Origin of the sequence: Faecalibacterium faecis (assembly GCF_040096475.1) — a bacterium.
GTDB lineage: Bacteria > Bacillota > Clostridia > Oscillospirales > Ruminococcaceae > Faecalibacterium > Faecalibacterium taiwanense.
In genome coordinates, this window is sequence record NZ_JBBMEP010000002.1 from 113,958 (window position 1) to 171,628 (window position 57,671).

At 58.8% G+C, this 57,671-nt stretch carries 51 protein-coding genes and 2 tRNA genes (2 of these 53 cut by a window edge); 33 read left to right on the plus strand and 20 right to left on the minus strand.

Annotation, left to right across the window (positions count from 1 at the left end; all coding sequences use genetic code 11):
- The 8 genes from WMO17_RS01685 to dnaA form a co-directional block, all read right to left on the minus strand.
- Positions 1-288, minus strand: the 5' portion of a protein-coding gene (locus WMO17_RS01685) for a glycosyltransferase family 2 protein (RefSeq protein WP_349137344.1). It extends 681 nt beyond the left edge of the window; only the first 288 of its 969 coding nucleotides appear in the window; it begins with the start codon at positions 286-288; its stop codon lies off the left edge, out of view.
- Positions 289-431: 143 nt separating this feature from the next.
- A complete protein-coding gene (gene gyrA, locus WMO17_RS01690) occupies positions 432-3,014 on the minus strand; it encodes a DNA gyrase subunit A (protein WP_349137345.1) in 2,583 nt (860 codons plus the stop codon).
- Between the two features lie 160 nt (positions 3,015-3,174).
- Positions 3,175-5,169 carry a DNA topoisomerase (ATP-hydrolyzing) subunit B gene (gyrB, locus tag WMO17_RS01695; protein WP_097774101.1) on the minus strand — a complete coding sequence of 665 codons (1,995 nt, stop codon included), beginning with the start codon at positions 5,167-5,169 and terminating at the stop codon, positions 3,175-3,177.
- Between the two features lie 83 nt (positions 5,170-5,252).
- Positions 5,253-5,510: an extracellular matrix regulator RemB gene (remB, locus tag WMO17_RS01700; protein WP_005937016.1), complete on the minus strand. Its 258-nt coding sequence runs from the start codon at positions 5,508-5,510 to the stop codon at positions 5,253-5,255.
- Between the two features lie 82 nt (positions 5,511-5,592).
- A complete protein-coding gene (gene recF / locus WMO17_RS01705) occupies positions 5,593-6,714 on the minus strand; it encodes a DNA replication/repair protein RecF (RefSeq protein ID WP_005937019.1) in 1,122 nt (373 codons plus the stop codon).
- Positions 6,714-6,929, minus strand: coding sequence for an RNA-binding S4 domain-containing protein (locus WMO17_RS01710; RefSeq protein ID WP_005937022.1), 216 nt, complete (start codon positions 6,927-6,929; stop codon positions 6,714-6,716). The genes recF and WMO17_RS01710 overlap by 1 nt, the downstream gene beginning before the upstream one ends.
- Positions 6,930-6,941: 12 nt before the next feature.
- Positions 6,942-8,048, minus strand: coding sequence for a DNA polymerase III subunit beta (gene dnaN, locus WMO17_RS01715; RefSeq protein ID WP_349137346.1), 1,107 nt, complete (start codon positions 8,046-8,048; stop codon positions 6,942-6,944).
- Positions 8,049-8,442: 394 nt separating this feature from the next.
- Complete coding sequence (gene dnaA, locus WMO17_RS01720; protein ID WP_005937115.1) at positions 8,443-9,765, minus strand: chromosomal replication initiator protein DnaA; 1,323 nt, start codon at positions 9,763-9,765, stop codon at positions 8,443-8,445.
- Positions 9,766-10,121: 356 nt separating this feature from the next.
- Here dnaA and rpmH point away from each other — a divergent pair, with 356 nt between their 5' ends.
- The 21 genes from rpmH (at position 10,122) to WMO17_RS01825 (ending at position 31,714) form a co-directional block, all read left to right on the plus strand.
- Entirely contained in the window at positions 10,122-10,256 is a 135-nt protein-coding gene (rpmH, locus tag WMO17_RS01725; RefSeq protein ID WP_005924258.1) for a 50S ribosomal protein L34, read from the plus strand.
- A gap of 214 nt (positions 10,257-10,470) precedes the next feature.
- Complete coding sequence (rnpA, locus tag WMO17_RS01730) at positions 10,471-10,881, plus strand: ribonuclease P protein component (protein ID WP_097774098.1); 411 nt, start codon at positions 10,471-10,473, stop codon at positions 10,879-10,881.
- Entirely contained in the window at positions 10,878-11,192 is a 315-nt protein-coding gene (gene yidD / locus WMO17_RS01735; protein ID WP_349137347.1) for a membrane protein insertion efficiency factor YidD, read from the plus strand. The genes rnpA and yidD overlap by 4 nt, the downstream gene beginning before the upstream one ends.
- 94 nt (positions 11,193-11,286) lie before the next feature.
- The gene (locus tag WMO17_RS01740; protein WP_349137348.1) at positions 11,287-12,348 is read left to right on the plus strand and encodes a YidC/Oxa1 family membrane protein insertase; all 1,062 of its coding nucleotides are present in this window, start codon (positions 11,287-11,289) and stop codon (positions 12,346-12,348) included.
- Between the two features lie 17 nt (positions 12,349-12,365).
- A complete protein-coding gene (gene jag / locus WMO17_RS01745) occupies positions 12,366-13,529 on the plus strand; it encodes an RNA-binding cell elongation regulator Jag/EloR (RefSeq protein ID WP_349137349.1) in 1,164 nt (387 codons plus the stop codon).
- A 302-nt stretch (positions 13,530-13,831) separates the two neighbouring features.
- The gene (locus WMO17_RS01750) at positions 13,832-15,643 is read left to right on the plus strand and encodes a 5'-nucleotidase C-terminal domain-containing protein (protein WP_349137350.1); all 1,812 of its coding nucleotides are present in this window, start codon (positions 13,832-13,834) and stop codon (positions 15,641-15,643) included.
- Positions 15,644-15,863: 220 nt separating this feature from the next.
- Entirely contained in the window at positions 15,864-17,234 is a 1,371-nt protein-coding gene (gene mnmE, locus WMO17_RS01755; RefSeq protein ID WP_097774094.1) for a tRNA uridine-5-carboxymethylaminomethyl(34) synthesis GTPase MnmE, read from the plus strand.
- A gap of 435 nt (positions 17,235-17,669) precedes the next feature.
- On the plus strand, positions 17,670-19,541 hold the full coding sequence (gene mnmG, locus WMO17_RS01760) for a tRNA uridine-5-carboxymethylaminomethyl(34) synthesis enzyme MnmG (RefSeq protein WP_349137351.1): 1,872 nt from the start codon (positions 17,670-17,672) through the stop codon (positions 19,539-19,541).
- Between the two features lies 1 nt (position 19,542).
- Positions 19,543-20,100 (plus strand): prolyl-tRNA synthetase associated domain-containing protein, encoded by a 558-nt coding sequence (locus WMO17_RS01765; protein ID WP_349137352.1) that lies wholly within the window; start codon positions 19,543-19,545, stop codon positions 20,098-20,100.
- Between the two features lie 19 nt (positions 20,101-20,119).
- Positions 20,120-20,827, plus strand: coding sequence for a 16S rRNA (guanine(527)-N(7))-methyltransferase RsmG (gene rsmG, locus WMO17_RS01770; RefSeq protein WP_207698885.1), 708 nt, complete (start codon positions 20,120-20,122; stop codon positions 20,825-20,827).
- Between the two features lie 159 nt (positions 20,828-20,986).
- Entirely contained in the window at positions 20,987-21,784 is a 798-nt protein-coding gene (locus WMO17_RS01775; protein ID WP_097774092.1) for a ParB/RepB/Spo0J family partition protein, read from the plus strand.
- Between the two features lie 742 nt (positions 21,785-22,526).
- Positions 22,527-23,360, plus strand: coding sequence for a ParA family protein (locus WMO17_RS01780; RefSeq protein ID WP_044953183.1), 834 nt, complete (start codon positions 22,527-22,529; stop codon positions 23,358-23,360).
- A gap of 18 nt (positions 23,361-23,378) precedes the next feature.
- Positions 23,379-24,248 carry a ParB/RepB/Spo0J family partition protein gene (locus WMO17_RS01785; protein ID WP_120081275.1) on the plus strand — a complete coding sequence of 290 codons (870 nt, stop codon included), beginning with the start codon at positions 23,379-23,381 and terminating at the stop codon, positions 24,246-24,248.
- An 86-nt stretch (positions 24,249-24,334) separates the two neighbouring features.
- On the plus strand, positions 24,335-25,666 hold the full coding sequence (serS, locus tag WMO17_RS01790) for a serine--tRNA ligase (protein WP_349137353.1): 1,332 nt from the start codon (positions 24,335-24,337) through the stop codon (positions 25,664-25,666).
- Between the two features lie 203 nt (positions 25,667-25,869).
- Positions 25,870-25,946: transfer RNA gene (locus WMO17_RS01795), tRNA-Met, on the plus strand.
- A gap of 92 nt (positions 25,947-26,038) precedes the next feature.
- Positions 26,039-26,110: transfer RNA gene (locus tag WMO17_RS01800), tRNA-Glu, on the plus strand.
- Between the two features lie 812 nt (positions 26,111-26,922).
- Positions 26,923-27,786 (plus strand): branched-chain amino acid ABC transporter permease, encoded by an 864-nt coding sequence (locus WMO17_RS01805; RefSeq protein WP_005937151.1) that lies wholly within the window; start codon positions 26,923-26,925, stop codon positions 27,784-27,786.
- 1 nt (position 27,787) lies between these two features.
- Complete coding sequence (locus WMO17_RS01810; RefSeq protein ID WP_005937154.1) at positions 27,788-28,843, plus strand: branched-chain amino acid ABC transporter permease; 1,056 nt, start codon at positions 27,788-27,790, stop codon at positions 28,841-28,843.
- A 2-nt stretch (positions 28,844-28,845) separates the two neighbouring features.
- Entirely contained in the window at positions 28,846-29,595 is a 750-nt protein-coding gene (locus tag WMO17_RS01815) for an ABC transporter ATP-binding protein (RefSeq protein ID WP_005937157.1), read from the plus strand.
- Positions 29,588-30,295 (plus strand): ABC transporter ATP-binding protein, encoded by a 708-nt coding sequence (locus WMO17_RS01820; protein ID WP_005937160.1) that lies wholly within the window; start codon positions 29,588-29,590, stop codon positions 30,293-30,295. Before WMO17_RS01815 ends, WMO17_RS01820 begins: the two co-directional genes overlap by 8 nt.
- Before the next feature lie 96 nt (positions 30,296-30,391).
- Positions 30,392-31,714: an ABC transporter substrate-binding protein gene (locus WMO17_RS01825; protein WP_097774088.1), complete on the plus strand. Its 1,323-nt coding sequence runs from the start codon at positions 30,392-30,394 to the stop codon at positions 31,712-31,714.
- A gap of 492 nt (positions 31,715-32,206) precedes the next feature.
- Here WMO17_RS01825 and WMO17_RS01830 read toward each other — a convergent pair whose 3' ends face one another.
- Genes WMO17_RS01830 through WMO17_RS01850 form a run of 5 tightly spaced genes read right to left on the minus strand, consistent with a single transcriptional unit; the run spans position 32,207 to position 35,757 of the window.
- On the minus strand, positions 32,207-32,863 hold the full coding sequence (locus tag WMO17_RS01830) for an HAD family hydrolase (protein ID WP_349137354.1): 657 nt from the start codon (positions 32,861-32,863) through the stop codon (positions 32,207-32,209).
- A gap of 21 nt (positions 32,864-32,884) precedes the next feature.
- Entirely contained in the window at positions 32,885-34,237 is a 1,353-nt protein-coding gene (locus tag WMO17_RS01835; protein WP_349137355.1) for a YdbT family protein, read from the minus strand.
- Positions 34,234-34,665, minus strand: coding sequence for a hypothetical protein (locus tag WMO17_RS01840; RefSeq protein ID WP_349137356.1), 432 nt, complete (start codon positions 34,663-34,665; stop codon positions 34,234-34,236). The genes WMO17_RS01835 and WMO17_RS01840 overlap by 4 nt, the downstream gene beginning before the upstream one ends.
- Entirely contained in the window at positions 34,662-35,327 is a 666-nt protein-coding gene (locus WMO17_RS01845; protein WP_118529207.1) for a potassium channel family protein, read from the minus strand. The genes WMO17_RS01840 and WMO17_RS01845 overlap by 4 nt, the downstream gene beginning before the upstream one ends.
- Positions 35,328-35,343: 16 nt before the next feature.
- Complete coding sequence (locus WMO17_RS01850) at positions 35,344-35,757, minus strand: potassium channel family protein (RefSeq protein WP_005937093.1); 414 nt, start codon at positions 35,755-35,757, stop codon at positions 35,344-35,346.
- A 223-nt stretch (positions 35,758-35,980) separates the two neighbouring features.
- Here WMO17_RS01850 and WMO17_RS01855 point away from each other — a divergent pair, with 223 nt between their 5' ends.
- A complete protein-coding gene (locus WMO17_RS01855; protein WP_256372191.1) occupies positions 35,981-36,841 on the plus strand; it encodes an undecaprenyl-diphosphate phosphatase in 861 nt (286 codons plus the stop codon).
- Positions 36,842-37,253: 412 nt separating this feature from the next.
- Entirely contained in the window at positions 37,254-38,378 is a 1,125-nt protein-coding gene (locus tag WMO17_RS01860) for a DUF362 domain-containing protein (protein WP_097774082.1), read from the plus strand.
- Positions 38,379-38,456: 78 nt separating this feature from the next.
- Here the strand turns inward: WMO17_RS01860 and WMO17_RS01865 are convergent, their stop codons facing one another.
- Positions 38,457-39,068, minus strand: a complete 612-nt coding sequence (locus WMO17_RS01865; protein WP_120081269.1) for a hypothetical protein — start codon at positions 39,066-39,068, stop codon at positions 38,457-38,459.
- A gap of 248 nt (positions 39,069-39,316) precedes the next feature.
- Between WMO17_RS01865 and WMO17_RS01870 the strand changes: the two genes are divergently transcribed.
- Together WMO17_RS01870 and gluQRS are read left to right on the plus strand one after the other, a co-directional pair.
- Positions 39,317-40,864, plus strand: coding sequence for a PTS transporter subunit EIIC (locus tag WMO17_RS01870; RefSeq protein ID WP_349137357.1), 1,548 nt, complete (start codon positions 39,317-39,319; stop codon positions 40,862-40,864).
- Between the two features lie 369 nt (positions 40,865-41,233).
- Entirely contained in the window at positions 41,234-42,214 is a 981-nt protein-coding gene (gluQRS, locus tag WMO17_RS01875) for a tRNA glutamyl-Q(34) synthetase GluQRS (RefSeq protein ID WP_120081267.1), read from the plus strand.
- 54 nt (positions 42,215-42,268) lie between these two features.
- On the opposite strand, the gene WMO17_RS01880 is transcribed toward gluQRS, so the two are convergent.
- From WMO17_RS01880 to WMO17_RS01890, 3 genes are all read right to left on the minus strand, one after another.
- Positions 42,269-42,928: a phosphatase PAP2 family protein gene (locus WMO17_RS01880; protein WP_349137358.1), complete on the minus strand. Its 660-nt coding sequence runs from the start codon at positions 42,926-42,928 to the stop codon at positions 42,269-42,271.
- A 183-nt stretch (positions 42,929-43,111) separates the two neighbouring features.
- Positions 43,112-44,479 (minus strand): MATE family efflux transporter, encoded by a 1,368-nt coding sequence (locus WMO17_RS01885; protein ID WP_120081266.1) that lies wholly within the window; start codon positions 44,477-44,479, stop codon positions 43,112-43,114.
- 90 nt (positions 44,480-44,569) lie between these two features.
- Positions 44,570-45,367, minus strand: coding sequence for a hypothetical protein (locus tag WMO17_RS01890; RefSeq protein ID WP_349137359.1), 798 nt, complete (start codon positions 45,365-45,367; stop codon positions 44,570-44,572).
- A 233-nt stretch (positions 45,368-45,600) separates the two neighbouring features.
- Here WMO17_RS01890 and WMO17_RS01895 point away from each other — a divergent pair, with 233 nt between their 5' ends.
- Complete coding sequence (locus WMO17_RS01895) at positions 45,601-47,256, plus strand: putative manganese-dependent inorganic diphosphatase (protein WP_097774076.1); 1,656 nt, start codon at positions 45,601-45,603, stop codon at positions 47,254-47,256.
- 176 nt (positions 47,257-47,432) lie between these two features.
- The gene (locus tag WMO17_RS01900; RefSeq protein ID WP_349137360.1) at positions 47,433-47,759 is read left to right on the plus strand and encodes an acylphosphatase; all 327 of its coding nucleotides are present in this window, start codon (positions 47,433-47,435) and stop codon (positions 47,757-47,759) included.
- Positions 47,760-47,821: 62 nt separating this feature from the next.
- Here the strand turns inward: WMO17_RS01900 and WMO17_RS01905 are convergent, their stop codons facing one another.
- Complete coding sequence (locus WMO17_RS01905) at positions 47,822-48,493, minus strand: hypothetical protein (RefSeq protein WP_349137361.1); 672 nt, start codon at positions 48,491-48,493, stop codon at positions 47,822-47,824.
- A gap of 97 nt (positions 48,494-48,590) precedes the next feature.
- Between WMO17_RS01905 and WMO17_RS01910 the strand changes: the two genes are divergently transcribed.
- From WMO17_RS01910 to WMO17_RS01935, 6 genes are all read left to right on the plus strand, one after another.
- Complete coding sequence (locus WMO17_RS01910; RefSeq protein ID WP_349137362.1) at positions 48,591-48,836, plus strand: hypothetical protein; 246 nt, start codon at positions 48,591-48,593, stop codon at positions 48,834-48,836.
- Positions 48,837-48,930: 94 nt separating this feature from the next.
- Positions 48,931-49,266 carry a hypothetical protein gene (locus tag WMO17_RS01915; RefSeq protein ID WP_349137363.1) on the plus strand — a complete coding sequence of 112 codons (336 nt, stop codon included), beginning with the start codon at positions 48,931-48,933 and terminating at the stop codon, positions 49,264-49,266.
- 561 nt (positions 49,267-49,827) lie between these two features.
- On the plus strand, positions 49,828-50,421 hold the full coding sequence (locus tag WMO17_RS01920) for a hypothetical protein (RefSeq protein ID WP_349137364.1): 594 nt from the start codon (positions 49,828-49,830) through the stop codon (positions 50,419-50,421).
- Between the two features lie 317 nt (positions 50,422-50,738).
- Positions 50,739-52,166, plus strand: a complete 1,428-nt coding sequence (locus WMO17_RS01925) for a Wadjet anti-phage system protein JetA family protein (RefSeq protein WP_349137365.1) — start codon at positions 50,739-50,741, stop codon at positions 52,164-52,166.
- Positions 52,153-52,749 (plus strand): DUF4194 domain-containing protein, encoded by a 597-nt coding sequence (locus WMO17_RS01930; protein ID WP_005937508.1) that lies wholly within the window; start codon positions 52,153-52,155, stop codon positions 52,747-52,749. The genes WMO17_RS01925 and WMO17_RS01930 overlap by 14 nt, the downstream gene beginning before the upstream one ends.
- Entirely contained in the window at positions 52,746-56,039 is a 3,294-nt protein-coding gene (locus WMO17_RS01935) for an ATP-binding protein (RefSeq protein WP_349137366.1), read from the plus strand. Before WMO17_RS01930 ends, WMO17_RS01935 begins: the two co-directional genes overlap by 4 nt.
- Positions 56,040-56,182: 143 nt before the next feature.
- On the opposite strand, the gene WMO17_RS01940 is transcribed toward WMO17_RS01935, so the two are convergent.
- Both WMO17_RS01940 and WMO17_RS01945 read right to left on the minus strand, forming a co-directional pair.
- The gene (locus tag WMO17_RS01940; RefSeq protein WP_005937502.1) at positions 56,183-56,920 is read right to left on the minus strand and encodes a Type 1 glutamine amidotransferase-like domain-containing protein; all 738 of its coding nucleotides are present in this window, start codon (positions 56,918-56,920) and stop codon (positions 56,183-56,185) included.
- Between the two features lie 128 nt (positions 56,921-57,048).
- Positions 57,049-57,671, minus strand: partial view of an MATE family efflux transporter gene (locus tag WMO17_RS01945; protein WP_120081256.1) — the end only. Its footprint extends 727 nt past the window's final position; 623 of the gene's 1,350 nt are visible here — the last part of the coding sequence; the start codon falls outside the window, past its right edge — the gene reads right to left on this strand; its stop codon occupies positions 57,049-57,051.

The following is a 57,671-nucleotide window of genomic DNA, read 5'->3' on the forward strand; positions in this document are numbered from 1 at the left end:
CGGGTCCACAAAGCCGATCCAATTTCCCTGTGCAGCTGCCAAACCCGCATTGCGGGCTGTGCTTACACCGCCGTTTTGCTTATGGATCACCCGCACGCGGCTGTCTTTTTCTGCCGCAGCATCACACAGGGCAGGGCAGTTGTCCGGGGAGCCATCGTCCACCAGGATCAGCTCAAAATCCGTAAAGGTCTGTGCCAGAATGGAATCAATGCATTCGTTCAGGTATTTTTCCACCTGATACACCGGCACGATGATGCTGATCTCCGGGGATTTTTTTTGCTCTGTCATGTTCCTTAAACCACTTTCTGTGTTTATTTTTATTCCTCACACGCTATTTCTATTATACATGGTTTGGATGGATTTGAAAAGAAGCCGCCGTGCAGAAATCTCTGCGCGGCGGCTTCTTTCAAATCTTATTGTGTTTTCAAGGTTTACTCTTCGCCCTTATCGTCGGCTTCCGGGGCTTCTGCAGCGGCGGCAGCATCTGCAGCTTCCATGGCGGCAAGCTGCTCGGCAGTCGGCTCTGCATCGGCATCGGAGGTGTCGATCTGCTCGGTCTGGGCCTCGTCGTCGTGGTCGGTGCGGGCAAGCACCATCACCTTGTCGTTCTCACCCAAGCGCATCACCCGCACGCCGGAACCGTAGCGGCTCTGCAGCGGGATCTCATTGGCGTGCAGGCGGATGATGATGCCCTCCTGACTGCTCAGCAGCACATCATCCACGTCGTCCACGATCTTGACCGCAGCCACCTTATCCTTGGCGGCATCGTAGTTGCGGATGCCCTTGCCGCCGCGGGCGGTGATGCGGTAGGTGTCGATGTCCGACCGGCGGCCCTTGCCGTTCTCGGTGACGGTGAGCACCGTGCCGCCCTCGCGGCAGATGCACACGCCCACAACTTCATCGCCCTCGGCCAGACGGATGGCGCGCACGCCGTGGCCGCTGCGGCCCATGGGACGTGCATCGGCTTCGTTGAAGCGGATGGCCTGACCGTTGCGGGTGGCAACGATGAGCATATCGTGGCCGGAGGTCAGGCGGGTCCATGCCAGAGCGTCGCCCTCGTTCAGGGCAATGCCGATCAGACCGGACTTGCGGATATTGGCATACTGCTCCAGCGGGGTACGCTTGATGAGGCCCTGCTTCGTGACCATGGTCACAAAGCCGCCCTCGGTGTCAGCTTCCTTCGACTGGCAGATCATGTTGGTGACCTTTTCGCCCTCGGCCAGCTGCAGCAGGTTGACGATGTTGCTGCCCTTGCTGGTGCGGCTGCCCTCGGCAATGGTGTAGCCCTTGATGCGGAACAGACGGCCCCGGTCGGTAACAAAGAGCACATAGTCGTGGGTGGAGCCTACGAACATCTCCTGCACGATGTCCTCTTCCTTGCGGGTCATGCCGGAGATGCCGCGTCCGCCGCGGCGCTGTGCCTGATAGGTGGCCTTGAGCTGGCGCTTGATATAGCCGGCCTCGGTCAGGGTGTAGACGCACTGCTCCTCGGCGATCAGATCCTCGATATCCACCTCACCGGTCACGGACTGGATCTCGGTGCGGCGCTCGTCGCCGAAGCGCTTCTTCATTTCCAGCAGCTCGTCCTTGACGATGGCAAGCACACGGGCATCGTCGGCCAGAATGGCCTCCCAGTTCTCGATCTTGGCCTGCAGGCTGGCAAGCTCTTCCTCGATCTTCAGGATCTCAAGGCCTGCCAGACGGCCCAGCTGCAGCTTGACGATGGCATCTGCCTGCGGGTCGTCAAAGCCGAACTGCTCCATGATGGCAGCCTTGGCCTCTGCCATGCCGCCCTTGCAGGCGCGGATGGTGGCGATCAGCTCGTCCACGATGTCGGTGGCCTTCTTCAGGCCTTCCAGAATGTGGGCGCGCTCCTTGGCCTTTTTCAGGTCGTACTGGGTGCGGCGGCGCACCACCTCGTCCTGAAATTCCACGTACTTCTGCAGCATCTGCTTCAGGGTGAGCACTTTCGGCACCTTGTGGTCGATGGCCAGCATGATAACGCCCACGGTATCCTGCAGCTGGGTGTACTGGTACAGCTGGTTCAGGATGACCTGTGCATTGGCATCCTTGCGGATGTCCACCACGATGCGCATGCCCTTGCGGTTGGTCTCATCGTTCAGGCCAGTGATGCCCTCAATGCGCTTCTCCTTGACAAGGTCGGCCATGTTCTCGATGAGGCGGGCCTTGTTGACCATATACGGGATCTCGGTAATGATGATCTGGGTGCGGCCGTTCTTGGTCTCCTCGATGGTGGCGCGGCCCCGCAGGGTGATCTTGCCCCGGCCGGTGGCGTAGGCGGCGCGGATGCCGCTGCGGCCCATGATGATGCCGGCAGTGGGGAAGTCCGGGCCCTTGATGTATTCCATCAGGCCGGGCAGGTCGATGTCCGGGTTGTCGATATAGGCGATGCAGCCGTCAATGACCTCGCTCAGGTTGTGGGGCGGGATGTTGGTGGCCATGCCGACCGCAATGCCCTGACTGCCGTTGACCAGCAGGTTGGGGAAGCGGCAGGGCAGCACGCTGGGTTCCTTCTTGGTCTCGTCAAAGTTGGGGTCCCAGTCGATGGTGTCCTTCTCGATATCGGTCAGCATCTCCACCGCCATGCGGCTCATGCGGGCCTCGGTGTAACGGTAGGCAGCCGGGGGGTCGCCATCCACAGAACCAAAGTTACCCTGACCATCCACCAGCGGATAGCGCAGAGAGAAATCCTGTGCCAGACGGACCATGGCATCGTAGACCGATGCGTCGCCGTGGGGATGGTAGGAGCCCAGCACCGCACCAACGGTGTCGGCGGATTTGCGGTAGGGATGGCTGGGGTCGTTGCCGCGCTCGTGCATGGTGTACAGAATGCGGCGGTGAACAGGCTTCAAACCGTCGCGCACATCGGGCAGGGCGCGGGACACGATGACCGACATGGAGTAGTCCAGAAATGCGGTCTCGATCTCCTTTTTCACATCGCGGATGATCTTTTTGGTTCCGCTGCCCGGTATCATCACATAATCTTCTTCCATTGTTTCCTCCGTAGGATCATACCCTCTCAGTCAATGCCTGTCGGCATTGCCAGCTCCCCCGAAAAGGGGGAGCTTTTTTGCGTGAGAAGGAAAAGTTTATCTTTTTGCCTAAAGCTCCCCCCTCGGGGAAGCTGGCGCGTCAGCGCCTGAGAGGGTTTTCTTACACGTCCAGCTTTGCGTACTGGGCGTTGGTCTCGATAAAGCGGCGGCGTGGCTCCACCTGATCGCCCATCAGGATGGTAAAGGCTTCATCGGCCTTCTCGGCATCGTCAATGGTGATCTGTACGATCACGCGGTTATCGGGGTTCATGGTGGTCTCCCACAGCTGTTCGGGGTTCATCTCACCAAGGCCCTTATAGCGGTTCACCTTTGCGCCGGGCATTTCCTGCGAAAGCACGGCCATTTCGGCATCGTTGTAGGCGTACTTGATGGTGTTGCCCTTCTGCACCTTGAACAGAGGCGGCTGGGCCACATACACATGGCCCTGCTCAATGAGCGGGCGCATATAGCGGAAGAAGAAGGTGAGCATCAGGGTGCAGATATGGGAACCATCCACATCGGCATCGGCCATGATGAACACTTTATCGTAGCGCAGCTTGGAGATATCGAACTCGTCACCAATGCCGCAGCCCAGTGCCAGCACAACGGGCATCAACTTGTCGTTGCCGTAAATTTTATCGGCGCGGGCCTTTTCCACGTTCAGCATCTTGCCCCACAGCGGCAGGATGGCCTGAATGGCAGAATCACGGCCCATCTTGGCGGAACCGCCTGCAGAATCGCCCTCGACGATGAAGATTTCGGTGCGGCTGGGGTCTTTTTCGCGGCAGTCTGCCAGCTTGCCGGGCATCCGGCTGGTCTCCAATGCGCTCTTGCGGCGCACCAGTTCGCGGGCCTTTTTGGCAGCGGCGCGGGCGCGGGCGGCCTGGGTGGCCTTTTCAAAGATGGCCTTTGCCACGCCGGGGTTCTCCTCAAAGAATTCCATCAGCTTGGAGTAGACCATGTTGGAAACAAGGGTGCGGATCTCGGTATTGCCCAGCTTTGCCTTGGTCTGGCCCTCAAACTCCGCCTCCTGCAGCTTGACAGAGATCACGCAGATCAGGCCCTCGCGCACGTCTGCACCGGACAGGTTCTCGTCCTTATCCTTCAGCAGGCCGTGGCTGCGGCCGTAATCGTTGAACACGCGGGTCAGGCTGTTCTTGAAGCCCTCCTCGTGGGTGCCGCCGTCCGGGGTGTTGACGTTGTTGGCAAAGCTCAGCAGCAGCTCGTTGTAGCTGGAATTGTACTGCAGTGCGATCTCTGCCATGCCGCGGTCGGTCTGGCCCTTGAGGTAGATCACATTGGGGTGCAGCACGTCCAGCTTGCGCTTCTCGCCCAGATAGGTGACAAAGCTCTTGATGCCGCCCTCGTAGCACATGACCTCGGTGCGGTAGCAGGGTTCACCCTCCTTGCCGTCCTCCAGTACGGGAGTGTACATCTCACGCTCGTCGGTCAGAGTGATCTTGACACCGGCGTTCAGGAAGCTTTCTTCCCGCAGGCGCTTTTCCAGCGTGTCGAAGTCGTACACGGTGGTATCCCGGAACATCTCCGGGTCCGGCTTGAAGGTGACCCGGGTGCCGGTGACGCCATCGGCTACGGTGCCGATGCACTTGAGCGGGCCGTCCGGGTCGCCGCGGCGGAAGGTCTGCTCGTACTCGTGGCCGTCGCGGCGCACGTTGACGGTGAGCCACTCGGAGCAGGCGTTGACCACCGAAGCGCCCACGCCGTGCAGGCCGCCGGCCACCTTGTAGCCGGAGTTCTCGCCGCCGAACTTGCCGCCGGCGTGCAGGATGGTGTAAACGACGGTGACGGCGGGCAGGCCGGTGTCGGCTTGAATGTCCACAGGGATGCCGCGGCCGTTATCCGTGACCTGAATGATGTTGTCTTTCAGGATCTTGACCTCGATGTGGTCGCAGTAGCCGGCCAGTGCTTCATCGATGGCGTTGTCCACGATCTCGTAGACCAGATGATGCAGGCCCCGCTCGCCGGTGGAGCCGATATACATGCCCGGGCGCTTGCGCACCGCTTCCAGACCCTTCAGGACCTGGATCTCGCTGGCATTATACTCATGGTCGGTAGCGGTTTCGGCATTTGTGCTGGTAATGATTTCTTCTGCCATTTCCTTTCTCCCTTTTGTTCAATGTTTGCATTTTTGTTCGATCTATCGTAAAAGCAGAGCATATTCTCCGCCTGTTGGCTGGTTTACTCGATCATTTTTTCGGCTCTGCGCCGCATGGCAGCAGGCGACAGCTCCGAAAGATACACCGTGTCCACCACGGCCCCGTCTGCCAGAACATAGCTCTGGGGCAGCTCGTCCGAAAGGCTCACCACCGCGCCGTTCTTCTGGGCGTAGTTCAGAAACTCCCGGCCCCGGGGGGTGATGGTGGTGGTTTCCAGATTGAAGATGCCGATAATGTCCCGGTCATTCAGCACGTAGTCACGGCCCAGATGAATATACATACAGTATTTTCCTCATTCTGGCAGTTCATGCATAAAACGCCGTTTATTCACCGGCAGCTGCATGTACTTTTGCATCATTTCTTCATGCTTTGCTCAGCACGCCTCCGTTCATGCGGTACACTTCGCCGTCCGTTTTCAGGAACGCGGTGTCATCGCAGCTGGTCACGAAGGTCTGCTTTTCCTTCATGCGGGTGAGCAGATACTGCTTGCGGCCCTCGTCCAGCTCGCTGAGCACATCGTCCAGCAGGAGCACCGGGTGCTCTCCGGTGATCCGGGCAGCGGCAGCCGCTTCGGCCATTTTCAAACTCAGCACCACGCTGCGCTGCTGTCCCTGACTTGCAAACACCTTTGCGGGCTGGTCGTCCAGCAGCAGCTCAACGTCCTCACGGTGGATGCCGCACAGGCTCTGCCCGGCGCGCAGCTCTTCGTTCTGGCGCTGCTTCAAAAGTGCGGAAAGCCCGCCCGGCTCAAACTGGGCGGCATACCGCACCGCCATGCGCTCTGCCCCGTGGGAAAGCTCGGCATAGTTGGCGCAGGCCAGCGGTGTGAGCAGGGCCAGATACTCCCGCCGCCGCTTCTGGATGGCCTCGCCCTGCGCTGCAAGCTCCACGTTCAGCACTTCCAGCAGGGCGCATTTTTCTGCCCACGGGCGCTCCGTGCCGCCTGCGGAATGACGCAAAAGCGCGTTTTTCTGCTGCAATGCCCGCACATAGCGACGGTAGGTGGCAAGGTAGCCGGGGTACAGCTGGCACAGCGCCGCGTCCAGAAACCGCCGCCGTCCTTCCGGTGCACCTTTTACAAGGCTCAGGTGCCCGGGGTCGAACACCACAGCCGGAAAGCTGCCCGCAAGGCCCGCCGCCCGCTTGGGCGGAGAGCCGTTGACCGATGCATACCGGCCGGGGCGCTGTGCATCCGGCGTGCCCACCGTAATGCGCACATTTGCCGGTTCGTCCGGTTCCTGATCCTCCTGCCGGGTGCGCTGGGTGACGGCCTCCAGTACCGCGAATGTTTCTCCGCGGCGCACAAGCTCGGCATCCTTACCGCCCCGGAAGCTTTTGCCGCCGGTCAGCAGCCAGATGGCCTCCAGCAGGTTCGTTTTGCCCTGACCGTTGTTGCCGCAGATCACGGTCAGCTCCCGGCCCGGTTCCAGCTGCGCTGCCGCAATATTGCGGTAATTCGCAACTTCCAGTGAAAGCAGACGCATTACTGGCCCTGACCCACTTCCACGGTCTGGCCGTCCAGCTCGATCACATCACCGGCACGGCACTTCTTGCCGCGCATGGTGCACACCTCGCCGTTCACCTTCACAGCACCGCCCTGCACCAGCTCCTTGGCTTCGCCGCCGGTCTCGCACAGGCCTGCATATTTCAGCAGGGCATCCAGCTTGATAAATTCCGTATGGATGAGAATTTTCTGCATAATTTCGCCCTCTTAATCGTTCTTGAAGCGCACCGGCAGCACCAGATACAAAAAGTCGTTGCCCTCGGCAGGCAGCACCTTGACCGGGCTCAGAGGGCCGCTGATCTCCATGCGGACCTTCTCGGTGCGGGCGTTGCGCAGCGCATCCAGCAGATAACGGTTGTTGAAGCCGATCTCCACTTCGTCGCCCTCGCAGTCGGCGTTGAACTCGTCCACCACGCGGCCAAGGTTGGTCTGGCAGCGCACCACGACTTTACCCTCTGTAAAGGAGATGCGGAGAGGATTTTTTAAACGCTCTGTAATAATCAGCGAAGCACGCTCGATGGTCTCGATGAATTCCTTGGTGTCGATGGTTACGCGGGTGCGGCTGTCGGCGGGGATCACGTTGCGGTAGTTGAGGAACTCGCCCTCGATCAGGCGGCTCATGATGGTGTAGCCGCCGGCCATAAAGACCACATAGCGGCGGTTGGCGCTGATGTGCACCGGCTCTTCGTCGTCGTTGGGCAGCAGGTGGGCGACCTCGGTCATGGTCTTGCTGGGCACGATGATGCGGATATCCTTTACCGCTGTCACCGGGCGTTCCACGATGGCCAGACGGTAGCCGTCCAGTGCCACTACAGTCAGCTTGTCGGGCAGGATCTCGAACAGCTCACCGGTGTGGGCGGGCTTTTTCTCGTCCTGACTGACAGCATATAACGTACGATCGATCATATCTTTCAGCACGCCGGTCTTGATGGTCAGGGTCTCTTCCGCTCCGGTATTGGGCAGCTCCGGGAAATCGTTGGCCGGCATAGACTGGATCTCGAACTGGACTACGCCGCTCTGGATGGTGGTCTTGCCGTTCTCGGCAGAGGTAATGGCCACCTGACCGGCGGGCATCCGGCTGATCATGCTGCTGAGCAGCTTTGCATTCAGCACTACCTCGCCGGCTTCCTTGACATTGGCTTCGATGGTGGTCACGATGCCCATTTCCAGATCGTAGCCGGTGAGGTTGAGCTGGAAGCCTTCGGCTTTCAGCAGGATACCTTCCAGCACAGGGATGGCAGAACGCATGGTGACGGCTTTGGACACACCATCGATGGCTGCGCTCAGCAGAACTTTATCACATACGATGTTCAAACTGAATTCTCTCCTTTTTTTCGTTTCTGATGTTGCTTTGTGTTTGAAAACAGTTTCAGAACCGGTCTATCTTATTGAACTTGTTGTAGTAACCGTAGTAGGGGGTGGGGAACTTGTGGAAAACCCCAAAAAGCCTTGTCGGAATGCGGGGGTTTTGGTTTCCACGGGGTTGTGAATGTGTTGTGAATGGATCGTGGAAAGGTTGGAAGAGGTCTTTCTTTCCACAGACCATGTGGAGAACGGAGGTTGAATGTTGAAAACTCTGTGGAAAGTGTGGAAAGGTTTGCGTTTTTACCACAAGATATAGGTTCTTTTTCCCCGTTTTGTTCCGTTTTCTCCCCATATTTTGGGGTTTCACCCATAAATGAGTACGACTTTTGCACAATTTCTGCGGTCAGGCCTTCACGTTCTTGATGATGTCGCTCACGGTCTCGCGCAGGTGCTGGTCGTTCTTCATGTCACGCTCCATGGTCTTGAGGGAGTAGACGATGGTGGAGTGGTCACGGCCGGAGAATTCACGGCCGATCTCTTCCATGCTCATGCCGGTGACCTCGCGCAGGATGTAGATGGCCACACGGCGGGCAGAGGCAACGTTGGCGTTGCGCTTGGTGCCGCGGATGTCGGCAGGGGAGACGTTGAAGGTGCGGGACACCTCGCCGATGATCTTCTCGATGGTCACGGGCACCGGCTGGGTCTCGTTGAGGATGTCCTTGATGGCATTCTGGGCCACACTGATGACCGGCTGGATGCCCTCCAGCATGTAGTAGGCGTTCAGTTTTTTTACAGCGCCTTCCAGCTGGCGGATGTTGTTCTTCAGGTGGTTGGCAATGAACTCGGCCACATCCTCGGGCAGGTCCAGATGCAAAAGCTCTGCCTTGCGCTTGACGATGGCCACGCGGGTCTCAAAATCCGGCGGCTGCACATCGGCGGTCAGGCCCCACTCAAAGCGGGTGCGCAGACGCTCTTCCAGACTTTTGATCTCCTTGGCCGGGCGGTCGGAGGCAATGACGATCTGCTTGTGGGCATCGTGCAGGGAGTTGAAGGTGTGGAAGAACTCCTCCTGCGTGGACTCCTTGCCGGCGATGAACTGGATATCGTCCACCAGCAGCAGGTCTGCCACGCGGTACTTCATGCGGAAGTCCTCGGTGCTGCCGGCGCGGATGGCGGCGATCAGCTCATTGGTGAACTGCTCGCAGGTAACGTACATGATGACGAAATCGGGGTGGGTGCGCTTGATCTCGGTCTGGATGGCCGTGAGCAGATGGGTCTTGCCAAGGCCGGAGCCGCCGTAGATGAACAGCGGGTTGTATGCGCCGGAGGGATTGGCCGCAACCGCCTGTGCAGCAGCAAACGCAAACTGGTTGGAAGGGCCTTTGATGAAGTTTTCAAATGTGAACTCGTAGTTGCCCTGCGGGGAGGCGGGGTTCGCCTCGTACTGCTGGGCCAGCACCACCTCGTGCGGCGGCGTGCTGGGCACCACCAGCGTGATGTCCACGTCGAAGCCCAGCACGGTCTTGAAGGCTTCCTTGAGCAGGCCAAGGTAGCGGTCCGTCACGATCTTGCAGATGAAGTCGTTGCGCACCGAAAGGGTGATGTGGCTGGAATCCTCAAAGCTGATCGGCTCCAGTCCATCGATATAGAGATTATAGGTCGGCTCGGCCATCTGCGTTTTGCAGTACGCCTGGGCGGCCTCTAAAACGTCCTTAAAAGAATCCATAAAACATCCACTCCGTTAAAGTTTTCAACAATGCTGCTGATACTAGGTTAGTATACCACAAAAAACGCTGTGCGTCCATATTTCTATAATGTAATTTATAATACATAAGAAAAGCCCCTGCACGGCCGTTGTGGCATGGGCAAAACAGGGCCACAATATCTTGTGGCAAAAGAGTTTTCCACGGCAGAATGGTGAAAAAGTTGAAAATCTTTTCACAAAAAAGTTTGAAGGAAAGCGAAAAAAATGCTTGACAGAACGCCATACTATGCGATATACTGTTGAATTGCAAGCCTGTCCCCAATCTGGGACCACATCAGACCCCATACCGGGGATAAGTTTTTACGGAGGATACAACCATGAAGAGAACTTTTCAGCCCAAGAAGCGTCAGCGCAAGGAAGTTCATGGCTTTCTGACCCGCATGAGCACCAAGAACGGCCGTAAGGTCATCAATGCTCGCCGTGCAAAGGGCCGCAAGAGCCTGACTGTCTGATCCGGCCTTTTATGACGGGATCCGGCGCAGAAATGAATATGCGCACAAAAGACCGCTGATATTGGATTAGCGGTCTTATTTTTTTTTTGAAAATTGAAAGAATTTTCGTAAAAATGCCCGCATGGGCTTTCAAAGTCGAAAAATTTTTGATATACTGGCTGAAGAATGCACCCTTCGGGGCGTGTTCTCAGCCACAGAAAGGAGGCGCGGAATCATGCGCTATCGTCCCATCCGCCGCAACAGCGAGTTTGGCAGAGTGTATGCCCGCGGCAAATCCTATGTGAACCCTGGTCTTGTGATGTATGTGCTCAAGACCCGCAGCAAAAAGACCCGCGTGGGTCTGACCGCCACCAAAAAGATCGGCCACGCCGTGCAGCGCAACCGCGCCCGCCGCGTGATGAAGGCGGCCATCGACGAGCATCTGGACTACAACATCGGCGGCTACGATCTGATCTTTGTAGCCCGCGGTATGACCCCGCGGCTGAAGAGCTGGCAGCTGAGCAGCATTGTGGCAAAGCTGTTTGCACAGGCCGGTCTGCCGGATAAGGCCAAACGGCCGGATGCGCCGCCCCCTGCCACCGTGCCCCCGGCACGCAGGGCACAGGCGGAAAAGCCGGACGCATGAACCGCCTGCAGTACGTCTGCCGCCGCGCGCTGTGCGTGCCCATCCGGGCCTACCAGTACACTCTCAGCCCATGGATCGGCCGCAGCTGCCGTTTTACGCCCAGCTGCAGCAACTACACCATGCAGGCCATCATGACCCATGGGTGCGTAAAGGGCATCCTGCTGGGGGCATGGCGCATCGCCCGGTGCAATCCCTTCGGCAAATGGGGCTTTGACCCGGTGCCGGAGCCGGGCCGCTGGCAGAACCCTGCCCGCCGGCTGCAGCCCGCAAAGCTGTTTTCCACACGGCACAAGCAAAAGGTGGAAAAGTAAATATGCTTCTTGTGACGCGGTGCACTGTGGGCAGCGTGTCCTACGATAAAAATAACAAGTCCCGTGCCACAGACGGGGCAGAATGGACAAAGGTATGAACTTCTTTTACATCCTGAGCGGTCCTCTCGGCTATGTCATGGAGTGGATCTACAAGCTGCTCCCGAGCTACGGCTGGGACATCATCATCTTCACGCTGCTCATCAACATCGTCAAGATCCCTCTGCAGCTGAGCCAGCAGAAGAGCATGGCTAAAATGTCGGCCTTCCAGCCCATGATGATGGAGATCCAGACCAAGTACAAGGACAAGCCCGAAAAGCAGCAGGAAGAAATGCTCAAGCTGCAGCAGGACTACGGCTATAGCCCCACCGCAGGCTGCGTGCCCATGCTGTTGAACTTCCTTGTCATGTTCGGCGTTATCGGTGTCGTGTACAATCCGCTGGAGCGCATCTTCCACATCAGTGCTGCGGCTCTGACCGCCGCCGGTGAGGCCCTGACCGCCTCCGGCGTCGCCTTTACCGCCATCACCCGCGATACCAACATCATCGCACAGGTGGTTGCTGGCAACGGCGGTGTGCTGGGCTGCTTCAGCGCCGAGCAGATCGCTACCATTACCGAGTTCAGCCAGCACATGAACTTCCTCGGCATCGACCTGACCCGCATCCCCAAGCTGGGCCTTTCTCTGGACATCGTGCTGCCGCTGCTGTCGGTCATCACCATGCTCCTGTCCACCCATATCAGCATGAAGGCCAGCGGCCAGCAGATGCAGGGCAGCATGAAGCTGACCATGTATATGATGCCGCTGATGTACCTGTTCTTCTGCTTCACCTATCCTCTGGCATTCTCTCTGTACTACGTCATTTCCAACATCGTGATGACCGTGCAGACTCAGGTCATGCGCAAGGTGTACGACCCCGATAAGATGCGCAAGGAGATCGAAGCGCAGATCGCAGAAAAGAAAAAGCAGGAAAAACGCGGTGTGAAGAACACTACCGTCAAGGTCACCGATCCCAAGACCGGCAAGACCACGGAAAAGAACATTTCTGCCAGCGAGATGAACAAGCGCCGTCTGGAGTATGCCCGCCAGCTGGACGAGGAGCGCTACAAGGACGAGCGTACCGTGCCGCTGAGCGAGCTGAACAAGCAGGATAAAGAATAAGAGGAGGATGAACGGTTATGATCCGTAAGCAGGAAGCGACCGGCAAAACGGTCGATGAAGCCCGCGCAAAAGCCTGCGCTCTGCTGGGCGTGCAGGCCGATGATCTGAATGTCAGCTGCGAAGTGCTGGAAATGCCCCAGAAGACTGGTTTTCTGGGCCTGAAGCTCACCCCCGCTAAGGTGTGCGTGAGCGTGGAGGAGCCGGATGCTCCGGCTGCAGCACCCGCTGAGCCTGTTGTTGAGAAAAAGACTCCCGTGCAGGAGGCTGTCAAGGCCGCTCCCGTGGCAGAGGAGCCTGCTGCTGCGGCAGCACAGCCGGAAGCAAAGGCCGAAGAGCCTGCTGCCCCCGCTGCAGAAGCTGCTGCAGAGCAGCCCGCTGCCGAGGAAGAGGAGCCGGAAGTCCCCATCGTGATCGAAGAGAACGCTAAGATCAAGGCTGCTGTGGACTACCTGCGTGAGGTCATTGCCCTGATGGGCGTGGAGAATGTCACCTTCAGCGCTGTGCAGAAGGGCGAAGCTACCATCATCCGTCTGGACGGTGAAAAGCTGGGTGCCCTCATCGGCCGCCGCGGCGAGACCATGGAGAGCCTTTCCTATCTGGCAAGCCTTGTGGCAAACCGTCTGGAGGGCGATTACATCAAGCTGGGTCTGGATGTGGCCGGCTACCGCGATAAGCGCGAGAGCGACCTGACCGCACTGGCACAGCGCATTGGTGCCAAGGTGCGCAAGACCGGCCGCAGCTTTGCCATGGAACCCATGAACCCCTACGAGCGCCGTATCATCCACTCTGCCATCAGCAAGATGGAGGGCGTGCGCAGCGAGAGCAAGGGCGAAGGCCGTGACCGCCGTGTGGTCATCTACTCCACCGCACCCGATGCACAGACCGAGAACACCTATGGCGAGCGCCGTCCCCGTGGCGGACGCGGCAATGGCCGTCGTCCCGGCGGCAGCCGCAATGGCGGTTATCGCGGCGGGAACCGTTCTGAGCATGGCGACCACAATGGAAACCGCGGCGGTTACCGTGGCAGCCGCAATGGTGCACCCCGCGGCCCGCGGCCTTCCGGCGTGCCGGAGCGTACCTATGCACCCCGTGATGCCGAGAATGCAGCACCGGTAGCACCCAAGCGCACCGAGCGGGTGGATGATTTTGCCAATTTCAGCTTTGGCAAAATCGAGCTGTAATACGGAACTACTTTTGAAATCAGGGTCTCCGGAAAATCTGCGGATTTTCCGGAGACCTTTTTCACGCAAAAAAGGATTTTACCCAAAACTGACGCCAAGGTGGTTTCGGGTCGGGCAGCTGTTGCGGTATACTGAGCATAAAAAAGTCATTCTTCTCAAAATTTGGAGGATTTACCTGTTTTTTGCCGAAATCTTTCTCTTAAATGGCAATTGTAAAACAATTGGTCAAGGCTTTATACTGTAGTCAAGAGCGTTCTGTTCGTGAAGAACAGACAGAATGATGAAAAGAGAGGTAATCAACTATGGCTCAGAACAAGATCTCCCGCCGCAGCTTCCTGCGTGGTGCAGGGGCATCCGCAACCATCGCAGCCGCCAGCTGCATGGCACCCTCTGCAGCCGCCTGTGACATCAAGTCCCTGTGGAGCATGGATCTGCAGATCCTTGCCACCAGCGATACCCACGGCAAATTCGACCCATGGGACTACGCTGCCAACAAGGCAGATGCTTCCGGCAGTGTGGCCCAGCAGGCGACCGCCATCAAGCAGTGCCGCACCCGGAACACGCTGGTGGTGGATGCAGGCGATACCATTCAGGCCAACTCCGCAGAGCTGTTCCTGAACGATGACCTGCATCCCATGATCGCTGCCATGAATGCCATCGGCTATGATATCTGGACCACCGGCAACCATGAGTACAACTACGGCATGGATGTGCTGAAAAAGGTCATGGGACAGCAGAAGGCCAAGGTGCTCACCGGCAACGTTTATGCACCGGACGGCACCCCGCTGGCCGACGGCTACACCATCATCAAAAAGGGCACTGTCAAGATCGGTGTCATTGGCATGGTCACCCCCAACATCATCCGCTGGGATGCCAAGAATCTGGAGGGCTGGAAGGTCACCAACCCTGTGGACGAGAGCCGCAAGATCATCGATAAGATCAAGGATCAGGTGGATGTTCTGATCGGCGTCATGCACATGGATACCGAGAACGAGTACGGTGTGTACGGCTCCGGCGTTACCGATCTGGCCAATGCCTGCCCGGAGTTTGATGTAATCGTGGGCGGCCACGGCCACAGGAGCATCCCCAACATGATGATCAACAACGTGCTGGTGGTGGAGAACAAGAACGCCGGTGCCACCCTGTCCGAGATCCACGTCTATCTGGAGCGCCAGCTGGACGGTAAGTGGAAGGTCGTGAACCGCACCTCTGAAAACCTGCAGATCAAGGAGTACGAGCCCGATCCGGAGCTGACCGCTTTGCTGGCCTCCTACGACACCCGCGCCAAGGAAGACGCTGTTACCCCCATTGGCGAGCTGAAGGGCGGCGATCTGGCCCCCGAAAACGAGATCGACTGCCTGCCGCAGGCCATGGTGCAGGATACCGCGCTGCTGGACTTCATCAACGAAGTGCAGATGTACTACACCGGTGCGCAGGTCTCTGCTACCGCCCTGACCTCCATGACCTCCCAGATGCGCGCGGGCACCATCCGCAAGTGCGATATGGCCAGCATCTACACCTACCAGAACACCCTGTACAAGCTGCAGATGACCGGCGAGCAGCTGCGCCGCTTCATGGAGTGGTCTGCTGCCTTCTTCAAGACATGGAAGCCGGATGAAGTGACCATCGCCTTTGACCCCTCGGTGCGCTACTACCTGTATGATGCTTTTGAGGGTGTCAACTACGAGCTGGACGTCTCCAAGGAGCCGGGCCACCGCATCAAGAACCTCAAGTGGCCGAACGGCAAGGCCGTGAAGGATACCGACACCTTTGTGGTGGCAGTGAACAACTACCGCGCCACCACCCAGCTGCTGACGGCTGCAGACATCTTCCTGCCGGGCGAAGAGCTGCCCAAGCTGTTGGAGATCGATGTGCGCGGTGACGTGGGCGGCATCCGCGAGCTGCTGGGCGAGTACATCCGCACCGTGAAGGGCGGCACCATTGAGCCGCACGTGAACAACAACTGGAAGATCGTGGGCAACAACTGGAAGGCTGCCGATCACCAGAAGGCTGTGCAGCTGCTGCGCGAGGGCAAGCTGGCCCTGAATGAGAATGCTGATGCACGCACGCTGCCTGGCAAGGCCATCACCACGGCGGATATCGCCAAGTTCTAAAAAACAGTTTCCTGTAAAAAGGGGCTTTCCGTGTTGGGACGGAAAGCCCCTTTTTTGTGTGAGAAACAGGCGGATTTTCAACCGTTTCCCGGGAATTGGTTGAAAAAACAGTACCATTCCGTAGCATTTCGTGGTACAATGAAACTGTATTGGTCTCGCTGCTGTGGGCAGATGGGAGCAAGCGGCCAGACCGGGCGCGGAAAGGAAGCCAGAAAAAACCATGCAGGAAACGACCATTGCAGCCATTGCAACAGCACCGGGCGCAGGCGGCATTGCCGTCGTGCGGCTCTCCGGTGCGGAGAGCTATCCCATAGCAGCCCGGGTGTTCCGCCCGGCCAACGCCGCAAAAAAGGTGGAGGATGCCAAAGGCTACACCGCCATGTACGGCACATTCCGGGAAGGGGACGAAGCCTTTGATGAGGGGGTGGCCCTGTTTTTCCGCGCGCCCCACAGCTATACCGGCGAGGACGTGGTGGAGCTTTCCTGCCATGGCGGCAGCGCCGTGGCCCGCCGTCTGGTGGAAGCCTGTCTTGCTGCCGGTGCTCAGCCTGCCGCGCCCGGCGAGTACACCCGCCGCGCGTTCCTGAACGGCAAGCTGGGTCTGACGCAGGCCGAAGCCGTCATGGATCTGATCTCGGCGGATGGCCGTCAGGGTGCCGCGCTGGCCAATGCCGCGCTGGGCGGTGCGTTGGCAAAGAAGATCAGTGCCCAGAAGGAAGCGCTTACCGCCATTCAGGCTCACCTTGCCGCATGGGTGGATTTTCCCGAAGAGGATGTGCCGGAGCTGGACGGTGACCATCTGCACCGCGTACTGAGTGGGGTAAAGGCAGAGCTGGACGAGTTGATCCATAATTATCAGGCGGATACCGTCCTGCGCGAAGGTGTGGACTGCGCCATTGTGGGCAGACCAAATGCGGGCAAATCCACACTGCTCAACCTGCTGGCCGGGTTCGACAGGGCCATCGTCACGCCGGTGGCTGGCACCACCCGTGACGTGGTGGAGCAGGCGGTACAGCTGGGGGATATCCAGCTGAATCTGTTCGATACCGCCGGTCTGCGCGAGACCGAAGATGCCATTGAAGCCGAGGGCATCCGCCGCAGCTGGAAAAAACTGGAGGAGGCAGGCCTGATCCTGGCTGTGTTCGATGGCTCTGAGCCGCCCACAAGGGAAGATCTGGAGCTTGCACAGCGTTGCACAGGCCGTCCAGCCATTGCACTTATCAACAAAGAGGATAAACCGACGCAATTTGACGCAGAGTTGATTGCACCCTGCTTTGCCATGGTGCTGCCGGTGTGCTGTCAGGAGGAGGAGAGCCGCAAGGTGATCTCCGCTGCGGTGGCTCGCCTGCTGGGTACCAGCCAGATCGACCCCCATGCCGCCAGTCTGTCCGGCCAGCGTCAGCTTTCCGCCGCACTGCGTGCGCGGGACGCTGTGGCCGGTGCACTGGATGCTGCCGCAGGCGGCTTTGGGCTGGATGCCGTTTCCGTCTGTGTGGACGACGCACTGGCCGCCCTGTGCGACCTGACCGGTGAGAACGCCTCGGAAGCTGTGATCGAACAGGTGTTTGAACGTTTCTGCGTGGGAAAGTGATCCTGCGAAGGGGGGAGTTTGCTCACAGGCAAGCATCCTAGCCCTCTCAGGCGCTAACGCGCCAGATTCCCCCTTTTGTCGCTGCGCGACATCTTCCCCCGGCGCGGGGGAAGTCTTTCCTCAAAGGGAGAGCCTTTGGCAGTCCACGCAAACTTCATCTCTTTGCCAAGGCCTCTCCCTTTGGGAGAGGTGGCATGGCGTAAGCCATGACGGAGAGGGCTAGGATGCTTGCCCGTGACGCGATCGTTTCCGCAGGAAACCAGCGCGGCAGTTGCCGTTTCCCGTTATGACCCCTTTTTGTGAAAAAGTAAATTGGAAAAATCCGCAGATTTTTCCAATTTACAAAATATAAATAATATTTCCGCTGATATTGTCAGAGCGAAGCGGAGACAATTTTAAATCATTATCTTACCAATAGAGGAAACCCGAAAGTATATGAACCACTTAGGAGATTATGACGTTATCGTCATCGGTGCCGGCCACGCTGGTATCGAGGCAGCTCACGCCGCCGCAACGCTGGGCGCGAGAACGGCCGTGTTTACCATGAGTCTGGATGCCATTGGCAACATGCCCTGCAACCCCAGCATTGGCGGAACGGCAAAAGGCACGCTGGTACGTGAATTGGATGCGCTTGGCGGCGTGATGGGCCTTGCTGCAGATGCCACCTATCTGCAGAGCCGGATGCTCAACAAGGGCAAAGGCCCGGCGGTGCACGCCCTGCGTGTGCAGACCGACCGCAAGCGCTACCATGAATATATGAAGCATGCATTGGAACTCACGCCTGGCCTTGCCATCCATCAGGCTGAGGTTGTGAGCATCGAGACCGAGAACGGCCGTGTGAAGGGCGTTGTGACCCAGCTGAACGGGGAATACAGCGCCAAATGCGTGGTCATTGCCACCGGCACGAACCTTGGCGGCAAAATTTTTGTGGGCGATGCGTGGTACGCCTCCGGCCCGGACGGGATGCACGCCGCTAACGCCCTGACCGACAGCCTGAAGGCTGCCGGGCTGCCGCTGCGCCGGTTCAAGACCGGCACCCCTGCCCGAGTGCACCGCCGCAGCATCGATTTTTCCAAGCTGGAATGCCAGCCCGGCGACCCGGACAATGAGCTGCAGCCCTTCAGCTTTATGACCGATGCACCCATGCACAACAAGGTGGAGTGCTGGATCGCCTACACCAACCCCGAGACCCACAGGATCATTCTGGACAACATCCAGCGCAGCCCGCTCTATGGCGGCATGATCGAGGGCGTTGGCCCGCGCTACTGCCCCTCCATCGAGGACAAGGTGGTGCGCTTTGCGGGCAAGGACCGCCACCCCATTTTTGTGGAACCCTGCGGCGAGAACACCGAAGAGATGTATCTGCAGGGAGCCTCCAGCAGCCTGCCGGAGGATGTGCAGAACGCCTTTTACCGCAGCATCAAAGGGTTTGAGAACATCGAGATCATGCGCCCGGCCTACGCCATCGAGTACGACTGCGTGGACCCCACCAGTCTGGAAGCCACGCTGGAAAGCAAGGTGGTGCGGGGCCTGTACGGCGCGGGTCAGTTCAACGGCACCTCCGGCTACGAGGAAGCCGCCGCCCAGGGCCTGCTGGCCGGACTGAACGCCGCCCGCAATGCGCTGGGCAAAGAGCAGCTCATTCTGCCGCGCCACACCAGCTATCTGGGAACGCTGGTGGACGATCTGGTCACCAAAGGGGTCATGGACCCCTACCGCATGATGACCAGCCGCAGCGAGTACCGCCTGACCCTGCGTCAGGACAACGCCGACCAGCGGCTGACCCCCATCGGCAGGGAATACGGCCTTGTGCAGGATGACCGCTGGGCCAAGTACCAGCACACCCAGAGCATTCTGGAAGCGGAGCGCCGCCGCCTGCACGAGACGCATCTGCGCACCGCCGACCTGCGCACCGCCATGGAAGCGGCAGGTCTTGCCCCTGCTGCCGAAGGCGGCATTGCGGAAGAGCTGCTGCGCCGCCCGGAGATCAGCTATCCGCTGCTGGCCGGTGTCATCGGCTGGGGCGAGGAGATCACCCCCATGCTGGCCGAACGGCTGGAGACCGAGATCAAGTATGCGGGCTACATTGCCCGGCAGGACCGGATGATCCGGGACGTGGCCCGGCACGAAAAGACCCTGATCCCAGATGATTTTGAATATTCCGACCTGACCGGCCTGACACTGGAAGCCCGCGAAAAGCTGGCCCGCATCCGGCCGAAGAACCTCGGTCAGGCGGGGCGCATCCCGGGCGTATCGCCCTCCGATGTGGCGCAGCTGAGCATTGCGCTGGCAGCGAGAGGAAAATAAAATGGAAGAACTGAAGCTTTACGTGGGCCGTCCTGCCGACTGCACCGGGCGGCTGGAAAAAGAGATCCGTACCTATGACCTGCTGGACAAGCTGGGCATCCAATTCTGGCGCACCGACCACGGCTGGATGAAGGCTGACACCATGGAGGACTGCCATGTGATCGATGCCTGCCTGAATGCCACCGTCTGCAAGAACCTGTTCCTGTGCAACCGGCAGAAGACGAACTTTTATCTGCTCATGATGCCCGGGGACAAGCCCTTCAAGACCAAAGAGCTCTCCCACCAGCTGGGCATTGCCCGCCTGAGCTTTGCCTCGCCCGAGGATATGGAGCAGTATCTGGACTGCACGCCCGGTTCCTCCTCCATCATGGGGCTTGCCAACGACACCGAAAACAAGGTGCAGCTGCTGATGGATGAGGACATAAAGGCAGGGGAGTACCTCGGCTGCCACCCCTGCATCAACACCTCCTCGCTCAAGCTGCGAACGGCAGATGTGCTGGAAACTTTCCTGCCTGCCGTGCACCACGAGCCGATCTTTGTTCACTTGACCGGCGAATAACAGAAAGGAAAACCTGCGTATGATCGATAAACCGCGCCTTGAAGCAAAATGTTCCACATGGAACATCACTCTCACCGGCACCCAGCTGGACCAGCTGGATGCCTTTGCCGAAATTCTGGTGGACTACAACCAGAAGGTCAACCTGACCGCTATCACCGACCCCGAGGGGATCGAGGATAAGCACTTCCTCGACAGCCTGCTGTTTGCCAGCCAGCCGGAAGTGGCGGGCCGCATGGTGGATGTGGGCGCAGGCGCAGGCTTCCCGGGCATCGTGACCAAAATCTACAAGCCGGAACTGGAGTTGACCCTGATGGAGCCCACCGGCAAGCGGGTGGAGTTTTTGAAGTACGCCTGTGCCCAGCTGGGTTTGACCGGCGTGGAGTTTGCAAAGGAGCGCGCCGAGGAAGCCGCCCGCAAGGCGTGGCGTGAACAGTTTGATCTGGCATCTGCCCGGGCTGTGGCTGCGCTGCCCATGCTGGCCGAATACTGCCTGCCGCTGGTAAAGGTAGGGGGAAACTTCCTTGCCATGAAGGGCTCTTCCGGTGAGGAAGAACTGGCCGCAGCGCGCGGTGCCATCAAAAAGCTGGGCGGCGAGTACAAAGAGACCCGCACTCTGCACCTTCCGGGCGGCGACACCCGCACCCTGATCCTGTGCAAAAAGATTTCGCAGACTCCGACAGCCTACCCCAGAAACGGCGGAAAAATTGCGAAAAGCCCGTTGAAATAACGAAATATCGATAGAATTTTGTAAAACCCTGCCGAACGAAACTTCTGGCAGGGTTTTTATTTGTGTGATACACTGTGCCTGAAGCCTGAGTTTTCCACGCTTTCCCGGGAAAATGTGAAAAACAAAACCCATCCACCACGCGAAAGGAGCCGTGTATCCATGTTTGAACGCAAAAAGCAGGCGGGCAAGATTTATTTCCTGCCCATCGATCAGATCAGGCCGTCACCGTTTCAGGCACGGCGGGAGTTCAGCGAGCAGGAGCTGGCTGCGCTGGCCCAGAGCATCCGAGAAAATGGTCTGCTGCAGCCCATCTCGGTGCGAAAAGTGTCGGATGGCGGCTACGAGCTGGTAGCCGGGGAGCGGCGGCTCCGTGCCTGCCGCCTTGCTAAAATGAACACCATCCCTGCCATCCTCTGTGATTACGACGATGAGCGCACCGCCGCGTTGGGCCTGCTGGAAAACATCCAGCGGGCCGACCTGAACCCCTTTGAGCAGGCGCAGGGCTTAAAGGATGTGATGGTGCTGTGGGACTGCACCCAGGCCGAAGCCGCCAAGCGACTGGGCATGGCGCAGCCCACCCTTGCCAACAAGCTGCGGCTTTTGCAGCTGAACGCCGACCAGCGGCAGTTCGTGCTGGACAACAGCCTCACGGAGCGCCATGCCCGGGCGGTGCTGCGTCTGCCGGAGAACCGCCGCAGTGAAGCCTTGATCAACATTGCCAAGCGCCGCATGAACGCCCGCCAGACCGACCTCTACATTGAACAGCTGCTCAACACCCCTGCAAAAGGCAGGCACCGCATCTCGATGGTCAAGGATGTGCGTATTTTTGTGAACACCATCGACCATGCCATCCGTCTGATGACCGATAATGGTGTGCCCGCCACTGCCCACCGGGAGGAGAAGGACGGGTATATCGAATATACGGTGCGCATCCCAACCACCGCCGCCGAACGGTAAAATTGTTCCATGTGGAACAGGAAACTCCCGTGCAGAGCGTAGTCGCGTGTTTAAAGTTTCATGCCTTTTGCTAAAGCATTGCCGCCGGGTACGTTCTCTTTTGCGTGCCAAAAGAGAACCAGAAAGGACGGCGGTGCCCGCAGGGCATGAAAGCCCCAGTGGGGCTTTTAAGCTGCAGACCGGTTTGCGCAGCAAATGCCGCGTGTTCAGCGCGGCAAGGTCTCCGCTACTTTCGAGGCGCGGGAGGCACGAACTAGGGGCTGCTCGCCCCTAGTAACCCCAAAGCTGTTGGGCTCCATACAAAAAATCCAAGTCGCTTCGCTAAAGGATTTTTTGTGTTCCGCCGATTGGAAGCCCCTCAGTCGCTGCGCGACAGTTCCCTCAAAGAGGGAGCCTCTGGCGAAACCGCAAGCTTTGTGGTCTGCCCGGAAACTTTGCCGTTATGCCAAGGGCTCTCCCTTTGGGAGAGCTGGCAAGCCCGTCAGGGCTTGACTGAGAGGGTTAGCCAGCTTCCCGGCGCGCATTCAAAATCGTTTGTTTTGTCTCCCGAAACCGTGCAGTTTTTGATTTTCCCACCTCTAAAAGTTAAAAATCCAGCGGAAAAACGCTTCAGATGGTTCAAAAACCGATTTGGATGTGCTATACTAGGTGTTAAGGTGCCTGTATGGACGGGAAACCGGCGGGCATGACTGCGAATGTTCCACATGGAACAATTAAATTTTCCCGGAAGGAAGAATTGTGCGTGGCAAAAATTGTAGCAATTGCGAACCAGAAGGGCGGCGTTGGCAAAACCACCACCGCCGTCAACCTGTCGTCCTGCGTTGCGGCGCTGGGCAAGCGGGTGCTCATCGTAGACCTTGATCCGCAGGGCAATACCACCACCGGCTACGGCATCCCGAAGCGCAGCGTGGAAAAGGGAACCTACGAGATCCTGATCGGTGAAGCACGAGCATCCGAGGCCATCCGTAAGACCGAGTACCGCACCGATGTCATCGGCTCCAACACCCGTCTGGCCGGTGCCAGTCTGGAAATGATCGACCTGCCCGCTCGTGAGAGCCGCCTGCGCAAGGCGCTGGCCGAGGTGCAGAAGGACTATGACTTCATCTTTATCGATTGTCCGCCCAGTCTGGACCTGCTCACCCTGAACGGCCTGAGTGCCTGCGACAGCGTTCTCATTCCGGTGCAGTGCGAGTATTACGCGCTGGAGGGTCTTTCGGAGCTGATCAGCACCTTAAAGACCATTCGCAAAAAGTACAATCCGTATCTGGATATCGAGGGCGTGGTGTTCACCATGTTCTCGCTGCGGTATAATCTGACCGTGCAGGTGGTGGAGCAGGTGCAGAAGTATTTCGGCTCCAAGGTGTACAAGACCACCATCCCGCGCTCCATCCGCATTTCGGAGGCACCCAGCTACGGCCAGCCCATCAATTTCTATGAACCCAAGGGCAAGGGCAGCGAAGCGTACATGGATCTGGCAATCGAATTTGTCAAGAACAACCGCCCGCACGAGCCCAAAAAGGCCCGCAGAAAAAGTGCACCCGTCGCAGAGCAGACGAAAAATGCTCTGGAAGATTAAACCTCAGGGGGAACATGAATGGCAAGAGGAAAAGGAGGACTTGGCCGCGGGCTGGACAGTCTGTTTGAAGATGCCGCCCCGGTTTTTGAGTCCGGTGCAAAGGTAGACACCTTGCCCCTGCGTGAGATCGAACCGGACCCGGAACAGCCGCGCAAGACCTTTGACGAACAGGCGCTGGGCGAGCTGGCGGCCAGCATTGCAGAGCATGGTTTGCTGCAGCCCATCGCGGTGCGTCCGCGCCCGCGCGGCGGCTACAGCATCGTGGCGGGTGAGCGCCGCTGGCGTGCCTGCCGCATGGCAGGGCTGAACGATGTGCCGGTGGTCATCAAGGAAGTCAGCGACGAGCAGGCCATGGAGCTGGCTCTGGTGGAAAACCTGCAGCGCGAGGATCTGGACCCGGTGGAAGAAGCAACCGGCATCCGGGAGCTGATGACCCGCTGCGGCCTGACGCAGGAGCAGGCGGCACAGAAGCTGGGCAAGAGCCGCAGCGCACTGGCCAACAGCCTGCGCCTGCTGAACCTGCCGGAAAACGTGCTGGAACTGCTGAAAAGCGGCTTTATCAATATCGGCCACGCAAAGGTGATCCTGAGCCTGCCCACACCGGAGTTGCAGGAGCAGGCGGCGCAGATCATTGCGGACAACCAGTTGAATGTGCGTCAGGCCGAGACGCTGTGCAAAAAGCTGGCAAAGCCCGCAAAGGAGCCCAGAGAACCCAAGCCGCGGGGCACCCTGCCGGTGGAGGTGGAAGAAAGCCTCAAGCAGGTGCTGGGCAGCGAGGTGAACGTGGCCTACCACGACGGCAAGGGCAGGCTGACCGTGCATTTCTATTCCGATGAACAGCTGCGGGCCTTTGCCAACCTGCTGGGACAGTACCAGAACGAAGAATAAAGCGATCCAAGGCGGGCGACCGTCTTTGAACGGCACAGGGGAGGGGATCTTCTGTGCGAACCGAAATAGAGCAAGGAGAGTCAATCATGCTTGATATCAAATTTGTCCGTGAAAACCCGGACGCTGTCAAGGAAAACATCAAGAAGAAGTTTCAGGATGCAAAGCTCCCGCTGGTGGACGAGGTCATCGAGAAGGATGCCAAGTACCGCGCATGCCTGAAGGAAGTGGAAGCCCTCAAGGCTGCCCGCAACAAGCTGAGCAAGGCCAACGGCCCCCTGTTCGGCCAGCTGAAGAAGTGCACCGATGAGGCACAGAAGGCTGAGCTGCAGGCTCGGATCGATGCCAACAATGCCGCCGTCAAGGCCGATGCCGACAAGATGGCTGAGCTGGAAAAGGAAGAAGAGACCCTGTCCGCACGCATTCAGGAGATCATGTACACCATCCCGCAGATGATCGATCCCAGCGTGCCCATCGGCCCGGATGATACCTACAACGTGGAAGCACAGCGCTTTGGTGAGCCTGTGGTGCCCGATTTCCCCATTCCGTACCACACCGAGATCATGGAGAGCTTCGACGGCATCGATATGGACGCTGCAGGCCGCGTGGCCGGCAACGGTTTCTACTATCTGCTGGGCAACATCGCCCGCCTGCACGAGGCTGTGCTGGCCTATGCCCGCGACTTTATGATCAACAAGGGCTTTACCTATGTGATCCCTCCCTTCATGATGCACGGCAACGTGGTGCAGGGTGTCATGTCCTTCCCGGAAATGGATGCCATGATGTATAAGATCGAGGGGGAGGACCTGTACCTGATCGGTACCAGCGAGCACACCATGATCGGCCGCTTCATCGACCAGACTCTGGACGAGGCCACTCTGCCCCTGACCCTGACCTCCTACAGCCCCTGCTTCCGCAAGGAAAAGGGCGCTCACGGCATCGAGGAGCGCGGCATTTACCGCATCCATCAGTTCGAGAAGCAGGAAATGATCGTGGTCTGCCGCCCCGACGAGAGCGCTGACTGGTACGAGAAGCTGTGGAAGAACTCTGTGGAGCTGTTCCGCAGCATGGAGATCCCGGTGCGTCAGCTGAACTGCTGCTCCGGCGACCTGGCCGACCTGAAGGTGAAGAGCTGCGATATCGAAGCATGGAGCCCCCGCCAGCAGAAGTACTTCGAGGTCTGCTCCTGCTCCAATCTGGGCGATGCACAGGCACGCCGCCTGCACATCCGCGTGAAGGGCAAGGACGGCAAGACCTATCTGGCCCACACCCTGAACAACACCTGCGTGGCACCTCCGCGTATGCTGATCGCCTTCCTGGAGAACCATCTGCAGGCCGACGGCACCGTGACCATCCCCGAAGTGCTGCAGCCGTATATGGGCGGCCTGAAGGTCATGGTCCCCACCCACAAGAAGGGCTGAAGAATTGACCGGCTTTTCCACAAGGCTCGGATAAATGGTTGAAAAATCCCGCTTTCTATTCAATGGAAAGCGGGATTTTTGCGTATCTTCGTTTGTATTTTGGACGACACGAAAAAATATGATTTTTTTAAAAATATGTGTTGACAAAAGAGGTATCTGTGGGTATAATAATAGAGCACTGTTCAAGTGCACAAACAATATGTGGCGGTATAGCTCAGTTGGCTAGAGCATTCGGTTCATACCCGAAGTGTCACCGGTTCAAATCCAGTTACCGCTACCACTTTTACAGAGTTTCGCTAAGGTTAGGGGGACGGTCGTCTGCAGTAGTGGGCGATGGAAGTCGGAGGTTTTAGCGAAGCTCTGTATTTCTAAGGCCCGTTGGTCAAGCGGTTAAGACACGGCCCTTTCACGGCTGTAACATGGGTTCGATTCCCGTACGGGTCATGAATAAAATCCCTGATCTTAGGATCAGGGATTTTTTCATGCAACCCGTACGGGAATCGAACAGGGCGGCGGTGCGCAGCACCGCAACCAAAGCCCCAGTGGGGCTTTGGTTAGCCCGCGGGTCCCAACGACTAGGAATGTCTAATGTGGTTGCTGCCGCTGCATTCGCTCGGGGGATTTTTAATTTGACCCGTACGGGAATTGCAGCTGAGCTGACCGCCGCCAGCGAGCAAAGACTTCCCCCGGTCGGGGGAAGATGTCGCATAGCGACAAAAAGGGGAGTACAGGGAAGCGAAGCTGGGGCTGTGGTCAGCGGGATGCGAACGCCGCTCCAAGGCGTGAAGCATACGCTGGGAACCACAACCCGGGACAGGGCGGCGGTGCGCCTTCATCTTGAATACCACATGCCATTTATGGATAAAAAGCCCGGCAGGGGAACACGTTCAGGTGCTCTTCTGCCGGGTTTTTCTGCATTTTCCGTAAATTTCCGGCCTGAAATAGTAACAAAATTATGTCAATGAGACATCAATCCTCCATTTTTAACTGCGTAAATTGGCTTGCACACCAAAAACTCTGGAATATTCTAGCACTTTCCATATAAATTCATGACAAAGTTTGGTAGAAATAATATCTTGTATACAGGCTGCACTTACGTTACAATACAGATGATATTTCAATTGTACGAGCAGAAGGGAGGAAATGGAGTCCACAAGGGCGGTTTTCAATCACGAGTACAGGCCGGTGGCGGATGCAGCGTGCAGTTTTTGCATCATCTGCTCCCATCGCCTGATGCTTAGAACGGGAGGATGTCAATGGAAGTCTTTTTGCAAGCACTGGTAAACGGGATCCTGCTGGGCGGTTTCTACTCCCTGATGGGTATGGGCCAGAACATCATTTTCGGTGTTATGAACATCGTCAACTTCTGCCACGGCGAAATGTTGATGGTGGGCATGTACATCACCTATGTTCTGTATACCTACTTTGGGGTGGACCCCTATGTAGCCCTTCCCATCGTTGCAGTGCTCATGTTCGGGCTGGGCGCGCTGATCCAGTCCACTCTGATCACCCCTTCGCTCAAGACCAAGAGCTTTACGAACCTGCTGTTCCTCACCGTCGGTCTGGGCCTGCTGCTCACCAACGGCGCTCTGGTCATCTTTGGTTCCACCTATTATAAGATCATTACCCCTTATTCGCAGACCTACATCCCGCTTGGCCCGGTCACCATTGCGCTGCCGCGTCTGGTCAGCTTCCTGATCCTGATCGTGGTTGCCATTGCACTGTTTGCCTTCCTCAAGTATTCCACCACCGGCAAGCAGATCCGCGCCGTATCCCAGAACCCTATTGGTGCTGAGGTCGTGGGCATCAACGTCAAGAAAATTTACATCCTGACCTATGGTCTGGGCGTTGCTCTGGCCGGTATCGCCGGCTCTCTGCTGACCCAGTTCTACACCATCTATCCCACCGCAGGCGCAAGCTTCGGCTTCCGCGCACTGATCGTTGTGGTCGTGGGCGGTCTGGGCTCCATCCCCGGTGCATTCTTCGCCGGTATTTTCCTGGGCCTGCTGGAGCAGATGAGTGCATTGTTCATCAGCCCGTCCTACAGTGATATGATCGTGTTCGTCACCTTCATCATCATTCTGGTCGTGCGTCAGGTCATGATTCTGAGGAGGCGATAAGATGGATACCAGAAAAGCAGTTAAAACCTATCACCGCAATCTGGCGATCGTTCTGGCTATCATCGTCGCCATCTTCGCAGCGATCCCGCTGGTCGTGGATAAACCTTACATCATCAACATTTTCGTTCTCACCTTCTATATGTCCACCCTGTCCATGGCATGGAACATTCTGGGCGGCATTACCGGCCAGAACTCGCTGGGTCTGGCCGCTTACATGGGTCTGGGTGCCTATGTGTGCTGTCTGGTGGTCACAAAGACGGGCATGAACCCCTGGGTGGCCGCTGTGCTGGATATGCTCGTTGTGGGCGTGGTGGCCGGTGTCATCTTCTTCCCCAGCCTGATCCTGCGCGGCCCCTACTTCACGCTGGTGTCCATCGCGTTTGCCGAGTCCATCCGTCAGTTCATCATCAACTCGGAGTTCTTCGGCCGCGCATCCGGTGTGGGCTTGCCCTTCGGCAAGGACTCCTTTGCGCAGTTCCGCTTTACCAGCAAGGTGCCGTACTACTACATCGGCTTCATCATGATGGTGGGCGTTTACCTCATCATGAAGAAGATCGGCCGCTCCAAGCTGGGCTTTGCGCTGCGCACCATCCGCGAGGATGAGGACGCAGCCGCCGCCATCGGCATCAACCCCACCAAGTACAAAGTCATTGCCGTTGTCATTTCGGCTATCATTGCCGGTCTGGTCGGCTTCTTCTACGTCAGCTACATCCGCTACATCGACCCCGATATTATGATCCAGTCCAAGTCCACTGAGATCGTGCTGCCGGCAGTCGTGGGCGGCGCTGCCTACATCGAAGGCCCGCTGATCGGCGGCCTCATCATGATCCCACTGAGCGAACTGCTGCGTGCAAACTTTGCCGCCATCCTGCCTGGCATCAACATGCTGATGTATGCCATCGTGCTGATCGTGGTCATCCGCTTCCGTCCGTCCGGTATTCTGGGCTGGTACATGAACTCGAAGGTCAAGACCTTCATCGATGAAAAAATCCTCAAAAAGCCGTCTCTGGATGTGCTGGAAGAGTATGAGCTGATGGCAGACAAGGGAGGGAAGTAATCATGGCAGAAAAGCCTATTATTGAAGTCCAGGGCCTGACCAAGCGGTTCAAGGGTCTGACCGCCGTGCATGATGTTTCTTTCTCGGTGGAGAAAGGCTCCATCACCGGCATGATCGGCCCCAACGGTGCTGGTAAATCCACCACCTTCAACATGATCTGCGGCTACTACCCGCCCACCGAAGGCAAGATCTTCTACAATGGTGAGGACATCACCAACAAAAAGGCGTATGAGTACACCAACATGAAGATCGCCCGCACCTTCCAGATCATGAAACCTCTGAAGAACCTGAGCGTTCTGGATAACGTCACCGCCGCCGCCTACTTCGGCCACGCCGGTGCAAAGAGCGAAAAAGAGGCCAAGGAGCGCGCCATGGAGGTGCTGCACTTCACCGGCCTGTACGAAAAGCGTCATGTGATCTCCAAGGACATGGGCACGCCGGACCAGAAGCGTCTGGAGATGGCCCGCGCTCTGGCCACCAAGCCCGAAGTGCTGTTTCTGGACGAGAACATGGCAGGCTTGAACCCGGCTGAGACCGAAGAGGCCATCCAGCTGATCCGCAAGATCAACGAGTCCGGTGTCACCATCCTGCTCATCGAGCACATCATGAAGGCGGTCGTGAGCCTGTGCGAGAAGGTCATCGTCCTTCACCACGGCGAAAAGATCGCTGAGGGCACGCCCGAGCAGGTCATGAACGATCCCTACGTCATGGAGGTGTATCTGGGCACCAAAAAGGAGGGCGCAAGTGCTTAAAGTTGAAGGTCTGAACGCCGGTTACGGCTCTGTGAACATCCTGTGGGACATCGGCTTTGAGGTGAAGGACGGCGAGATCGTTGCCATCCTTGGCTCCAATGGTGCCGGTAAGACCACCATGGTGCGCACCATCACAGGCATGGTCAAGGCAAGCTCCGGCAAGGTGGAGTTCAACGGAGAGGACCTCTCCGGCAAAAGCTCCCGCGTTATTCTGGACAGCGGCATCGTGCAGGTGCCGGAAGGCCGTCAGCTCTTTACCGAGATGACCGTGCTGGAAAATCTGGAACTGGGCGCATTCAATAAGGAGACCAAGGCACATTTTGCAGAAAATCTGGAAAAGTGCTACAACTGGTTCCCCAAGCTGCGCGAGCGCGCAAAGCAGGCTGCCGGCACTCTGTCCGGCGGCGAGCAGCAGATGGTGGCCGTGGCCCGTGCGCTGATCGGTATGCCCAAGCTGCTGATCCTGGACGAGCCCAGTCTGGGCCTTGCCCCCAACATCGTGGACGACATTCTGGAAGTGGCCAAGACCATGGTGAAGAATGACGGCATCTCGGTTCTGCTGGTGGAGCAGGACATTACCAAAGCCCTTGCAGCGGCTGACCGCGGCTATGTCATCGAGAACGGCCGCGTGGCACTGGAAGGCACCGCCGCCGAGCTCTCGGCAAACGAGCACGTCAAGAAGGCGTACCTCGGCATCTGATTCGGAAACCGGATCTCCGGCAGGTGCTAGTTCACGCGGCACAGCCGGAGACTCGTATAAACAAGCTGTTTTCACAAACAGAATTGGAGGACAATTATGAAAAAGATCTCTCGCAGAAGCTTCCTGAAGGCATCCGCTGTTCTGGGCAGCGCAGCTGCTCTGACCGCCTGCGGCGGCTCTTCCGCTTCCACCAGCACTGCAGCATCTACCAGCACCGCAGCATCCGGCAGCACTGCAGCAGCCAGCGGTGATACCATCAAGATCGGTACCATCTACGCAATGTCCGGCGGCAACGCAGCCATCGGCGAGAACATCCTGCGCGGCATCGACTTCGCAGTGGATGAGATCAACAAGGCAGGCGGCGTGAACGGTCAGATGCTGGAAGTTGTCCGCGGTGACCACGCAGGCGACGCAGCCACCGGTAAGTCTGAGGCAGAGCGCCTGATCACCCAGGAAGGTGTCAACGTCATTATGGGCTGCCATATGTCCGTTGTCACCGAGGTCGTGGCTCAGGTCTGCCAGCAGTACGGCATCCCCATGATCACCGCTATCTCCACGCTGGACCGTCTGACCGACGAGGACCACAAGGACTACGATTACTTCTTCCGTCTGTGCCCGCTGAACTCCGTCTACGTGGAAGATATGCTGAAGTATCTGCAGGACTCCAAGGAGCAGACCGGCAACGAGATCAAGAAGGTCGCCATCTTCACCGATAAGGCTGCCATCGGTCAGGAGCTGATCCGCTGCGTCAACCTGTTCGCACCGGACTACGGTCTGGATGTTGTGGCCGAAGTGGACTACAGCTCCAACGCTACCGACCTGTCCTCTCAGGTCCTGGCTCTGAAGCAGGCTGATCCCGATGCCATCCTGTGCGACTCCTACATCGGCGACGCTACTCTGTTCGTCCAGACCCTGAAGGAGCAGAACTACAAGCCCAAGATGATCGTTGCCAAGGCAAACGGCTTCACTGATCCTTCCTTCATCCCGAACCTGGGCGCATCCGCAAACGGCGTGGCTTCTGTTGTCGAGTTCAACCCCGACCTGACCAACGGCGTGGAGATCAACGAGGACTTCAAGAAGGTCTACAATGTCAACATGAACGGCCACTCTGCTGAGTCCTACACCGTTGTGTGGCTGTTCAAGACCGCCATCGAGAAGGCTGGCTCCACCGATGGTGCTGCCGTCCGCGACGCTCTGGCAGAGCTGTCCATCGACGGTGCATTCGAGGGCGGCCGCAAGATCGTTCTGCCCTACTCCAAGATCGAGTTCGCTCCCGAGTACGAGATCGGCGGCGCAAAGCACTACCGTGACAACACCTACGCTTCTGTTGCTATCGCACAGGTGCAGGATCAGGAGTGGAAGACTGTCTGGCCCTTCGAGTTCGCTTCCTCCAAGATCCAGGAAGTCACTCTGGGCTGATAAAATTACCCCGAAGAACACAAAAGGCGAGCCGCCCATTGGGCGGCTCGCCTTTTTGCGTGTTGCTTCCCGTGCAGAGCGTATTCGAGTAGGGGATAGGCTGTGTGGCTTTTATGAAGTCGTTCTCCGCCGGGTATGTTCTCTTTTGCGTGCCAAAAGAGAACCAGAAAAGCACCCGCTACTTTCGAAGCGCGGGAGGCACGAATTAAGGGCTACTCGCCCTTAATAATCCCAAAGCAGTAGGCTCCACCCCAAAAAGCTGGAGATTCCCGCCTGTTCGGCGTGAAGATCTCTTAACCGCTTTTTGAGGTTCCGCCAATCAGAAGTCGCTGCGCGACGGCCGCAGGCCGACAGCAGCAGATGCCGCTTCCCGCCACGACCCCTCCCCGTGAAAAAGCAGCTCAGAAAAATCCGCAGATTTTTCTGAGCTGCAAATAAAAATAAATTTTCCGCTAAACATGCCCAGAGTAAAACGGAGGGCATTCTAAATCGTCAACCCTTCTGGATATAGGTAAAAATATCCTCTGGCACCGCTGCCAGTGCATCCGCACCGGCAGCGGTCAGTTCTGCACGGCCCCGGAAGCCCCACAGCGCGCCCATGGCGGGCAGTCCGGCATTGTGTCCGGTGAGGATGTCCACATCGCTGTCGCCCACAAAAAGGGTGGCAGAGCGGTCTGCACCGATCTCGTCCATCAGCGCATACAGCCCGGCGGGGTTCGGTTTGGTGGGCACGCCGGGCCTGTTGCCGCGCACAGCGGCAAAGCGGCCTGTGCCGAAATAGTGGGCGATGATCTTGCCGCAGAGCGGGTCGGCCTTGTTGGAGAACACTGCGCACTGAACACCCTGTGCCCGCAGCTCGTCCAGCAGCTCCGGGATGCCGGGATAGGGGGCCGTCTTGTCCTCCTTGTGGGCATCGTACCGGGCGGTGAACTCAGCCAGTGTGGCCGCCAGCTGCTCCGGCGTGCGGGCATTTTCCGGCGAGAAGCGCTCCACCAGCTTCGGGATGCCGTTGCCCACCATGTGCTTGAACTGTTCCACCGTAAAGGTGGGCCAGCCATGCTGTGCACACACCCAGTTGCCTGCATCGGCAAGGTCGTCGATGGTGTTCAGAAGGGTGCCGTCCAGATCGAATAATACAGTTTTTATCACAGAAAAAGACTCCTTACAGTTTCAGAAAAGCAAAAATGGCAATTCACTGCACTTTACGCTGCGCACCCTGCACTTCACCCCGCCCGGAAAGGTGAGGGTGAGGTTCGTGCGGTGCACCGCCGCGGCCCACGGCGACTGCATGGCCGTCAGGGCCGGAACAGGGCAGAGCACGCAGATGTCGTGCAGATGGAAGCCGTGCTGCCAGCGCAGGGTCAGGCGGCCGTTTTGCAGCCAGATGCCCTCTTTGCGCCAGCCGTTGTACGCACCCACCAGCAGGGCCGCAAACACAGCAGTGACCACCAGCAGCGGCACCGTAAGCGCAGGCAGGGTGTAGCGGGATACCGCTGTCAGCAGCAGGCACAGCCCGCAGGGGATGCCGGCAGGCAGAAAAAACGCCGGGATGCTGCGGCCTGCGGTGTCCACCGGGGCTTTTGGCGGCAGGACAAAGCCGGGCAGCAGCTTCTGCAGAAAGGGACTGTCCTCCCGCCAGACCAGCAACGGGATCTCCGGCTGGCAGCTGCCTGCCGTGACGAACACCGGGCAGCAGCCCAGCGCCCATGTGGCAGGCGAGCGGCGCAGGTCCGCATAGCTCAGATGTTCCAGCGCAAGGCGCATCTCATACCGGCGCACAAAGCCGCCCCTGCTGCCAAGGTGACTCTCGGTGCGCCACACGGTGTAATGGGCCGCATGGGCCGCACTGCGCACAAGGCTTGCGCAGAACAGCACACCGCCCAGCACCAGCAGCCATGCTGTGCCCATGGGCAGCCAGCGCGCCGCCCACGCCGCAATGCGGTTCAGGTGGGCAAAGGCTGCCGTCTGGGCATCCGGCGCATAGGGCCTGCTCTGTTTGACGGCCAGCGCCAGCAAAGCAAGGGTGGAAAGGCCGTTGGCACCCAGCACCGCAAAGGCCAGCTTTTCGCCGCCGCGCGGGGTGTGGGCCACAGCATCCCGGCGCGGCATCATGCGGTCAGCTAAAAACTGCGCGTTCTGCGCGCTCAAAAGCAGGGTCAGGGTGCGCTTCTGCCCGGCAGGGTACAGCACCACCCGGCTGGCACCGGCCAGCCGGTAGAGCAGGGGCCGCTCGATGGTGAGCGCTGCCAGCTGGCTGGCTTTCAGGCAGCGGTCCAGCCGCACGCCCAGCCGCCAGCGCACCCGCAGGGTTCCCTGTGCATCCACCCGCCAGCGGCCTGCGTGCAGCACGGCGGCGCTCACAGCGGCAAGCACTGTCAGCAGCGCCGCGCCCTGCACCAGAGCCGTGCGCAGCGCCGCCCAGTTGCGGGCAAACAGCACCTGCAAAAGCGGCAGCAGGTAGAGCAGGATGGTCTTGCGCAGAAAATGCAGCACCGCAAACGGGTGGAAGCCGCGTTCGGTCATGGCGTTTCCTCCATCAGCACAGCGGCAAGGGCCTGCGCCTGCAGGGCATCCACGCCCGGCAGGAACAGCTGTACGCCCGGACCGTGCACCACCAGCACGCTGCACCCGGCCAGCCACAGAAGCGGCGTGCGCAGGCTCCACACGCCAGTCACGGCCCGGCGGGGAAGCTGCCGTGTGATGGGAACGGCGATACCGGCCCGCACGGCAGTGTTCCGGGCGGTGAGCACTGCGGTAAAGCTGCAGGCTCTTGCCCACGCGGCGAACACAAGGCACGCCCACAGGGCACAGAAAATACACCCGGCAAACAGGCTCTGCCAGAACACAAAAGGCGCACAGAACACGCCGGGAACAGCGGCCCAGACGCACAGCACGGCACGGCCCTTGGGCGGGATAATCAGCGCCGTGCGCAGCAGGTCACGTTCGGTCATTTGCCGGAAAGGCCCCAGGCATCCATCAGCAGATGCAGGGTGTCATCCTGCGTCAGGCAGAGGATGCGGTCCCACGGCAGTAAGGTGGTATTGCCGTGGGGGATGATGAACTCCGCATCGCGGGTGATGCACACCAGAATGACGTCGCCCGGCATGGGAATGTCTTTGACCGCCTGCCCTGCAAACTGGAAGTTCTCCGGCAGCAAAATTTCGTTCAGGCTGGCAGTGCCGCCGCCCAGCGAGAGCAGCTGGCGGATGGTATCCGTCTCGATCTCGCGCTCAAGGATGTGGCTCAGGTTGTCGGTGCCGCACACTACGGTGTCCACGCCTAAGGTGTGCAGCAGCTCCCGGTTCTTGGGGTTGGAGGCCCGGGCCACGGTGCGGTTCACGCCAAACTCCCGCTTTGCAATCTGGCAGGCAACAAGGTTGTTCTCGTCCGCACCGGTCACGGCCACAAAGGCATCGCAGCTGGCAACGTCGGCCGTGCGCATGGTGTCAAAGCTGATGGCATCGCCGCAGATCACCGGGATATCCAGCGAATCGGCCAGCGAACGGCACAGCATTTCCTGCGGTTCAATGATGGTCACTTTGTGGCGGTGGGCCAGCAGGCTCTGGGCCAGATACATACCAACCTTGCCGCCGCCTGCGATACAAACTTTCATATGCTTCCCTCACTTTTTACTTTGCCAGTGCGCGGAACACCGATTGCTCGGTGAGCACCGTGGGGCAGATGGTGTCGATCTCGTAAGCCTTGTGGTACAGCACCTGCAGGTGCGGGTCGGACACGCGGCAGATCACCTTCTCACGGCGGAAGATGCTTTTTGCGATCTGTGCCGCCATCAGGTTTACCGAGTCGTCCTCGCTCACAGCGGCCACGGCATCGCAGCTGTCAATGCCGCCCTGCCGCAGGGTATCCGGGTCGGTGGGGTCGCCCACCAGAGCCGTGCCGCCAAAGCTGTAGTCGTCAAAGGCATCCAGACGCTTGAGCTGTTCGGGATCCTTTTCAATCAGCGAGATATCATGGCCGATGCGTTCCAGATCGCGGATGAGGGAAGCACCCACCTGGTCGCAGCCGATCACCAGAATATTCATATGGATTCACCTCGTTGTATAATAGTTTAACAAAAATACCAAGGGTGTTTAAACGCTGTTTTGATTTGCGGATAAAATAGAAGGAAAAGGGTCTTTGCATCAGTATAACACATTTCCCAGCGCAGTAACAGCCTGCAGGGCAAAAGTGGCGGCGGGCGTAAAAATTTTCGCATTCTGCGTGCGTGCAGAGACATAGTATGGTATACTGGAAGAAAATAAGCTGCTGTGCCTTTGTGCACAAGGAGGGGTACTTACGTTTTTTGAGATCATCAAAGCCATCCTGATGGGCATTGTGGAGGGCATTACCGAGTGGCTTCCCATTTCGTCCACCGGTCATATGATCCTGCTGGAACAGATCATCAAATTCAACGCAAGCGAAGAGTTCATGTCCATGTTCCGTGTGGTCATCCAGCTGGGTGCCATCATGGCCGTGGTGGTGCTGTTCTGGGGCAAGCTGTGGCCCTTTGGCATGAAGCAGGGCAGAGTCATTTCCAAGCCCAGCGTGTGGAACCTGTGGTTCAAGGTGGTAGCGGCTACGATCCCGGTGCTCATCATCAGCCCGCTGGACGACTGGATGGAAGCTCACTTCTACAATTACATCACGGTTGCCGCGATGCTCATTCTGTATGGCGCGCTGTTCTTTGTTGTGGAGAACCGCCGCGCCGCGCCGCACGTGAGCCGGCTGGAGCAGATCACCTACCGTGATGCCATCATCATTGGCCTGTGGCAGTGTCTGGCCATCATTCCGGGCACCTCCCGCTCCGGTGCCACCATCGTGGGCGGCCTGCTGCTGGGCCTGTCCCGCGCCTGTGTGGCAGAGTTCACCTTCTATCTGGCCATCCCGGTCATGGCGGGCGCATCCCTGCTCAAGGTGGTCAAGTTCGTTGTCGGCGGTTCTGTGATGACCGGCACCGAGGTGGCTGTGCTGGCAGTGGGCTGTGTGGTGGCCTTTGGCATGAGCCTTGCCGCCATCCGCTTCCTGATGGATTACGTCAAGCGCCACGATTTCAAGTTCTTTGGTGCCTACCGCATCGTGCTGGGCATCATCGTGCTGGCAGTGGCGGCTGCGACGGCAATCTTCTGATTTTAAGCGGAAGAATTATTTTTATAATTTACAACCCCGGAAAATCTGCGGATTTTCCGGGGCTGTTTTTTCACGGGAAGGGTCGTGAAGGCAAGCGGCATTTGTTTTTTTTACGGTGCTGTGAGCGGCAAAAAATTTCGATGCAGCCAAGGCGGGTGCGCCCTCTGCGGCAGCGCTGACGCGATGCCATTGTCTGCCAAAGGGCACAGGACTTTGCCAGATTTAAAGATGCCGCTTTTACGGAGTGCGAGGGCTTTCTGCGCTGGATGGACTGGCACCCGGAAGCGAGGACGTGGAGGGTGTGCCCGCCGCCCTTTACGACAGCACTTTTTCTTTGCAAAAAGATGTGCTATACTACAAAATAAGAGAATATGCGGCAGCGTGCCGCGCAAACAAAATGGAGGAAACTGCTATGGAAGCATCCAAGGTCTATTATACAGATTTCCGCTGTCCCGTGGGCACCAGCCTGTTGGACAAGCTGCGCCGCGTGTGCATCGCCGCCGGGATCAAGGATATTGATATGGATGGCAAGTTCGTTGCCATCAAGATGCATTTCGGTGAGTTGGGCAATCTGGCATTCCTGCGCCCCAACTACGCCAAGGTGGTGGCCGACCTGTGCAAGGAGCAGGGCGGTCTGCCGTTTCTGACCGACTGCAACACCCTGTATCCGGGCAGCCGCAAGAACGCACTGGAGCACCTCACCTGTGCCCAGCTGAACGGTTTCTGGCCCATGACCACCGGCTGTCAGGTCATCATTGCGGACGGCCTGCGCGGCACCGATGAGGCAGAGGTGCCGGTGCCGAACGGCGAATACTGCAAGACGGCAAAGATCGGCCGCGCCATCATGGATGCGGACATCTTTATCAGCCTGACCCATTTCAAGGGCCACGAATCCACCGGCTTCGGCGGTACTCTCAAGAACATCGGCATGGGCTGTGGCTCCCGCGCAGGCAAGATGATACAGCATGCCGCCGGACACCCGGAGGTGCAGCAGAGCCTGTGCCGCGGCTGCCACCGCTGCGCCAAGGAGTGCGGCTCCGATGCCATCACCTACGATGCAAACAACAAGGCCGTCATTGATCAGACCAAGTGCAAGGGCTGCGGCCGCTGCATCGGTGCCTGCAACTTTGACGCTATCTATTCCCAGTGCGACAGCGCCAATGAGATGCTGGACCGCAAAATGGCCGAGTACGCGGCTGCCGTATGCGCAGGCCGTCCCTGCTTCCATGTTTCTCTGGTGCAGGACATCAGCCCCAACTGCGACTGCCACTGCGAGAACGATGCTCCCATCCTGCCGGATATCGGCATCTTTGCGTCCTTTGACCCGGTGGCGCTGGATCAGGCCTGCGCGGACGCCTGCCTGAATGCACAGCCGCTGCCGAACAGCCAGCTGGGCCAGAACCTTGCAAAGCCCGGCTGGAACTGCCACCACGACAACTTCAAGGATTCCAACCCCAATATCGAGTGGAAGGCCACGCTGGATCAGGCCGAGAAGATCGGCATGGGCACCCGCCAGTATGTGCTGAAGAAGGTCTGATGCCGCAGGCGGCCCCAGCCTTTTCCGCAAAAACAAAAAGAAGCTGACCAGCCCGGTCAGCTTCTTTTTATGTTGGGTTCACTGGCCCGCTGCGGGCACGCAGTCGTCCAGCACGGTCTGCAGGGCCTGCCAGTTCTTCAGGGTGCAGCCGGGCAGGGTGTCCGGGTCAAGGCCGGCATCCTCAATGCGGCCAGCCATGCTGTCCTTGTCGCTCAAAAGGCTCAGCGCGTCCGGCTCGATCATCGTCCAGGCCTCGGCAAAGCTTTCCTGCTCATCAGCGTCCAGCGTGTCGTACCAGCTGTAGAAAGCTTCCTGCACGGCTTCCGGGGTGCGGGAGGCAAGGCGGGCGTTTTCTGCCCACTGCAGCAGGGATGCCGCTGCGATCACCGATTTGAGCGAGCAGCCGGAAACACCCGGCCCCCAGCCCAGACAAGGCTCAAAGGCGGCAGCGGTGCCGGTGATGGAGAAGATGGAGTTCTCGTCAAAATCGCCGGGGTTCAGGCCGGAGGTGTCGGCCCGGGTGGTGGAATCGGGCAGGTCTTCGCCGGAAGCAGCGGAGCTTGCAGAACTGCTGGCAGAGCTTGGCGCTTCGGAACTGCTGGCGGTTGAGCCGCCGCAGCCTGCCAGAATGCTGCAGGCCAGCGCTGCGCAGAGCAGCAGCGAGAGGATGCGGGCATATCTCAATTTCATAGTAGTGTCCTCCTTGAGCGGTGCCGCAGCCGGGCCGCAGCACTTCAAAACGATACACCCTAAGTATACGTTCTGCCGCGGCGGTTGTCAATCGGACAGTGCAGAACGAATTTCAAGCGGGAAATATGCACCCTGCACAAAGAAGAAACGCATTTTTGGGAACTTTGCATTCTTGACATTTTTTGCAAAAATCGGTTGACTACAAGTATAGTGTCTGTCCACGTCAGCCGGAAAGGAGGGAAACGCCCATGAAGCACCGCATCACAGCCGCATTGGAGCGGTTCTCCCGCGCAATGCTGGCACCGCTGAGCTATCTTTCGGCGGCGGGCCTGCTGCTGGTGGTGGGCGCACTGCTCACCAGTGCGCCGCTGGCCGGGGTGCTGCCCTTTTTGCGGTGGGAGCCGGTGCAGCTGGCGGGCAGGATCCTTTACAAATGCCTCACGGCGGTCATTTCAAATCTGAGCGTGCTGTTCTGCACCGGTCTTGCGGCGGCGCTGGCAAAGCGGGAAAAGCATCAGGCGGCGTTCATCGCCCTGATGAGCTATCTTGTCTACCTGACAGCGGGCAATGTAACGCTGACCGAGTTGGGCCTGCTGGCGCAGCCGGATGCGCTTACCGGCCTGTACAGCGCAGGCCAGACCATGGTGCTGGGCATCCAGACTGTGGACACCGGCGTGTTCGGCGGCATTCTGCTGGGCCTGCTCACCGCCTTTGTGTATGACCGCACCTGCGAAAAAGCCCACCGCGGCATTCTGGGCGGTGTGTTCTCCGGTGTGCGGTGGTCCTTTGCCTGCATGGCGGCACTGGCGGCGGTGCTGGGCTTTGGGGCCTGCTTTGTCTGGCCGCCTATCCAGAAGGCCATTGCGGCCGTCACCGGCTTCATTGCCGCTTCCGGCAATATCGGGTTGTTTTTGTACGGCTTTCTGGAACGGCTGCTCATCCCTACAGGGCTGCATCATCTGGTGTATATGCCGTTCCAGTTCTCGCAGCTGGGCGGTCAGCTCATGGTGGGCAGCGTCACCTATACCGGTGCCTATGTGGTCATGATGACCGAATATAACCTCGGCCTGCCGTTTTCGGATGGCATCGTGTGGATGTACACCGGCTTTACCAAGACCTTCGGCTACTTTGGCATTGCGGCGGCATTCATCTTCTGTGCCCGGCGGGGCAGCCGCAAAAAGACTGCCCTTCAGCTGCTGCCGCTGGCCTTTACGGCATCGCTGGCTTCCATTACGGAGCCGCTGGATTTTCTGTTCTGCTTCTCGGCACCGGTTTTGTGGCTGGCGCACGCAGCCATCTCCGGCAGCTTCATCGTGCTGCTGCACCTGTGCGGAGTCACGGCGTTTACCTCGAACCTTCTGGGGTCGCTTGTGATGAACCTTTCCGCTGGTGCGGCCCGCACGAACTACCCGGTGCTGTATCTGCTGGGCCTTGCCCAGATCGCGGTGTATTTTGTGGTGTTCACTGTGCTCATCAAGGCGCTGGACCTGCCCACGCCGGGCCGCCGCCCGGAAGAGCCGTCCCGGCCGGAAAAGGCCCTGCCGCTGGACGAGCAGGGAGTAGAAAAGCTCATTGCAGCCTTTGGCGGGCGGGAGAACATCCGCACGGTGGACAACTGCTTTACCCGCCTGCGTGTCACGGTGAACGACCCGGCCTTCGTCAAGGAGCAGGCCCTGAAAGCCCTGCCCTGCAGCGGTGTGGTGCAAAGCGGCTGCGATGTGCAGATCGTGTACGGCATCCGCGCGCCGGAGGTGCGGCAGGCGGTGGAGCGGCGGCTGAACAGGGTGGTCTGTTGACCTTTGGCGGACGGGCAACTATAATAGGGAAAAAGCGGCTTCCTGCGCAGTGCGAAAGGATTTTTTGTGTTCCACCGATTTATAGTCGCTGCGCGACGGCGATAAGCCGACAGCAGCAACATGCCGTTTCCCGTTACGACTTTTCCCGTGAAAAAGTAACTCCGAAACGACCGCGGTTGCGCAGCAATGAAAGCCCCAGTGGGGCTTTCAAGCGGCAGAACGGTCTTGCGTTAGCAAGATGGAGGGGCTTCGCCCCAACAAGTTCCGCGGTCGTTTCGGAGTTACAAATTTAAAAATAATATTTCCGCTGATATTGCCAAAGCGAACGCGTCGGCAATTTTAAATCGTCCGGCGGCTGAAAGGATACACATGCAAGAACAAGCAGTTTTTACGCAAAAAACAGAGCCTGTACCGCCAACCGGCCGCTTTGCACCCAGCCCCAGCGGGCGGCTGCATCTTGGCAATCTGGCCTGCAGCCTGCTGGCGTGGCTCAGCGCAAAAAGTCAGGGCGGGCGCATCGTGCTGCGCATTGAGGATCTGGATGCCGAGCGCTGCCCGCGCATCTATGCTGACCTGCTGGAACAGGATCTGGACTGGCTGGGCCTTGCGTGGGACGAGGGCGGCAGCACCGGCGGGCCGAACGGCCCCTATTACCAGAGTGAGTGCGCGGAGATCTACACCGCAAGCTACAAAAAGCTAGAAGAGCGCGGCCTTGTGTACCCGTGTTTTTGCTCCCGCGCCCAGCTGCACGCGGCCAGCGCGCCCCATACCTCGGACGGCAACGTGGTCTATCCGGGCACCTGCCGCGGCCTGACCGCTGCCGAAATTGAGGAAAAACGCAAAAAGAAGGCCCCTGCCTATCGTCTGATGGTGCCGGACGAGGACATCACATTTGTGGATGGCTGCATGGGCCCGCACACCGAAAATCTTTTGCACGACTGCGGGGACTTCTACCTGCGCCGGGCGGATGGCGTGTTCGCCTATCAGTTGGCCGTGGTGGTGGACGATGCCCGCATGGGCGTTACCGAAGTGGTGCGCGGTGCAGACCTGCTTTCGTCCACGGCACGGCAGCTGTATTTGTACCGCCTGCTGGGCCTGCAGGCACCGGGGTTTGCCCACTGCCCGCTGCTGCTGGCCCCGGATGGGCGGCGGCTCTCCAAGCGCGACGGCGACCAGAGTCTGGAAAACCTGCGGGAAAAGTATACCGCGCAGGAGATCGTGGGCAAGCTTGCCTACGCCTACGGCCTGCAGCCGGAGCCTGCGCCCCGCACACCGGAAAGCCTGATCAAGGACTTTTCCTGGGCAAAGGTGCCAAAGCAGGATGTCTGCCTGCCGGAGGATCTGTTCTGAACAAAAAAAGATGCGCTGTCTCCCGATGACAGCGCATTTCTTTTTTATAGAGATTCAGATGCGGCGCATCTGCGGCAGATCGTTGGTGTCCATCATACGGCTGAACGCAGTATCCAGTGCCAGCGCCAGCAAAGCGCCCAGCGCTGCATCGATGCAGCTGTGCTGCTTGAGCAGCATGGTGGAGCATACAATGGAGATGCACAGCACATCAGCGGCCGGGCGCATCCAGCGGAACCGGGGCTGCTCAAAGATGCGGCAGCGGTGATAAGCCAGCATCAGCGTGACCGAGTTGAACACATGGATGGACGGGCAGACATTGATGGGTGTGTCGGTGCTGTACAGGAACCGTACCGCACGGGCGAAGATGTCTGTGCCCGGCACATAGCAGGGGCGCAGATTCAGCCCGGTGGGCAGGATCACGTAGCAGGCCAGCGCAATGGTCATACCGCTGAACAGCGGCATACACAGCCGCCAGAAGTCCTCCCGGGGTGCCTTCCACAGAAGGAAGAACAGGGTGAACGGGATCCACGGAAACCATGCAAAATAGGGGATGGCCGCATATTTGCAGAAGGGAATCAGATCGTCCAGCCGGCAGTGCACGAGGATGTGTGGCATATGGATCTGGGTGTTCAGGAAATTGAATGCGGAAAGATAAAGTATGAGATACAGCGCCATGAAGCAAAGCGGATGGCGCGAAAACCAACTGCGTTTCATTGAAAAAGCCTCCTTTTTGCAGAAGTGAAAGCTCTTAGCACTGTGAAATTATACGCCGGGAATGTGACAAAAACAAGAACGAAAGCAGACAACATTGCTGAAAAACAAATAAATTATTTGTGCGTATTGCGTAAAAAAGAGCCTGCCTTCGCGGCAGGCTCTTATAAAATGCAGAGGAAAGATTCAGATGACCTGCTGTTCCAGCCACTTGCCGCGCACGAAGCGTACAAAGAAGCACAGGGAGCGGAACGCCCAGTCCAGATACATGCCCATCCAGATGGCCAGCAGGCCGCCGTGGAAGGCCAGCACACACAGGTAGCAGAAGCCCACCCGGAAGGCCCACATGGACACGATGCTCACGGTCATGGTAAAGCGGGCATCGCCTGCCGCACGCAGGATGTTGGGCATGGTAAAGCTGGAAGGCCAGATGAACAGCGAAACGATGTTGAACCACACCATCACTTCCAGCGCCATGGCGTAGGCTTCCGGCGAGAGGCTGAACAGGCCCAGTGCAAATTTGTTGGCAAACAGGAAGGCCGAAAGGTTCATGAACCATGCGCCGCAGTAGGCAAACAGCATCAGGCGGCGGGAGTAATACACGGCCTGATCTTTTTCGCCTGCGCCAAGGCACTGGCCCACCACGGTCAGCGCAGCCATGCCCACGGCGTTGGCCGGGATGTTCAAAAAGGTGGTGGTGGTGTTTGCCACGGCGTTGGCCGCAATGGCGGCGGTGCCCAGAGTGGAGGTCAGGCTGGAAACGGACAGCTTGCCGATCTGGAACATGCCGTTTTCAATACCGGCAGGGATGCCCACCCGCAGGATCTGCTGGATGAGCCGTGCCTTCGGGGCAAGGGCCTGCAGGCCGTCCACCCGCAGCGGGCAGGCGGGCCGCTGCAGCAGGTACAGCACAGCCACGCAGGCAATGGCACGGGACACAAGGCTGGCCAGTGCGGCACCCATCACGCCCATTTTGAAGCCGTAGATCAGCACGGCGTTGCCGCCAATGTTCACCACATTCATTACAAGGCTGGACATCATGCTGATCTTGCTGTTGCCCTGCGCCCGGAACAGGGCCGCACCGGCGTTGTACAGGCCGATGAACGGGTAGCTCAGGGCCGAGAGCAGGAAGTAGGTCTCGGCATAGCGCATCACGTCCACGTCGATGGAGCCGAAGATGCCGCGCAGGATGGCATGGCGGCCCGCCACCACAACGGCGGCCACCAGCAGGCTGAAGCTGGACAGGATGAACAGGATCTGCGCCGCTGCATTCTTGGCATCCTTTGGCTCCTGCCGGCCGATGTACTGGCTGGTGACCACCGCGCCGCCGGTGGCAAGGGCGCTCATGATCTGGATCATCAGGGTGTTGAAGCTGTCCACAAGGCTCACGCCGGAAACAGCGGCTTCCCCCACCGAGGAGACCATCAGCGTGTCGGCCAGACCGATGGTCACGCTGAGCGCCTGCTCTGCGATCAGCGGCAGCAGCAGGGCAATGAGCTGCTGCCGGGTGAACAGCGGCGGCTTATGGAACGCGGGCGTTTTGGTTGCTGTCATAGGTTCCTCCGTGACGGTGACAAGATACACTTGGATACATGACCTATATCATACAGCAGAACGCGCAGAATTACAAGAGAAAATCTTCTGTCAGGAAAATTCCTGACTGGGGGTCAGGCTGGTGCCGTAATATACGATATAATCATACGGGACGGTCGGCCCGAACACCGTCTTGTCTGGGTACTTCCTCAGCATGTCCGCTTTCAGGTCGGCCGGGGTCTCGGGCACACCGGCGCAGAGCGTATCGGAGCACACGGCATTCCAGAGGCCCGCAGAGAACGAGGTGCAGTTGTAAATGGCCGACCAGTGGTCTGCGTTGGCCAATGCCTGATTTACAGTGTCTAGCTGGCTCTGGTCCAGTGAGACCTGAATGCCGTAAAGATTCTGATAGTAAGAAGCGTTCAGGTAATATTTGTAGTAGCCCTCCAGATTGTACCAGATGCCGGAATGCTCGCAGCGGTTGCCGCGGGTGCTTACGGTGATGGACGTATCCGGCGCAATGAGCAGTCCGCCCACATTGATATCCTGCTCCGAGACATTGGTGATGGTGAGGAAGCTGTGTCCGCTGGTGTTGAGGGGAACATCGCCGTGGTCATCGGCGCGGGCAAAAAGCCGCAGCACCGCAACGGCTCCCTCGGCAGGGGCATCACCGTAGGCCTGCGCAGGGGACTTGTGGTCTGCCTGCGCAAAGTGGTACGGCCCGCCAAAGTTGGTGGTAAAGCCAACGACATTGCGCATCAGGTCGGCAGAACCGGTGATATCTGTTACCACCTTATCCTCTTTTGCGGCGGGCTGTGCGGCCTTGGGTTCCTGTGCGTAGGCGGGCAGGGCGCACAGGCAGGCCAGCAGCACGCAGCAGGAGAGGATGCGGAAAAACCGTTTTTTCATAGATGCCTCCATTTGTGCTTTTTTTCAGGTAAAGCTTACCGTTTTTTGCAGGGTCTGTCAAGGACTGCGGCAGGCGGAAAAGCCGCGCCGCAGCGTGTTTGTTCCACTTTACCCGTGCAGGCAATTGTGCTAAAATAAACCTGAGGTGCACTGCGCTTTGCAGGAGAGGGGAGTGCACTGTGGTAAATGAGATAAGAAATAAAAGGTAAATCAGAACCCAAAGGGGGAACAATATGCCAAAAGCAGCCCATAAGGTGGTCGTGATCGGCCACCGCAACCCGGATACCGACTCCATCTGCTCGGCCATTGCCTATGCAGAGTTGAAAAACAAGACCAGTGATCTGGTCTGTGAGCCCCGCCGTGCAGGCAAAATGAATCAGGAGACCGAGTTCGTGCTCAAAAAGTTCGGGGTAAAGCCCCCGCGCATGTGCACGGACGTGAACCCCAAGATCCGCGATGTGGACTACCGCGAGATGCCCGGCATCCCCGGCTCCACCAGCCTGCGCAAGGCGTGGGAGATCATGCGCGACAAGCAGATCGACACCTTGCCTGTTACCAGCCCGGACAACGAGCTGGAGGGCGTGATCACGGTCAAGGACATTGCCACCGCCAACATGGACGTGTTCGACACCGGCATCCTGGCCAAGAGCCAGACCACCTACCGCAATATTTTGGAAACGCTGGGCGGCACCATGGTGGTGGGCCGCGAGGACGACGTGTGCACCACCGGTCACATCCGCATCGGCACCGCCACGCCCGAAATGCTGGAAAATACCGTGGAAAAAGGCGACATCGTCATCCTGACCAACCGCTACGAAAGCCAGCTGTGCGCCATTGAAAAAGAAGCGTCGCTGCTCATCATCTGCAACGGCTCCAAGGTGGGCCGCACCATCCAGCGCATTGCCGAGGAAATGGGCGTGGCCATCATGTCGGCCCCGGTGGACACCTACGCCGCCGGTAAGCTGATCAGCCAGTGCGCTCCCATCTCCTACTATATGACCCGCAGCGACATCATGAAGTTCACCCTCGTCACCCCGGTGGCCGATGTCACCCGCGTGATGGCCAAGGTACGCCACCGCTATTTCCCCATCCTCGACGAGGACGGCAAATACTGCGGCATGGTCAGCCGCCGCAACATCATCAATCTGCAAAAACGCCGCATCATCCTGGTGGACCACAACGAGGCCACCCAGGCCGTGGAGGGCTTCGATCAGGCCGAAATTCTGGAGATCATCGATCACCACCGCATCGGCAGTCTGGAGACCAGCGGCCCGGTGTACTTCCGCAACCAGCCGGTGGGCTGCACTGCCACCATCATCACCCAGATGTACGACGAGAACGGTATGGAGATCCCGCCGCAGATCGCAGGCCTTCTGCTGGCGGCCATCCTTTCGGATACGCTGGTGTTCCGCAGCCCCACCTGCACCCCGCTGGATGAGGCCCTTGCAAAGCGTCTGGCAAAAATTGCCGGTGTGGACATTGACGAGTTTGCCAGCGAGATGTTTGAAGCAGGCGAAAAGCTGGACGGCAAGACCGCCGAGGAGGTGTTCCTGCAGGACTTCAAGGTGTTCATGTGCGGCGATATCCGCTTTGGCGTGGCACAGGGCAGCTACATGACCCGCAAGAACCTGCTTGCCGCCGAAGCGCTGCTGCAGCCCTATCTGGAAGAAGCCCGCAACAAGCAGAACGTGGAGGATATCTACATGCTGCTCACCGACGTGCCCAAGGAGGAGAGCGTGGTCATCAGCGATGGCCGCTATGCTTCCGAGGTGCTCTCGGACGGCTTTGAGACCCAGCCTGCCGAGGACGGCAGCTTTACCCTGCCCGGTGTGGTGAGCCGCAAAAAGCAGTTCATCCCGGCGCTGATGACCGCCTATCAGGAGCTTTGAGGGAAAGGAAAGCTTCCTTGCCCTCTCAGTCTCGCTTTGCTCGACAGCTCCCCCAAAGGGGGGAGCCCTTGGCAAAACCGCAAACGTTGCATGGACTGCCAAGGCCTCTCACTCTGGGAGAGGTGGCATTGCGGAGCAATGACGGAGAGGGCGAGCCCGGTAAAGGTTTAAATGATATGTTCAACTTTTTAAACAAAAAAGACCGCACGCCGCCCTCCCTCCCGGAAGGCACTGTGCGCCGCCGCTATTCCATCGAAGGGCAGGTGCAGGGGGTGGGCTTCCGCTACCGCGCCCGCTATGCGGCCCAGACGCTGGAACTGACCGGCTGGGTGGAGAACGAGGACGACGGCAGCGTGACGCTGGAAGTGCAGGGCGACCCGGAAAAGTTCCTGCGGCTGTTCGCCATGATCCAGAAAAGCGATTATATCCAGATCACCGGCATCCGCCAGAAGGATCTGCCGCCCGACCCATGGGAGCGGGGCTTCTCGGTAAAAGGGTATTGATCTGAACTGCAAACAAAAAAGCTGACGCGAAAGCGTCAGCTTTTTTGCTCTTTCTAAATTTATCAACCTGCTGTTTTTAGCGGGGAATTGTCTGTCCAGATGGTGCCGTCCAGCAGCCGGGTCACAGCCAGAGTGCCGTTTGCGGAAACACGGGCCGGGTCCAGCGCGTAGAAATCGCTCTCCTTCAGGTTCGCGGGGTCTGCATCCGGGCGGATGCCCACCACGCAGACCCAGTGGCCATAGGCGGCGCTGGTGGCGATGTGCGGGTAATTGACCTTGTTCCAGCCGGAACTGGTCAGGTGGTATTCATAGCTGGAGGTGCGGTTCGTGTGCCGTTTTACGCCGCTCACCGCAGTGTTTTTCAGATGCACGATCACCGGCTTCCCGGCGGAAAGCTCGGTGTAAAGCTTCTGCAGGCACTCGGACAGGCTGCCGGAATAACCGTAGTAGCCGCCCGCAGACCAGACCACACCGTTTGACCACATGCCGCTGCCGGAGGAAACTTTTCCATCCAGAATGGTGCGTGCATAGCGCAAGGCGTACCAGCTGCATTTGCCGGAGGTCTGGTTGCCGATGGAAAGGATCTGGCTGGTGCTGAAGTCCAGCATCCGGATGCCGTGCGTTTCCTGCAGGGCAGCTGCGTGTGCGTGGGGAACGGCCAGAGCCAGCACAAGGCACAGCGCCAGAACTGCCGCCGCCAGCCGCTGTGCCGCGCGGGCGGGACAGTGTTGCATATTGAGCCACATCCTTTGTTTTTTCTACGACCTTATTTTACCATGCAAAAATGGTAGAATTGTGTAAAATCGTAATTTTTTGAAAGGATTCTGAAAGATGGATCAAGATGGATCGGAACACAACATCTGTTCAAACCGGGAAGGACTGTGCCCCGGAAAAGAACAGCATGGAGCTTCCGGCTGGAAGAAGATTTTCCAGCACGGTAAAGAACCTTTGCGAAATAAGGACAGTGTATCTCAATACTGCAACAAAAAAGCCGCTGTTTCATTGATTTTGAACGAAAATGTTTCGGAAACTTTATGCATCTTCTCGATTGACAAAACCAACTGCTGTCGGATATAATCAGGCCAGAACGACACCCGTTCTGTAGTGCGAAAACACAGCACTGAAATGAGACAAATCAACAAAATCTTGAAATGACAGGAGGCGCTTTACAATGAAAAAGCTGAAGAAATTTGCTGCCCTGCTTCTGGTGGGTGTGATGGCTCTGGCCCTGCTGACGGCCTGCGGCGGTGGCGGCGGCCCAACCGAAGAGCAGAAAGTACTGGCCCAGATCAGTCAGGAGAAGGGCGTCCAGGTGACCAATGACGCAGAGCTCCGCGCAGTGGCTGAAAGAAGACTGGATGAGTCTCTTGAATACAATTTCCTTGGCTATGCTGGAGCACTCAAGGGCTACAAAGATCGGATTGGAAATGATCTGGTCGTTACTGTTACTGCTCGGAATAGCTATAAGAATACGTTCCTGAGCACTGTTTTGACTTATATCTCGTAGTATATTAAAACGGATGTCAGCGGTAGCGTGAATCAGGACGGTATCTGGTCGGAGATTGGCGTTGTGGTCAAGGGCAACAACGAGCAGAGCTACATTGGTATTTCCATCCGCATCAAGAACTATTATAAGAAGTAAAAAATTCCTCACCCTTTCTCCCCGGAGCGTGGCTGCAAGGCCGCCCTTCGGGGCTTTTTTTGCGTTTGAACCCTCTCAGTCACGCCTTACGGCGTGCCAGCTCCCCCAAAGGGGGGAGCTTTTAGGCATCTGACGGTTTGCAGCAAATAAGCTCCCCCTCTCGGGGGAGCTGGCATCGCGCAGCGATGACTGAGAGGGTTGCCTCCCTCGCTGAGGGAGGTGGCAAACCCGCAGGGTTTGACGGAAGGAGTTCGCCCTGCCCCGGGGCTTTTTTGTGTTTGGGGACAATTGCCAAAAAGAAGGGCGGAATTTGGGCGATCTGCCTGTTGACATGCGGGGGGGGGTATGGATAAAATAAATTCAGACGGGTAAAGCGATTTGGGGTCGCCCAAACCGTCAGAATTTGAAATTTGGGAGGAACATGAAATGAAAATGTTCAAACGTTTCGCAGCCGCCCTTCTGGCCGGCGTGATGGTTCTGGCAATGCTCACCGCTTGCGGTGGTGGCGCTGGTGGAAGCAGCTCGAATGAGATCGAGAGCAAGGTGCTGAAGTATCTGAATACTGTCAATGGCACAAGCTACAGCAATAATGCCGATCTGCAGAGCAAGGTTCGTGCCGTTCTGGCCAAAACGGATGATACTGGCATTATCAAAGCAGAAGATGTTCCGTATGTGCAGAATGATGAAAGCGGAACGGCCCAATACATGCAGTGTGTTTCTGACCTCAATATGAATGAAGCTGAAAATACTGTTTCTTTTGTGATGTATGTATTTGACCCGAATAAAATGGATGAAATGCTGACACCGGTTACAAAAGCTGGACTGAAAGATGTAAAGCCGCTGGAAGTTAACGATGAATTCAAGGCAAAACTGGATGATGTCCTGGAGAATGCGACCCCCGGCACTCCTTCTGGAAAGCTGTCTACCATGAAAGATGTCGGTGTTGCAACCTACACGGCCTCCAATGGCAAGACTTACATTGGCATTGCCATCAAGTGTGAAGGTACGATTCGTAGTTAATAAAGTTTTGTTGCCCCGAGGAGCATCCCGCTCCCCGGGGCTTTTTTGCGTTTAGGCCAAAACTCCCCCAGTCGCCTGCGGCGACAGCCCCCTCAAAGAGGGAGCCTTTCGCGTCGGCAAAGCTTCCGGCTCAGGTGCAAAGCTTCCGGTTTCGCCAGAGCCTCCCTCACTGAGGGAGGTGGCAAACCTGCAGGGTTTGACGGAAGGAGTCTGCCCCGCCCCTCCCGGCGGCAATTCTGAATGGTTTCTCTGTCAAACCGTGTCGTTTTGTGGTACAATAAAAACGTATTCTGATGTGAACAGGAAAGGACGTTTCCATGCAGCTGTTTGAACTGGTGTCCCCGCGGCTGTTCCGCCCGCTGGCGGGGCCGAACCGGGCTTTTTATGCGGAATTGCTGCTTCTGCTCTGGGAGGAGTGCCGCCACACGGCGGATTACAGCATTTCCCGTGCGGAGGCCGTCTGGCGTGCCGAGGATTACTTTGCCGCACTGGCAAAGCCCCTTGCGCTGGATGCCGACGGTGCGGGCGATGAAGAAGAGCAGCCCACCCGCGACCCTCACACGCTGGCCGTGGGCTTTCTGCTGCGGCTGCGCCGCACCGGCTGGCTGGAAGAGCAGCCCGGCAGCTACGAGGGGGAAGCGTCCCTTGCCTTTGCGCCGGAGGTAACGCCGCTGCTGGAAGCGCTGGAAGAAATCCTGAATCCCCGCGTGGTTACCTACACCGGCAAGCTGTACAAGGCATGGCAGCTGCTGGGCAGCATCGGGCAGGAAAAAAGCCCCTATGAGAACGTTCTGCGGGAGGTGGACGCAGACCTTGACGCGCTGAACCGCTCTCTCCGGGCGCTCAACGCCTCCATCGGCCACTATATCGACCGGCTCACCCGCAACCGCACCCCGCAGGAGGTGCTGGAACTGTTCGACCAGTACGAGGAAAAGGTGGTGGCGGCGGCCTACCACCGCTTCAAGACCAGCGACAACCTGTTCAACTACCGCGCCTATCTGGAAGAGGAGCTGGACGACTGCGAGGAGAACTACCTGCCGCAGCTGGCCTTTGATTATGCCCGGGTGGAGCGCTGCGCCCCGAACGAAGCGACACCTGCCGTGCGTGCACTCATCCAGAAGCAGCGGGACGCGCTGGAAGAGATGAGCCTGCTCATGCGCGAGATCGATGCAAGCCACATCCGCTACCGCAAGCGGGCTGTGCAGCGGGCACAGTTCCTGCTGCTGAGCGACCGTTCTTCGCAGGGCAGCGTCACCGCCCTGCTGCGCCGCTACGCCGAGGACATCCGCACTCCGGAGCAGCTGTTTGAGCCGGACGACGGCCCGGTGGCAAAGCGGCTGCATCTGTACCCGGCGGCAGTGTTCGGGGAAAAATTTCTGTACCCGCCCGCTGCCCAGCGCACCGCCGAGCCGCTGGCCCCGGTGCGCACCGAAGTATTCGATCCGGAACAGCTCAAAAAAGAGCAGCAATTGCTGCTGGATTACGCCCGCCTTGCCGTTACCGAGGAGAACGTGGCCCTGCTGGCCCGGCAGGCCCTTGCCGCCCGCCCGCAGGTGAACGCGGCACTTCTGGCAGACGAATACCCGAACGATTTTGCCCGCATCATCGGCCTGCACACCTACTCGCAGTCGCCGCACCGGGATTATGACATTCAGCTCACCGGCAATTGGGTGGAGCGCGGCGGTTTCCGCTTTGAGGACTTTGTCCTCACCCGCCGCAGGGAGGAAGAAAATGGCAACCATTAACATGCTGGAAGAAACCGCAAACTACCTGCTGAACCACTGCTTCGTGCTGGGCGGCGTGGAGGATCAGCGGGCAAAATATCTTTATGTGCAGGACCATCTGGACGAGGTCCGCGCTGTGTTCGCCCCGCTGGGCTATTCTGTATTGCTGTACCCGGCACCCCTGCAGGCGGCGGCTTTGGTCAACGGCCACGAGGGCAGTCAGGCCCGGCTGCTGAAATACGAGAGCATCCTGCTTTTGGTATTGCGGCTTTTGTACCTGCAAAAGCGCGAGAGCCTTGCGGCCAATGCCGACGAGGTGCTGGTGACGGTGGAAGAGGTGCAGACCGAGCTGCAGAAGATGAATCTGCCCCGCCGTCTGGACCAGAAAACGCTGGAAAACCTCATGCGCACCCTGCGCCGGTACAATCTGGCGCGGCCTGTGGGGCGGCTTTCCGGGCTGGACAGCCGCATTGAAGTATTTCCCACCGTGCTGCTGGCCCTGCCGGATGCCGACCTTGCGGATGCAGCGGCAGAATCTGCCCGCACCCGCACAGAGCTTGGCCTTTATGAACGACCGGAAGAAGCAGGGGAGGGTGAAGAATGATCGAACTCAAACGGCTGAAGCTTATCAACTGGCACAACTTTGAAAATGTCACCTTCGACTGCGCACGGCTCACCTATATGATCGGCGTGAACGCCGTGGGCAAGACCACCATTCTGGATGCCATCCGCTACTGCCTGACCACCAACCGCAATTTCAATGCGCTGGGCAATAAAAAGAGCGGCCGCACCCTGCAGGGTTCGGTGCACGCAAAGCAGCGCGGCGAGAACGCCTACCGCCGCCCGGGCCATACCGTGGCCTACATCGGGGCGGAGTTCTGGGACAGCGTCAAGCGCACCCCCTTCGTCATCGCGGTGCGGGTGGAGTCCGAAGGCCCCATGCAGGAGCTGCACCCCGGCGATCAGACATGGTATCTTTCGGAGGACGGCTGCACGCTGGAACAGCTGCCCTTCATCGACCCCAAGACCGGTGCACCCAGCGCAAAGGAGGACTTCAAGCCCGCAACAGGCCGTCTCTCCTACACCCGCAGCCCCAGCGAAGCGCGGGACCGCATCTGCCGTGCGCTGGGCATCGGGCGCGCCTCCAGCCCCTTGGGCAAAAAGTTCAACGAGGTGTTCCAGATGGGCACCAGCATGGACGAGATCCCCAACTTCCGGGAGTTTTTGTACCAGTACATCCTGCCCCAGCCGGAGCTGGATCTGGACGCTTTGCAGGGCGACCGGCTGGAACTGGAAAATCTGCACGCCGTGCTGGCCGAAGCACAGACCCGCGCCGACGCGCTGGAAGAGATCGTGGATTTTGGCCGCGAAGCTGCCGAAAAGCAGACCCAGACCCTTGTGAACCGGGGCGCGGCGCTGCTGGCCCGCGCCGCTGCCGACGGCAGCGAACAGACCGTCTGGCAGGAGCATCTGGATGCGGGCCGCCGCCAGCTGGAACAGCTGAACGCCCGCTATGCCGAGGCCAAAAATGCCGAAGCGGAAGCCCGCCGGGCCTATCTTTCCGCCCACGGTGCTGCCAGCGCCAGCGGCGAGGGCCGGGCACTGGATGCCCTGACCGAGGAGCTTTCCCGCCGCAAAACGGCGCTGGATACCGCCGCACACAAAGCCGAAAAGGCAGAAAGTGCCCTTGCCCGCACCCAGAGCTTGCTGGCTGTGCTGCGCCGCAGCGGCTTTGCTGTCGGCATCAAGGCCGAAGAGCTGACGGCGGACACTCTGCCGCAGCTCACCGCATGGCTCTCCGCGCAGGAAAAACCGCTGGAGGAAGCCTATTTTGCTGCCCGCCAGAACACCGCCGCCCTGCACCGGGATCAGGCCGTGAAGCGCGCCGAGCTGGACGCGGTGTCCGGCGGCAAGTGGGTCTACCCCCACGGCGATGCCGCCACCCGGGTGCGGGATGCCGTGAATGCGGAACTCAAGAGCCGGGGCATGCAGCCGGATGCGAAAATTTTCTGTGAACTGTTGAACGTGGAGGACGAAAGCTGGCAGGACTGCGTGGAAGCCTGCCTTGGGGACCGCCGCTTTGACATCCTTGTGCCGCCCGCCCACTACGAAGCCGCCAAAAGCGCCTTTGTGGCTCTGAAGGACAAGGTAGGCCCCATCAGCCTGCTGGACACCCCGGGCATCCGCAAGGCCAACCGCCGCGCCGACAAGTACGGCCCGGACAGCCTTGCCGCGCAGGTGAGCAGCGAAAACCCGCTGGCTGCACAGTATGCCCAGACCATTCTGGGCCGCATCGTCTGCTGCGATACCCCCGATACGCTGGAACAGCATCCTGACAGCGCCACCCGCGACCTTCTGCGCCACCACCCCTTCCGGCTGGAACGGCTGCGCACTCCGCAGCGGTATATCGGTCTGGACGCACGCCGCGCCCGCGCCGGGGCGCTGGCGGCCGAGCTGGAAGCTCTGGGGGAAAGCGCCCGTGCTGCCGCCCAGACAGAACAGAACCTGAAAGCCGCCTATAACCAGTACCAGACCCTGCTGCGGGGCACGGCACTGGACGAGCTGGCTGCACTGTGGGATGCCCGCGCCGCACTGACTGCCGCACAGAATGCTGTGACCGAACAGGAAGCAAAGCTCACCGAGTGCCGCGAGAACCCGCTGCTGCAGCAGCTTTACAAGGAGGAAGAAGCCCGCGAAGCCGCGTGGGAGGCTGCCCGCGCCGCCGTGGAGCAGGCGGGCGGCGACATCCGCGTGTGCCAAAAGCAGATCGCCTCCTGCGAAGCAGAGCAGAAAAAGGCAGGGGAAACGGCACAGCAGAGCGCCGATGCTGCCCGGAGCTTCTTTGCGGCGCATCCACTGGTGGAGCCGCTGGCCCGCACCCGGATGCTGGCGCTGGCCCCGGCGGATAAGCCCCGCGCCGCCGCACAGGCTGCGGAAAAGGCGCAGGCCAAGCTGGACGATGCGCTGGCCGTCTATCTGACCGGCACGCTGGAACCGGCCCAGAAAGCCTACAACGAGCACTATGTGTGCGATTATCCGCTGGGCCTTGCAGGGCTGGACCAGTACCGCGCCCAGCACGAGAGCCTTGTGCGCATCGATCTGGAACGCTACGCCGCCCGTCTGGAGCAGGCCCAGCGGGACTGCAAGGACCGCTTCCGCAAGGATATCCTGTTCCGCATGAAGGACGATATCTTCAACGCACGGCGGCAGTTCCGGGAGCTGAACAAGGTGATGGAACAGTTGACCTACGGCGAGGAGGTCTACCGCTTTGAGCTGGAGCCCAGCCGCGACCCGCAGCTGGCGGCCTTCTATCAGGTCATCGTGGACAAGGGCAACCAGCAGATGACCGAGGGCGACTCGCTGGACAACCTTGCCGCCACCGCCGACCCTGCTTATGAGCGTCAGGTGGACGAGCTGATGGAAAAGATCATGGCGGACGTGGACGAGAACACCCGCGCCCGGCAGGAGGGCCGCACCGGCGGCGTGACCCTGTCGGACTATGTGGACTACCGCACCTATCTGGACTATGACATCAAGGTGACCAACCGGGTCACCGGCCAGCAGGCGTACCTGTCCCGGGTCAGCCGCGACTCCTCCGGCGGCGAGAATCAGGCCCCCTTCTATGTGGCCATCTGCGCCAGCCTTCTGCAAATTTATGAGAAGAGCGAGAACAGCATCCGCCTTGTGCTGCTGGACGAAGCCTTCAGCAAGATGACCAGCGACCGCATCCGCCCCATGATGGAGCTGTTCCGCCGCCTGCAGCTGCAGGTGCTGCTCATCTCCACCGTGGAAAAGAGCACCGCCATCCAGCCCTACTGCGACATCACTTACTCCATCGTCCGCCACGGCGATACCAACGCAATAGCGCCCTTTGTCCGCCTTGCGGCGGAATGATGTGCGCATTATATGCGCAATGATGTCTGCCTGCGGGGCATGATAGAATGTGCGATAGCACACATCATTGCGCAGCAACCTCATTTCTGCGCAGCAGAACATCATAAAAAAAGAAGCACGCATCTGCGTGCTTCTTTTTATTGCTACCGCAGTGGCAGCACATCTTCATCCTCGTTGATCTCTTCCATCATCCCATCCGCAAAGTACCAGCCTCTGCCGTACAGCGCCTCGCTGCCGTCGGCGCACAGGATATACGAGCCGTCCGGCAAAGCGAGAAAATGCCGCTTTTTGCTGTCGGCAAGGGCGATGTCCTCCACCTTCTGTCCGTCCAGCACATGATCCCGGATGAACTGGTAGTGGGGCAGGATGCGGGTCTCGGTCAGGCCAAGGCCGTTCATCCAGCGGGAGTAATGGGGGTCGGCGGCTTCGCCCGGTTCCTCGGGCGCGGCGTACACGATGTGGGCGGCGTTCATGCTGCCGGCACTCACGCCCAGCACGATGCCGTGGTAGTTGTGGAACAGCCCCGGCAGGCCCAGCTGAGCAAAAAAGTGATTCTGGGTGGGCACGTGCCCGCCGCACAGCATCACAAAGCCGCTCTGGGGCAGAAGAGAACCGATCTCCTCGGCATTGCGGGCATCGCAGGGGATGAGCGCCGTCAGGGGCAGGTGGGCATTCGCAAAGCTCTGGGCAAACACCCGGCACATCTCGTCGTTCTGCTCGTAGGCATAGGGGTCTGCCGCAATGGCAAGGCCCAGCACGGCGTGATCCGGCCAGACGGCCCGCAGGTTCGCCACAAAGTGGTTGCGCGTGTCCAGCACCGGAATATCCGGCCCCGGCTCAAAGGGGCAGCCGCTGGGGCTGCTGGTCAAAAACAATGTCATAATGATTCCTCATAAAAAGTGAATAAAGGCTGTGTCCATTTTAACACGATTTTGCTGCCAGCGGCAGAGCCAGAATCACCAAAAAAATCCCCCGCTTTTCGCCGTTTCGCAGAAAGCAGGGGATCTTATCAGGCCTTGCGGTAATGGAACACCTTGTCCTTGGTGAGGAGCATGGCTGCGCTCACGGCCAGAGCCGCCAGCTCGGCGGCGGTGACGGCCAGCCAGATGCCGTCGATGCCCAGCAGCAGCGGCAGCAGGAGAATGGCGATCACCTGAAACGCCAGCGTGCGCAAAAAAGAGATCAGCGCGCTGGTCACGCCGTCGCCCAGCGCCGTGAAGAAGGAGGACGCGTACACGTTGAAGCCCATGATGAGGAAGCTCAGCGCGTACAGCCGGAAGGCCCGGCTGGTCAGGGCCAGCAATTCCGCATCGTAGCCCACGAAAATGCGCGCCACACAGGGGATGATGAACATGGAAGCCAGCGTCAGGGTCACAGCCACCACGGCGATGAGCCGCAGGCTTTTCCGGTAGAGGTTGTGCACCTCGGCGTGGTTGCGGGCACCGTAGTGGAAGCTGACGATGGGCGCACTGCCCACGGCATAGCCCACGAACACCGCCACGAACAGGAAGGCCGCGTACATGATGACACCGTAGGCGGCCACACCGTTCTCACCGGCCAGACGCAGCAGCTGGTAGTTGTACAGGATATTGACCAACGACATGGAAAGGTTGGTCATCAGCTCGGAAGAGC

What these genes read in the sequence shown, in the direction of transcription:
- gyrA (WP_349137345.1), bottom strand. Translation starts at nt 3,014, where the DNA reads ATGGAAGAAGATTATGTGATGATACCGGGCAGCGGAACCAAAAAGATC.
- gyrB (WP_097774101.1), bottom strand. Translation starts at nt 5,169, where the DNA reads ATGGCAGAAGAAATCATTACCAGCACAAATGCCGAAACCGCTACCGAC.
- remB (WP_005937016.1), bottom strand. Translation starts at nt 5,510, where the DNA reads ATGTATATTCATCTGGGCCGTGACTACGTGCTGAATGACCGGGACATT.
- recF (WP_005937019.1), bottom strand. Translation starts at nt 6,714, where the DNA reads ATGCGTCTGCTTTCACTGGAAGTTGCGAATTACCGCAATATTGCGGCA.
- WMO17_RS01710 (WP_005937022.1), bottom strand. Translation starts at nt 6,929, where the DNA reads ATGCAGAAAATTCTCATCCATACGGAATTTATCAAGCTGGATGCCCTG.
- dnaA (WP_005937115.1), bottom strand. Translation starts at nt 9,765, where the DNA reads ATGGATTCTTTTAAGGACGTTTTAGAGGCCGCCCAGGCGTACTGCAAA.
- rpmH (WP_005924258.1), top strand. Translation starts at nt 10,122, where the DNA reads ATGAAGAGAACTTTTCAGCCCAAGAAGCGTCAGCGCAAGGAAGTTCAT.
- rnpA (WP_097774098.1), top strand. Translation starts at nt 10,471, where the DNA reads ATGCGCTATCGTCCCATCCGCCGCAACAGCGAGTTTGGCAGAGTGTAT.
- yidD (WP_349137347.1), top strand. Translation starts at nt 10,878, where the DNA reads ATGAACCGCCTGCAGTACGTCTGCCGCCGCGCGCTGTGCGTGCCCATC.
- WMO17_RS01740 (WP_349137348.1), top strand. Translation starts at nt 11,287, where the DNA reads ATGAACTTCTTTTACATCCTGAGCGGTCCTCTCGGCTATGTCATGGAG.
- jag (WP_349137349.1), top strand. Translation starts at nt 12,366, where the DNA reads ATGATCCGTAAGCAGGAAGCGACCGGCAAAACGGTCGATGAAGCCCGC.
- WMO17_RS01750 (WP_349137350.1), top strand. Translation starts at nt 13,832, where the DNA reads ATGGCTCAGAACAAGATCTCCCGCCGCAGCTTCCTGCGTGGTGCAGGG.
- mnmE (WP_097774094.1), top strand. Translation starts at nt 15,864, where the DNA reads ATGCAGGAAACGACCATTGCAGCCATTGCAACAGCACCGGGCGCAGGC.
- mnmG (WP_349137351.1), top strand. Translation starts at nt 17,670, where the DNA reads ATGAACCACTTAGGAGATTATGACGTTATCGTCATCGGTGCCGGCCAC.
- WMO17_RS01765 (WP_349137352.1), top strand. Translation starts at nt 19,543, where the DNA reads ATGGAAGAACTGAAGCTTTACGTGGGCCGTCCTGCCGACTGCACCGGG.
- rsmG (WP_207698885.1), top strand. Translation starts at nt 20,120, where the DNA reads ATGATCGATAAACCGCGCCTTGAAGCAAAATGTTCCACATGGAACATC.
- WMO17_RS01775 (WP_097774092.1), top strand. Translation starts at nt 20,987, where the DNA reads ATGTTTGAACGCAAAAAGCAGGCGGGCAAGATTTATTTCCTGCCCATC.
- WMO17_RS01785 (WP_120081275.1), top strand. Translation starts at nt 23,379, where the DNA reads ATGGCAAGAGGAAAAGGAGGACTTGGCCGCGGGCTGGACAGTCTGTTT.
- serS (WP_349137353.1), top strand. Translation starts at nt 24,335, where the DNA reads ATGCTTGATATCAAATTTGTCCGTGAAAACCCGGACGCTGTCAAGGAA.
- WMO17_RS01805 (WP_005937151.1), top strand. Translation starts at nt 26,923, where the DNA reads ATGGAAGTCTTTTTGCAAGCACTGGTAAACGGGATCCTGCTGGGCGGT.
- WMO17_RS01810 (WP_005937154.1), top strand. Translation starts at nt 27,788, where the DNA reads ATGGATACCAGAAAAGCAGTTAAAACCTATCACCGCAATCTGGCGATC.
- WMO17_RS01815 (WP_005937157.1), top strand. Translation starts at nt 28,846, where the DNA reads ATGGCAGAAAAGCCTATTATTGAAGTCCAGGGCCTGACCAAGCGGTTC.
- WMO17_RS01825 (WP_097774088.1), top strand. Translation starts at nt 30,392, where the DNA reads ATGAAAAAGATCTCTCGCAGAAGCTTCCTGAAGGCATCCGCTGTTCTG.
- WMO17_RS01835 (WP_349137355.1), bottom strand. Translation starts at nt 34,237, where the DNA reads ATGACCGAACGCGGCTTCCACCCGTTTGCGGTGCTGCATTTTCTGCGC.
- WMO17_RS01840 (WP_349137356.1), bottom strand. Translation starts at nt 34,665, where the DNA reads ATGACCGAACGTGACCTGCTGCGCACGGCGCTGATTATCCCGCCCAAG.
- WMO17_RS01845 (WP_118529207.1), bottom strand. Translation starts at nt 35,327, where the DNA reads ATGAAAGTTTGTATCGCAGGCGGCGGCAAGGTTGGTATGTATCTGGCC.
- WMO17_RS01850 (WP_005937093.1), bottom strand. Translation starts at nt 35,757, where the DNA reads ATGAATATTCTGGTGATCGGCTGCGACCAGGTGGGTGCTTCCCTCATC.
- WMO17_RS01860 (WP_097774082.1), top strand. Translation starts at nt 37,254, where the DNA reads ATGGAAGCATCCAAGGTCTATTATACAGATTTCCGCTGTCCCGTGGGC.
- WMO17_RS01865 (WP_120081269.1), bottom strand. Translation starts at nt 39,068, where the DNA reads ATGAAATTGAGATATGCCCGCATCCTCTCGCTGCTGCTCTGCGCAGCG.
- WMO17_RS01870 (WP_349137357.1), top strand. Translation starts at nt 39,317, where the DNA reads ATGAAGCACCGCATCACAGCCGCATTGGAGCGGTTCTCCCGCGCAATG.
- gluQRS (WP_120081267.1), top strand. Translation starts at nt 41,234, where the DNA reads ATGCAAGAACAAGCAGTTTTTACGCAAAAAACAGAGCCTGTACCGCCA.
- WMO17_RS01880 (WP_349137358.1), bottom strand. Translation starts at nt 42,928, where the DNA reads ATGAAACGCAGTTGGTTTTCGCGCCATCCGCTTTGCTTCATGGCGCTG.
- WMO17_RS01885 (WP_120081266.1), bottom strand. Translation starts at nt 44,479, where the DNA reads ATGACAGCAACCAAAACGCCCGCGTTCCATAAGCCGCCGCTGTTCACC.
- WMO17_RS01890 (WP_349137359.1), bottom strand. Translation starts at nt 45,367, where the DNA reads ATGAAAAAACGGTTTTTCCGCATCCTCTCCTGCTGCGTGCTGCTGGCC.
- WMO17_RS01895 (WP_097774076.1), top strand. Translation starts at nt 45,601, where the DNA reads ATGCCAAAAGCAGCCCATAAGGTGGTCGTGATCGGCCACCGCAACCCG.
- WMO17_RS01900 (WP_349137360.1), top strand. Translation starts at nt 47,433, where the DNA reads ATGTTCAACTTTTTAAACAAAAAAGACCGCACGCCGCCCTCCCTCCCG.
- WMO17_RS01905 (WP_349137361.1), bottom strand. Translation starts at nt 48,493, where the DNA reads ATGCAACACTGTCCCGCCCGCGCGGCACAGCGGCTGGCGGCGGCAGTT.
- WMO17_RS01910 (WP_349137362.1), top strand. Translation starts at nt 48,591, where the DNA reads ATGGATCAAGATGGATCGGAACACAACATCTGTTCAAACCGGGAAGGA.
- WMO17_RS01915 (WP_349137363.1), top strand. Translation starts at nt 48,931, where the DNA reads ATGAAAAAGCTGAAGAAATTTGCTGCCCTGCTTCTGGTGGGTGTGATG.
- WMO17_RS01920 (WP_349137364.1), top strand. Translation starts at nt 49,828, where the DNA reads ATGAAAATGTTCAAACGTTTCGCAGCCGCCCTTCTGGCCGGCGTGATG.
- WMO17_RS01925 (WP_349137365.1), top strand. Translation starts at nt 50,739, where the DNA reads ATGCAGCTGTTTGAACTGGTGTCCCCGCGGCTGTTCCGCCCGCTGGCG.
- WMO17_RS01930 (WP_005937508.1), top strand. Translation starts at nt 52,153, where the DNA reads ATGGCAACCATTAACATGCTGGAAGAAACCGCAAACTACCTGCTGAAC.
- WMO17_RS01935 (WP_349137366.1), top strand. Translation starts at nt 52,746, where the DNA reads ATGATCGAACTCAAACGGCTGAAGCTTATCAACTGGCACAACTTTGAA.
- WMO17_RS01940 (WP_005937502.1), bottom strand. Translation starts at nt 56,920, where the DNA reads ATGACATTGTTTTTGACCAGCAGCCCCAGCGGCTGCCCCTTTGAGCCG.